Origin of the sequence: Arthrobacter sp. 9MFCol3.1 (assembly GCF_000620385.1) — a bacterium.
GTDB lineage: Bacteria > Actinomycetota > Actinomycetes > Actinomycetales > Micrococcaceae > Arthrobacter.
Window position 1 is genome coordinate 57672 of the sequence record NZ_JIBJ01000008.1, and the last position, 57671, is coordinate 115342.

At 68.0% G+C, this 57671-nt stretch carries 54 protein-coding genes and 1 riboswitch (1 of these 55 only partly in view); of the genes, 35 read left to right on the top strand and 19 right to left on the bottom strand.

The features are described from left to right. From C560_RS0110090 to purM, 3 genes are all read left to right on the top strand, one after another. On the top strand, positions 1–139 hold the 3' end of the coding sequence (locus C560_RS0110090; RefSeq protein WP_026538120.1) for a hypothetical protein. It extends 269 nt beyond the left edge of the window; only the last 139 of its 408 coding nucleotides appear in the window; the start codon falls outside the window, past its left edge; it ends in the stop codon at positions 137–139. A 63-nt stretch (positions 140–202) separates the two neighbouring features. Then, entirely contained in the window at positions 203–1903 is a 1701-nt protein-coding gene (gene purF / locus C560_RS0110095; protein ID WP_026538121.1) for an amidophosphoribosyltransferase, read from the top strand. Beyond that, entirely contained in the window at positions 1900–3069 is a 1170-nt protein-coding gene (gene purM, locus C560_RS0110100) for a phosphoribosylformylglycinamidine cyclo-ligase (RefSeq protein ID WP_026538122.1), read from the top strand. Before purF ends, purM begins: the two co-directional genes overlap by 4 nt. 148 nt (positions 3070–3217) lie before the next feature. On the opposite strand, the gene C560_RS0110105 is transcribed toward purM, so the two are convergent. After that, complete coding sequence (locus tag C560_RS0110105; protein WP_026538123.1) at positions 3218–4000, bottom strand: VOC family protein; 783 nt, start codon at positions 3998–4000, stop codon at positions 3218–3220. A 262-nt stretch (positions 4001–4262) separates the two neighbouring features. Next, the gene (locus C560_RS0110110; RefSeq protein WP_018774150.1) at positions 4263–4496 is read right to left on the bottom strand and encodes a DUF3073 domain-containing protein; all 234 of its coding nucleotides are present in this window, start codon (positions 4494–4496) and stop codon (positions 4263–4265) included. A 293-nt stretch (positions 4497–4789) separates the two neighbouring features. On the opposite strand from C560_RS0110110, the gene C560_RS23000 reads away from it, so the two are divergent. Then, positions 4790–5560: a septum formation family protein gene (locus tag C560_RS23000; protein ID WP_155855767.1), complete on the top strand. Its 771-nt coding sequence runs from the start codon at positions 4790–4792 to the stop codon at positions 5558–5560. Positions 5561–5685: 125 nt separating this feature from the next. On the opposite strand, the gene clpB is transcribed toward C560_RS23000, so the two are convergent. Beyond that, on the bottom strand, positions 5686–8343 hold the full coding sequence (gene clpB / locus C560_RS0110120; RefSeq protein ID WP_026538125.1) for an ATP-dependent chaperone ClpB: 2658 nt from the start codon (positions 8341–8343) through the stop codon (positions 5686–5688). A gap of 514 nt (positions 8344–8857) precedes the next feature. Here clpB and C560_RS0110125 point away from each other — a divergent pair. The 8 genes from C560_RS0110125 to C560_RS0110160 all read left to right on the top strand — a co-directional run bounded on the left by C560_RS0110125 (position 8858) and on the right by C560_RS0110160 (position 17922). Continuing rightward, complete coding sequence (locus C560_RS0110125) at positions 8858–9916, top strand: LacI family DNA-binding transcriptional regulator (protein ID WP_051533090.1); 1059 nt, start codon at positions 8858–8860, stop codon at positions 9914–9916. 171 nt (positions 9917–10087) lie between these two features. Beyond that, positions 10088–11407, top strand: coding sequence for an MFS transporter (locus C560_RS0110130; RefSeq protein WP_026538127.1), 1320 nt, complete (start codon positions 10088–10090; stop codon positions 11405–11407). Positions 11408–11492: 85 nt separating this feature from the next. Beyond that, on the top strand, positions 11493–12257 hold the full coding sequence (locus C560_RS0110135; protein WP_026538128.1) for an SDR family oxidoreductase: 765 nt from the start codon (positions 11493–11495) through the stop codon (positions 12255–12257). Positions 12258–12343: 86 nt separating this feature from the next. Then, complete coding sequence (locus C560_RS0110140) at positions 12344–13276, top strand: 3-keto-5-aminohexanoate cleavage protein (RefSeq protein WP_018774144.1); 933 nt, start codon at positions 12344–12346, stop codon at positions 13274–13276. A 4-nt stretch (positions 13277–13280) separates the two neighbouring features. After that, positions 13281–14288, top strand: a complete 1008-nt coding sequence (locus C560_RS21525; RefSeq protein WP_043422915.1) for a glycerate kinase — start codon at positions 13281–13283, stop codon at positions 14286–14288. Between the two features lie 546 nt (positions 14289–14834). Further along, positions 14835–15326: a carboxymuconolactone decarboxylase family protein gene (locus tag C560_RS0110150; RefSeq protein WP_026538129.1), complete on the top strand. Its 492-nt coding sequence runs from the start codon at positions 14835–14837 to the stop codon at positions 15324–15326. 202 nt (positions 15327–15528) lie between these two features. After that, positions 15529–16866, top strand: a complete 1338-nt coding sequence (locus tag C560_RS0110155; protein ID WP_026538130.1) for an FAD-binding oxidoreductase — start codon at positions 15529–15531, stop codon at positions 16864–16866. A 186-nt stretch (positions 16867–17052) separates the two neighbouring features. Further along, complete coding sequence (locus C560_RS0110160) at positions 17053–17922, top strand: DUF4031 domain-containing protein (protein WP_026538131.1); 870 nt, start codon at positions 17053–17055, stop codon at positions 17920–17922. A gap of 34 nt (positions 17923–17956) precedes the next feature. Here the strand turns inward: C560_RS0110160 and C560_RS0110165 are convergent, their stop codons facing one another. The 3 genes from C560_RS0110165 to C560_RS0110175 form a co-directional block, all read right to left on the bottom strand. Further along, positions 17957–18430, bottom strand: coding sequence for an SRPBCC family protein (locus C560_RS0110165; protein WP_026538132.1), 474 nt, complete (start codon positions 18428–18430; stop codon positions 17957–17959). Positions 18431–18506: 76 nt separating this feature from the next. Further along, positions 18507–18920 (bottom strand): YccF domain-containing protein, encoded by a 414-nt coding sequence (locus C560_RS0110170; RefSeq protein ID WP_026538133.1) that lies wholly within the window; start codon positions 18918–18920, stop codon positions 18507–18509. 144 nt (positions 18921–19064) lie between these two features. Next, positions 19065–19616, bottom strand: a complete 552-nt coding sequence (locus tag C560_RS0110175; RefSeq protein WP_026538134.1) for a YceI family protein — start codon at positions 19614–19616, stop codon at positions 19065–19067. A 524-nt stretch (positions 19617–20140) separates the two neighbouring features. Between C560_RS0110175 and C560_RS0110180 the strand changes: the two genes are divergently transcribed. Beyond that, positions 20141–21049 carry a metallophosphoesterase gene (locus C560_RS0110180; RefSeq protein WP_026538135.1) on the top strand — a complete coding sequence of 303 codons (909 nt, stop codon included), beginning with the start codon at positions 20141–20143 and terminating at the stop codon, positions 21047–21049. Positions 21050–21072: 23 nt separating this feature from the next. Here C560_RS0110180 and C560_RS0110185 read toward each other — a convergent pair whose 3' ends face one another. Then, on the bottom strand, positions 21073–22143 hold the full coding sequence (locus C560_RS0110185) for a glycoside hydrolase family 16 protein (RefSeq protein ID WP_231494310.1): 1071 nt from the start codon (positions 22141–22143) through the stop codon (positions 21073–21075). 263 nt (positions 22144–22406) lie between these two features. Between C560_RS0110185 and C560_RS0110190 the strand changes: the two genes are divergently transcribed. The 8 genes from C560_RS0110190 (at position 22407) to C560_RS0110225 (ending at position 30795) form a co-directional block, all read left to right on the top strand. Beyond that, complete coding sequence (locus C560_RS0110190) at positions 22407–23258, top strand: glycosyltransferase family 2 protein (RefSeq protein ID WP_231494311.1); 852 nt, start codon at positions 22407–22409, stop codon at positions 23256–23258. Between the two features lies 1 nt (position 23259). Next, positions 23260–24258, top strand: coding sequence for a glycosyltransferase family 2 protein (locus tag C560_RS0110195; protein WP_026538138.1), 999 nt, complete (start codon positions 23260–23262; stop codon positions 24256–24258). Positions 24259–24351: 93 nt separating this feature from the next. Next, entirely contained in the window at positions 24352–25452 is a 1101-nt protein-coding gene (locus C560_RS0110200; protein ID WP_018774132.1) for a hypothetical protein, read from the top strand. 11 nt (positions 25453–25463) lie between these two features. After that, on the top strand, positions 25464–27557 hold the full coding sequence (locus tag C560_RS21530; protein WP_043422918.1) for a glycosyltransferase: 2094 nt from the start codon (positions 25464–25466) through the stop codon (positions 27555–27557). An 8-nt stretch (positions 27558–27565) separates the two neighbouring features. Beyond that, positions 27566–29449 carry a hypothetical protein gene (locus C560_RS0110210; protein WP_026538139.1) on the top strand — a complete coding sequence of 628 codons (1884 nt, stop codon included), beginning with the start codon at positions 27566–27568 and terminating at the stop codon, positions 29447–29449. Beyond that, positions 29439–29816: a hypothetical protein gene (locus C560_RS0110215; RefSeq protein WP_018774129.1), complete on the top strand. Its 378-nt coding sequence runs from the start codon at positions 29439–29441 to the stop codon at positions 29814–29816. The genes C560_RS0110210 and C560_RS0110215 overlap by 11 nt, the downstream gene beginning before the upstream one ends. Beyond that, positions 29813–29992: a hypothetical protein gene (locus tag C560_RS0110220; protein WP_026538140.1), complete on the top strand. Its 180-nt coding sequence runs from the start codon at positions 29813–29815 to the stop codon at positions 29990–29992. Before C560_RS0110215 ends, C560_RS0110220 begins: the two co-directional genes overlap by 4 nt. A 98-nt stretch (positions 29993–30090) precedes the next feature. Further along, the gene (locus tag C560_RS0110225) at positions 30091–30795 is read left to right on the top strand and encodes a LamG domain-containing protein (RefSeq protein ID WP_231494312.1); all 705 of its coding nucleotides are present in this window, start codon (positions 30091–30093) and stop codon (positions 30793–30795) included. Between the two features lie 31 nt (positions 30796–30826). Here C560_RS0110225 and C560_RS0110230 read toward each other — a convergent pair whose 3' ends face one another. Further along, entirely contained in the window at positions 30827–31429 is a 603-nt protein-coding gene (locus C560_RS0110230; protein WP_026538142.1) for a phosphoribosylanthranilate isomerase, read from the bottom strand. Positions 31430–31638: 209 nt separating this feature from the next. Here C560_RS0110230 and C560_RS0110235 point away from each other — a divergent pair, with 209 nt between their 5' ends. Continuing rightward, positions 31639–32304, top strand: coding sequence for a HutD/Ves family protein (locus C560_RS0110235; RefSeq protein ID WP_026538143.1), 666 nt, complete (start codon positions 31639–31641; stop codon positions 32302–32304). On the opposite strand, the gene C560_RS0110240 is transcribed toward C560_RS0110235, so the two are convergent. The 4 genes from C560_RS0110240 to C560_RS0110255 all read right to left on the bottom strand — a co-directional run bounded on the left by C560_RS0110240 (position 32301) and on the right by C560_RS0110255 (position 36487). Further along, positions 32301–33128 carry an ABC transporter permease gene (locus tag C560_RS0110240; protein ID WP_026538144.1) on the bottom strand — a complete coding sequence of 276 codons (828 nt, stop codon included), beginning with the start codon at positions 33126–33128 and terminating at the stop codon, positions 32301–32303. The genes C560_RS0110235 and C560_RS0110240 overlap by 4 nt on opposite strands. 13 nt (positions 33129–33141) lie before the next feature. After that, on the bottom strand, positions 33142–34071 hold the full coding sequence (locus C560_RS0110245; RefSeq protein ID WP_197026135.1) for an ABC transporter permease: 930 nt from the start codon (positions 34069–34071) through the stop codon (positions 33142–33144). 68 nt (positions 34072–34139) lie between these two features. Further along, positions 34140–35324 carry an ABC transporter substrate-binding protein gene (locus C560_RS0110250; RefSeq protein ID WP_043422920.1) on the bottom strand — a complete coding sequence of 395 codons (1185 nt, stop codon included), beginning with the start codon at positions 35322–35324 and terminating at the stop codon, positions 34140–34142. Positions 35325–35413: 89 nt separating this feature from the next. Then, positions 35414–36487 carry an ABC transporter ATP-binding protein gene (locus C560_RS0110255; RefSeq protein ID WP_026538147.1) on the bottom strand — a complete coding sequence of 358 codons (1074 nt, stop codon included), beginning with the start codon at positions 36485–36487 and terminating at the stop codon, positions 35414–35416. Between the two features lie 236 nt (positions 36488–36723). Here C560_RS0110255 and C560_RS21535 point away from each other — a divergent pair, with 236 nt between their 5' ends. The 6 genes from C560_RS21535 (at position 36724) to C560_RS0110285 (ending at position 41020) form a co-directional block, all read left to right on the top strand. Then, positions 36724–37464 carry a FadR/GntR family transcriptional regulator gene (locus tag C560_RS21535; protein WP_043422921.1) on the top strand — a complete coding sequence of 247 codons (741 nt, stop codon included), beginning with the start codon at positions 36724–36726 and terminating at the stop codon, positions 37462–37464. Between the two features lie 96 nt (positions 37465–37560). After that, a complete protein-coding gene (locus tag C560_RS21540; RefSeq protein ID WP_051533091.1) occupies positions 37561–38322 on the top strand; it encodes a cache domain-containing protein in 762 nt (253 codons plus the stop codon). A 22-nt stretch (positions 38323–38344) separates the two neighbouring features. Further along, positions 38345–38412, top strand: a riboswitch (guanidine-III (ykkC-III) riboswitch). A 9-nt stretch (positions 38413–38421) separates the two neighbouring features. Then, positions 38422–38745: a DMT family transporter gene (locus C560_RS0110270; RefSeq protein ID WP_026538148.1), complete on the top strand. Its 324-nt coding sequence runs from the start codon at positions 38422–38424 to the stop codon at positions 38743–38745. Between the two features lie 20 nt (positions 38746–38765). After that, positions 38766–39152, top strand: coding sequence for a DMT family transporter (locus tag C560_RS21545; RefSeq protein WP_197026136.1), 387 nt, complete (start codon positions 38766–38768; stop codon positions 39150–39152). Between the two features lie 185 nt (positions 39153–39337). Next, positions 39338–40348 (top strand): aldo/keto reductase, encoded by a 1011-nt coding sequence (locus C560_RS0110280; protein ID WP_231494313.1) that lies wholly within the window; start codon positions 39338–39340, stop codon positions 40346–40348. A gap of 21 nt (positions 40349–40369) precedes the next feature. Then, positions 40370–41020, top strand: a complete 651-nt coding sequence (locus C560_RS0110285; RefSeq protein WP_018774115.1) for an MBL fold metallo-hydrolase — start codon at positions 40370–40372, stop codon at positions 41018–41020. A gap of 96 nt (positions 41021–41116) precedes the next feature. On the opposite strand, the gene C560_RS0110290 is transcribed toward C560_RS0110285, so the two are convergent. After that, complete coding sequence (locus C560_RS0110290) at positions 41117–43021, bottom strand: DEAD/DEAH box helicase (protein ID WP_026538150.1); 1905 nt, start codon at positions 43019–43021, stop codon at positions 41117–41119. Between the two features lie 344 nt (positions 43022–43365). Further along, positions 43366–43683: a hypothetical protein gene (locus C560_RS0110295; protein ID WP_231494314.1), complete on the bottom strand. Its 318-nt coding sequence runs from the start codon at positions 43681–43683 to the stop codon at positions 43366–43368. 257 nt (positions 43684–43940) lie between these two features. Here C560_RS0110295 and C560_RS22630 point away from each other — a divergent pair, with 257 nt between their 5' ends. From C560_RS22630 to C560_RS0110310, 3 genes are all read left to right on the top strand, one after another. Next, on the top strand, positions 43941–44924 hold the full coding sequence (locus tag C560_RS22630) for a class I SAM-dependent methyltransferase (protein WP_051533093.1): 984 nt from the start codon (positions 43941–43943) through the stop codon (positions 44922–44924). After that, positions 44921–45613: an SAM-dependent methyltransferase gene (locus tag C560_RS0110305; RefSeq protein WP_026538152.1), complete on the top strand. Its 693-nt coding sequence runs from the start codon at positions 44921–44923 to the stop codon at positions 45611–45613. Before C560_RS22630 ends, C560_RS0110305 begins: the two co-directional genes overlap by 4 nt. Before the next feature lie 456 nt (positions 45614–46069). Further along, positions 46070–47590, top strand: a complete 1521-nt coding sequence (locus tag C560_RS0110310) for an amino acid permease (RefSeq protein ID WP_026538153.1) — start codon at positions 46070–46072, stop codon at positions 47588–47590. Positions 47591–47700: 110 nt separating this feature from the next. On the opposite strand, the gene C560_RS0110315 is transcribed toward C560_RS0110310, so the two are convergent. Continuing rightward, positions 47701–49146, bottom strand: coding sequence for an MFS transporter (locus C560_RS0110315; RefSeq protein ID WP_026538154.1), 1446 nt, complete (start codon positions 49144–49146; stop codon positions 47701–47703). Between the two features lie 72 nt (positions 49147–49218). After that, the gene (locus C560_RS0110320) at positions 49219–50253 is read right to left on the bottom strand and encodes an Lrp/AsnC family transcriptional regulator (protein WP_231386305.1); all 1035 of its coding nucleotides are present in this window, start codon (positions 50251–50253) and stop codon (positions 49219–49221) included. A 170-nt stretch (positions 50254–50423) separates the two neighbouring features. Here C560_RS0110320 and C560_RS0110325 point away from each other — a divergent pair, with 170 nt between their 5' ends. Together C560_RS0110325 and C560_RS0110330 are read left to right on the top strand one after the other, a co-directional pair. Beyond that, entirely contained in the window at positions 50424–51692 is a 1269-nt protein-coding gene (locus tag C560_RS0110325; protein ID WP_026538155.1) for a M20 metallopeptidase family protein, read from the top strand. 24 nt (positions 51693–51716) lie between these two features. Continuing rightward, positions 51717–53006 (top strand): MFS transporter, encoded by a 1290-nt coding sequence (locus tag C560_RS0110330; protein ID WP_026538156.1) that lies wholly within the window; start codon positions 51717–51719, stop codon positions 53004–53006. A 72-nt stretch (positions 53007–53078) separates the two neighbouring features. Here the strand turns inward: C560_RS0110330 and C560_RS0110335 are convergent, their stop codons facing one another. After that, positions 53079–54347 carry an MFS transporter gene (locus tag C560_RS0110335; protein WP_051533094.1) on the bottom strand — a complete coding sequence of 423 codons (1269 nt, stop codon included), beginning with the start codon at positions 54345–54347 and terminating at the stop codon, positions 53079–53081. Positions 54348–54465: 118 nt separating this feature from the next. Between C560_RS0110335 and trmB the strand changes: the two genes are divergently transcribed. After that, positions 54466–55422 carry a tRNA (guanosine(46)-N7)-methyltransferase TrmB gene (trmB, locus tag C560_RS0110340; RefSeq protein WP_018774105.1) on the top strand — a complete coding sequence of 319 codons (957 nt, stop codon included), beginning with the start codon at positions 54466–54468 and terminating at the stop codon, positions 55420–55422. 102 nt (positions 55423–55524) lie between these two features. Further along, complete coding sequence (locus tag C560_RS0110345) at positions 55525–56331, top strand: DUF1206 domain-containing protein (protein ID WP_026538158.1); 807 nt, start codon at positions 55525–55527, stop codon at positions 56329–56331. Positions 56332–56400: 69 nt separating this feature from the next. On the opposite strand, the gene C560_RS0110350 is transcribed toward C560_RS0110345, so the two are convergent. Next, complete coding sequence (locus tag C560_RS0110350) at positions 56401–57084, bottom strand: anti-sigma factor family protein (RefSeq protein ID WP_026538159.1); 684 nt, start codon at positions 57082–57084, stop codon at positions 56401–56403. Beyond that, positions 57081–57590 carry a sigma-70 family RNA polymerase sigma factor gene (locus C560_RS0110355; RefSeq protein ID WP_026538160.1) on the bottom strand — a complete coding sequence of 170 codons (510 nt, stop codon included), beginning with the start codon at positions 57588–57590 and terminating at the stop codon, positions 57081–57083. The genes C560_RS0110350 and C560_RS0110355 overlap by 4 nt, the downstream gene beginning before the upstream one ends. Positions 57591–57671: the final 81 nt, after the last annotated feature.

The following is a 57671-nucleotide window of genomic DNA, read 5'->3' on the forward strand; positions in this document are numbered from 1 at the left end:
CGCGGCCGGCGGCGTCATCCTGGGTGCCGCGACCGCCCTGGTCCTGGACCGGCGGAGCGTCCGCCGCGCCGAGCACGCCGTCGTCGAATCCGCACCGGACGCGGACGACGACGCGGACGACGACGGGAACCGCGCCTGAGGGCGTCAGGTCATAAACCGGCCACCGGAAAAGTCTTAGCGCACATCGTGAGATAATCGACCAGTGGCACGCGGCGATGGAAAACTTTCTCATGATCTTCTCCCAGGCGAAAAAGGCCCTCAGGACGCATGCGGCGTCTTCGGGGTCTGGGCACCCGGTGAAGAAGTAGCAAAACTCACCTACTACGGGCTGTATGCATTGCAGCACCGCGGTCAGGAGTCGGCTGGCATAGCAACCAGCGACGGCAAGCGGATCAACGTCTACAAGGACATGGGGCTCGTTTCCCAGGTCTTCGACGAGACCACGCTGAACACCCTGACCGGGCACCTGGCCGTCGGCCACTGCCGCTATTCCACTACCGGCGCCAGCCACTGGGCCAACGCCCAGCCCACCCTGGGCGCGACCGCCACGGGCACCGTGGCCCTGGCCCACAACGGCAACCTGACCAACACGGCCGAGCTCAAGGCGATGATCGAGGACCGCAACGGCGGAAACCTCAGCGGCGAGATGAAGCAGGGCAACACCTCGGACACCGCCCTGGTGACCGCGCTCCTGGAGGGCGAAGAGGGCAAGTCCCTGGAGCAGACGGCCATGGAGCTGCTGCCCAAGATCAAGGGCGGCTTCTGCTTCGTCTTCATGGATGAGGGCACCCTCTACGCGGCCCGGGACACCTACGGGATCCGCCCGCTGTGCCTGGGCCGGCTCGAACGCGGCTGGGTGGTTGCCTCCGAGCAGTCCGCCCTCGCCACCGTCGGCGCCAGTTTCATCCGCGAAATCGAACCCGGCGAGTTCATCGCGATCGACGAGGACGGCGTCCGTTCGCAGCGCTTCGCCGAGGCGACGCCGGCCGGCTGTGTGTTCGAATACGTCTACCTCGCCCGCCCGGACGCCTCCATTGCGGGCCGCTCGGTGTACGAATCCCGCGTCGAAATGGGCCGCCAACTGGCCCGCGAAAACACCCAAGAAGCGGACATCGTCATCCCGGTGCCGGAATCCGGCACCCCCGCGGCGGTGGGCTACGCCGAAGAATCCGGCATCCCGTTCGCGCACGGCTTCGTCAAGAACTCCTACGTGGGCCGCACGTTCATCCAGCCCTCGCAGACACTGCGCCAGCTCGGCATCCGGCTCAAGCTGAACGCCCTCGAATCCGTGATCCGCGGCAAGCGTGTTGTGGTGGTGGATGACTCGATCGTCCGCGGCAACACCCAGCGCGCCATCGTGCGGATGCTCCGGGAAGCGGGCGCCGCGAGCGTCCACATCAAGATTTCCTCCCCGCCGGTCAAGTGGCCCTGCTTCTACGGCATCGACTTCGCCTCCCGGGCGGAACTGATCGCCAACGGCGCCACCATCGACGAAATCACCCAGGCCATCGGCGCCGACTCGCTCGCCTACATTTCCGAAGACGGCATGATCGACGCCACCCGGCAGCCGCGCGAGCGTCTCTGCACGGCATGCTTCACCGGCAAGTACCCGATCGAGCTGCCCGGCGCGGACAAGCTCGGCAAGAACCTGCTCGAGCGCACCGACCTCGGCGGCCTCGCGCCCGCCGCCGGCGCGGCCGCGTCCGCGGCGCCCTCGGGCGCGCCCTCCGGCGGGTCTGATGCCGCGGCGGCGCCCGACGCCGAACCCGGCACCTCCATCGCCGACGATCCGGCCGAAAAGGCTGGCGCCACCGGCTGCGATCCGGGGCCGGACTCCGAATTCGAAGAACTGCTCACCGATGCCGACCGCGTCACCACAGCCGACAAGAAAGAGCCAGTATGACTTCCGCCTCCCCGGCCGCTGACATGAACGCCGCCCAGAACGCCGGCATCACCTACGCCTCCGCCGGCGTCGACGTCGAAGCGGGAGACCGCGCCGTCGAACTCATGAAGGACGCCGTCAAGGCAACCCACAACGCCTCGGTGATCGGCGGCGTCGGCGGGTTCGCCGGCCTCTACGATGTGTCCCGGCTGCTGACCTACAAGCGCCCGCTGCTGGCCACCTCCACCGACGGCGTCGGCACCAAGGTGGCAATCGCCCAGGCCATGGACATCCACGACACCATCGGCTACGACCTCGTCGGCATGGTGGTGGACGACATCGTCGTCGTGGGCGCCGAGCCGCTGTACATGACCGACTACATCGCCTGCGGCAAGGTGGTCCCGGAGCGCATCGCCGACATCGTCCGCGGCATCGCGGCCGCCTGCTCGGTCGCCGGCACCGCCCTGGTGGGCGGCGAAACCGCCGAACACCCCGGCCTGCTCGGTGAACACGAGTACGACGTCGCCGGCGCCGCCACCGGCGTGGTCGAGGCCGAGGCGCTGCTCGGCCCGGACCGGGTCCGCGCCGGCGACGTAGTGATCGGCATGGCCTCCTCCGGCCTGCACTCCAACGGCTACTCCCTGGTCCGCCGCGTCATCAACCACGCCGGCTGGGCCCTGGACCGCCAGGTCTCCGAGCTTGGCCGCACCCTGGGCGAGGAGCTCCTCGAGCCCACCCGCGTCTACGCCGCGGACTGCCTGGACCTCGCCCGCACCTTCCCCGTGAACGGCTCAGCGGGCGGCAAGGCCGTCCACGGCTTCAGCCACGTCACCGGCGGCGGCCTCGCCGCCAACCTCGCCCGCGTCCTCCCGCAGGGCCTGCTGGCCACCGTGGACCGCTCCACCTGGGAACTCCCGGCCATCTTCAAGCTGGTTTCCGAACTCGGCAACGTCCCGCTGGCCGACCTCGAGCGCACCCTGAACCTGGGCGTGGGCATGGTCGCCATTGTTTCGCCGGAGGCTGCCGACGCCGCCGTGAACCGGCTCAACGACCGCGGCCTGCCGTCCTGGATCATGGGCACCGTCGAGCAGAACTCGGATGCGGTCCTCAAGACCGGCCCGGACTACGTCCAGGGCGCCAAGGGCGTCGACGGCGGTGCCGTCCGGCTGGTCAACGCCTACGCCTAAAAGTTCCTAACCCCATCGAGTGCTCCTCCCCACCGGCTCCCTCGCCTCGCAAGCTCGGCCAGGGAACCCTGCCGGCGTGGGCCCAAACTGCCGTTTTGAACGCTTAAAACGGCAGTTGGGGAGCACTCGATGGGTTTAAGCCGGGGCCCTAGACCTCCAGGAGGCTGAAGACGCCGCCCTGCGGATCCTTGAGGGTGGCGATGGTGCCCGCTTCCTCGACCTCGTCCGGTTCGATCAGCACGACGCCGCCCGCGGCCACCGCAGCCTGCACCGCCGCCGCGACGTCGGAGACACCGAAGTAGACCTGCCATCCGGGCTCGAGGGTGTCCTGTGCGTCGCCGGGAACCCGGGCGATGCCGGCCACCTCGGTGCCGCCCACCATGAGCGTGGTGTAGGTGCCGCCGTCGTCCTGGGGGTATTCGGTCACGTCATGCCCGAAGAGCTGTTGGAAGAAGCCGACGGCGGCCTGCGGCTCGGGGGTGAGCAGCTCAGCCCATGCCAGGGTGCCCGCCTCCTGGCTCCGGCCTGCTCCGACGTGGCTGCCGGCCTGCCAGGCACCGGTGGTTCCGCCGCCGGGCGGGGCGAAGAAGACCATCACGCCGGTGTCACCGATCTCCTCGGGGCCGAATTCAAGGTGCCCGGGGGAATGGGCCAGTTCGGCGGCCAGGTCCCGGGCGTCGTCGACCGCAAAGTACACGTTCCACCGGCCCGGTTCGGCCGAGGCTTCCTGCTGGGGGTTCTGCGGCGCGAGCACGGTAACCAGATCGTCGCCAAGGAAGGCTTTCGCGTAACTGCGTCCGTCTGGGGTGGGCAGGTCTTCATACCGCCAGCCGAAAACCCCTGCGTAAAAGGCCTTCGCCGCCTCCACGTCACGGGTCTGGAGGTCCGTCCAGCAGAGCTCGCCCTCGGCGAATCCTTGGCGCATGGTCATGGCAGTCCTTCCGGGCATCGGTGGCACGTCCGGGAAAATCCGGCACGAACAACGTAGCCCGGCGCCCCGCCGGTGACAACTGCGCCGGCATCTCCGCGGCGAAGCAAGGCCAGACGGCCGGCTGCGGGAAGGGAACGCTGCGGGCACAAGAAAGGCCGCCGGCCACACCTGTTACAGGTGCGGCCGGCGGCCCGAAAATCTTTGGCTGGCACCGAGGTGCCGGAAGGATCCCCCGGAGAGAACTGCCGGAAGGAAGCGTCGACTAACCTATGCGACGGGAATCTACCTCGTCGTCGTCGTCTTCCACATCGTCCGCGTACTTATCCACATACGCTGAATAATCCGGTTCGACCGGGTCATCCGCGAAGTGGCTCGTGGCACGACTTCCCGGGCCCGTGAGCTCGCGCTGAAGGGCCGAATAGTCAGTGTTCGGGGAGTAGTACTTGATGTCCCGAGCCTGCTTGGTAGCTTTTGCCTTTTGACGGCCGCGCCCCATGGCGTGACCCCCTTTTGTACTTGGACCGGAGGTGGTCACCTTTTGGCGATCGGTGAGGCCCCGGAATGTTTGGTCAATTTGTCGTACACCTAGATTACATGCTTTCGGCGCCAACTGCTCGCCGGCCCGCCCCTTGTGGACAGTGTGGCGCGTCCCGCAACGGTGGCCGAAGCCACCGGCGCATGCGCGGTGCCGCGCATCTTCGATAGAGTTTCGTGATGTGCGCCCAGAAAAGGGCCGCTGCGCCGGGCCTCCAGCCCCGGCAAAGACGCACGGAAGTGGTGAATTTCTCAGTGACTGAAGAGAATCCAAGGAACGACGCCGGGTCCATCCCGCCGCCGCCCTCAAGGCCGCCGACGTCCTCCCTGCCCGTCATTACAGCCGATCCTGCGCGGCGCACGAATCCCTCGGCGGGACCCACAGCGGCTAAACCCGCGCGCCCGGCGCTTACCGGGCCCACGTTCGCCGGCATCCAGAAAGCGCTCTCACGCACGAAGAAAGCTCTCTCACGGCGGGCACGCCCCTTGGTCCGCCGGATCCGCCGGCAGGGGCCAAAGCGGCTCGCCGCGGCCGCGGCCGTCCTCGTGGTGCTTGCGATGCTGGTCTGGTGGGCTGTGACCGCATTTGCCGGCAGCGGCCAGGCCTCCGCGGAAAACGACAGCCCGGCCCCCGCAGCTTCGGCGGCGTCCGCCCCGGCCAGCCGCGGAGCGTTGCCGCTGGAAGGCGTCAGCCCCCTGGACTTCCAGTTGCGGGACTGCTTCCAGGACTTCGACCCGGATGCGCAACAGTCCACGGTCGTGGATTGCGCCACCGGCCACTCGGCGCAGCTGGTTGCGGTGGAAAAATACGGCTCAAATGACTCGTACCCCGGCCGGGACCAGCTCAAGCAGAAAGCACGCGATGCCTGCAAGACGGCTCCGCTCACGCCTAAGGCCGGCGACTACGACCTGAGCTACAAGCTGGCCTATCCGAGCCCGCGCAGCTGGGACATGGGCGACCGACGGGTCGACTGCTACGCCGTGACGAACACCGGAAACGTCATCAAAGAGTCCCTGCTGCCCTAGCCCTGCCCCGGCTAAGTGCACTGGCAAGGCGCACGGCTTTGGCCCACCGGCAGGGTGCTCAGTGCCACCGGCAGCCGGGACGGGACCCGGGCTGCCAGTGGCACTGAGCGCACCCGGTCCGGCGGCTACTCCTTGCGCCTGACTGAGAGCCCGCTGCCGGTGGCCGCGCCGCCGTCGGGCCGGGCCGTGGCCTCGGCCCCTCCCATGGTGAGTTCCATCAGGTCCGGCGCGGTGTCCACCACAACCGTGTCACCGTCGGAGATCTCGCCGGCCAGGATGGCCCGTGCCAGCCGGTCGCCGATCTCGCGTTGCACCAGCCGGCGCAGCGGACGTGCGCCGTACGCGGGATCGAAGCCCGTGACGGCGAGCCAGGCGCGGGCGCCCTCGGTCACCTCGAGATTGAGCCGGCGGCCCTTGAGCCGCTCGCCCAGCTCCTTGACCTGCAGCTCCACGATCCGGGACAGCTCCTCCACGCTCAGCGGGTCGAACAGCACCACCTCATCGAGCCGGTTCAGGAACTCCGGCTTGAAGGAGGCATGCACGGTCGCCATGACGGCATCCTTCTTGGCTGCGGCATCAAGGTTGGGGTCCACCAGGAACTGGCTGCCCAGGTTCGAGGTGAGCACCAGGATCACGTTGCGGAAGTCCACGGTGCGGCCCTGACCGTCGGTGAGGCGGCCGTCGTCGAGCACCTGCAGGAGGATGTCGAAGACCTCCGGATGGGCCTTTTCCACTTCATCGAGCAGCAGCACCGAGTACGGGCGCCGGCGGACGGCCTCGGTCAGCTGGCCGCCCTCCTCATAGCCGACGTACCCGGGAGGCGCCCCGACAAGGCGGGCCACGGAATGCTTCTCCGAGTATTCGGACATGTCGATCCGCACCATCGCCCGCTCGTCGTCGAACAGGAAGTCGGCAAGGGACTTCGCGAGCTCGGTCTTGCCGACGCCGGTGGGGCCGAGGAACAGGAAGGAGCCGGTGGGCCGGTTGGGGTCGCTGATCCCGGCGCGGGCGCGGCGCACGGCGTCGGAGACCGCGGCGACGGCCTTGGTCTGGCCGATCAGCCGCTCCCCCAGAACGTGTTCCATGTTCAGCAGCTTCTGACTTTCGCCCTGCAGCATGCGCCCCGCCGGAATGCCGGTCCAGGCCGAAATCACCTCGGCGATGTCGTCTGCGGTGACCTGGTCGGCCACCATCTGCCCCGATTTGTCCGGCACGGCCGCCTCGGCCGCGGCGGCAGCGTTCAGCTCCCGTTCCAGGGCCGGGATCTCGCCGTAGAGGATCCTGGACGCCGTCTCGAAGTCCCCCTCGCGTTCGGCCTTTTCTTCCTTGGACCGCAGCTCGTCGAGCTTGGCACGGAGGTCACCGGCCCGGTTCAGGCTCGCTTTCTCCGCCTCCCAGCGGGCGTTCAGGGCCGCGAGCTCTTCATTTTTGTCCGCCTTGTCCGCGCGCAGGGCCGCGAGCCGTTCCACGGAGGCGGGATCGGTCTCGCCGGCCAGGGCCAGTTCCTCCATGGTCAGCCGGTCCACCTGGCGGCGCAGCTGGTCGATCTCCTCCGGCGCGGAGTCGATCTCCATCCGCAACCTCGACGCGGCCTCGTCCACAAGGTCGATCGCCTTGTCCGGCAGCTGCCGGCCCGAGATGTACCGGTTGGAGAGGGTGGCGGCGGCCACGAGGGCGGAGTCGGAGATGGAGACCTTGTGGTGGGCCTCGTAGCGTTCCTTGAGGCCGCGCAGAATGCCGATGGTGTCCTCGACGCTCGGTTCGCCGACGTAGACCTGTTGAAACCGGCGTTCCAGGGCCGGGTCCTTTTCGATGTTCTCGCGGTACTCATCCAGCGTGGTAGCACCGATCAGCCGCAGCTCGCCGCGGGCCAGCATGGGCTTGAGCATGTTGCCGGCATCCATGGAACTGTCGCCGGTGGCGCCCGCCCCGACGACGGTGTGGAGCTCGTCGATGAACGTGACGATCTGCCCCTCGGAGCCCTTGATTTCCTCGAGGACTGCCTTGAGCCGTTCTTCGAATTCACCGCGGTACTTTGCCCCGGCCACCATAGAGGCGAGGTCCAGGGCGATCAGGGTCTTGCCGCGCAGGCTTTCGGGGACGTCGCCCGCCACGATCCGCTGGGCAAGTCCTTCGACGACGGCGGTCTTGCCGACGCCGGGTTCGCCGATGATGACGGGGTTGTTCTTGGTCCGGCGGCTCAGCACCTGGATGATGCGGCGGATCTCGGCGTCGCGGCCAATCACCGGGTCCAGCTTGCCCGAGCGGGCGACCGCCGTGAGGTCGGTGCCGTACTTCTCCAGCGCCTGGAAGGTGTTTTCGGGGTCGGCGTTGTCCACCTTGCGGTCGCCGCGGACACCCGGCAGGGCGGCGAGCAGCGCCTCGTGGGAGGCGCCGGAGTCGCGCATCAGCTTGCCGACGGCATCACTTCCGGACGCGAGCCCCAGCAGCAGGTGCTCGGTGGAGACGAAGGAATCGCCAAGCCGCTCGGCCTCGTTCTGGGCGTTCTTGATGGCCTGCAGGGCGGTGCGGGACAACTGCGGCTGCTGCACGGAGCTGCCGGAAGTGGACGGAAGGGCCTTGATGGCGCTGCTGGCCTGGACGCTGACGGAATCCGGGTCCGTCCCGGTGGCGCGGAGGAGCGCGACGGCGACACCCTCGCGCTGGTCCATGAGCGCCTTGAGCAGGTGAGCGGGCTCGAGCTGCGGATTGCCCGCGGTCGAGGCGTTCATGGCCGCCGCAGCGAGGGCCTCCTGGCTCTTGGTGGTGAATTTGGCGTCCAACGAGGGCTCCTTCCGGAATGGTCTTGATGTCAAAGTTGAGTCTACATCGCTCAACTTTACTTTGGGGGAGGCTGGCTCCATGTTTGCCGACAGCGAAACGCCTGTCTAGAGGCCGACCGCCCGCGCCCTCGGGTGACCCCCTGCGGGACGCGGGACATGCCCTCCCCTGCGCCCTCCGTCACGCACCTCCGCCGCGGGACATGCCCTCCCCTGCGCCCAAGGAGTGGACATAATGCCACCATGTCCATCGCCCAGGTCCAAGGCTGGACATGTCCCCCGGCCCGGACTCGAACAATGAGCATGCCCCTTCGGTTCGAGGCCAGCAATGAGCATGCCCCAGGCCCATACCCAAGGCTGGGCATGTCCCGCGGCCCCGGGCGCCAGCAATGAGCATGTCCGGCGGACATCAGCCTGCGCGGCCCGCGTGAATGACTTAACGTTGCTTAACGATCGGCGGGCTCCTTACTGTAACTGGGGTCACAGCAAAACGAACCGACGCGAAGGAGGGCCGGTCATGCACGAACACGCCACAAGCGCCACCGTGGACGGCCCCGTCCCGCCGGTTTCGGCCGCCGCCGTGGCCCGGGCCGCAGGGGTCTCCTCGGCTGCGGTCTCCTACGTCCTCAACGGCAAGGGCGGCGTTTCGCCGGAGACCCGGCGCCACATCATCCACGTGGCGAACGAGCTCGGCTTCAGGCCCCGTAAGCCGTCGCAGTCAACCGACCCGCAGCGGACCCGGGTCATCGGGCTGATCCTGCCGAACATCATCAATCCGATGTTTCCACGCTGGGCGCAGGGGGTCATTACGGCCGCGGCGGAGTCCGGCTACGAGGTGTTCGTCGCCACCACCCAGGACGATCCGGAGGTGCTCGCCCAGGTCACCTCGACGCTCGCGCACCGCAACGTCGATGGCATCATCCTGGCCGCCTCACTCCGGGACGACGCCACCGCGCTCCGCACCCTGAGGGCGGCCCGGATCCCCTACGTGTGCCTGTCCCGCCGGGCAGACTTCCTCGATTCGGATTTCGTCGGGATCGACGACGACGCCGCAGCCACCACGCTGATGCAGCACATGCTCAGCCACGGCTTCACCGAAATCGCCACCGTGATCGGACCCCGGTTCTCAACGGCCTCCCTGGCCCGCGAGCAGGCGTTTGCCCGCACCGCCGCCGCTGCGGGCATCACGATCAGCGGCGACCGGAAGATCAGCACCAGGGTCAACAACGAGGGCGGCCGGCTGGCGGCGGAGCGGCTCTTCTCCGCCGGAACGCCGCCGCAGGCCGTCGTGTGCGGCAGCGACGAGCTTGCCATCGGCGTCATGGAATACGCCTTGTCGCGCGGCCTGCGCATCCCGGACGACGTCGCCGTCGCCGGCTGTGACGGGCTGCCGCACAGCCGCTCCGGGCTGATCAACCTGACCAGCATTGTCCAACCGCAGCAGGAAATGGCCAACGAGGCGTTCGCCATGCTGCTCAAACGCATCGATTCCCCGTCCGCCACCTACACCTCGAAAGTGTGCCGGCACCGCCTGCATGTCGGGCGGACGTGCGGCTGCACGCCCCCGGACAGCTGAGGCCAGGCGCCCCACGCACGCCGGCCCGTCCGCGGCCGGCCGTACACATCCCCGAGACCCTGACGAGCCATGCGCCGCGCGCCCCGCCGCGCCCGCCTACCTCCCGTTTTGCCCTTTTCCGCATGCCCGACCTGACCACCTATCCCGCCAACGAGCCAAGGACCCCGCCCCATGTCAGTTGTATCCGCAACAAAGAAGATGCGCACACCGCAGGAAATCAACGGCGTGATCTTACGCCGCGTCATGCCGCTGCTGATCGGCGCCTACATCATGGCCTTCCTGGACCGCACCAACATCGGTATGGCCAAGGACCGGCTGGAGATCGATCTCGGCATCTCGGCCACCGCGTACGGCATCGGCGCCGGGCTGTTCTTCCTGACCTACGCCCTGTCCGAAATCCCGTCCAACCTGATCATGCACAAGGTCGGCGCCCGGTTCTGGATCATGCGGATCATGATCACGTGGGGCATCATCTCCGCCGGCATGGCCTTCGTCCAAGGCGAATGGTCCTTCTACATCATGCGGATGCTGCTCGGCGTGGCCGAGGCCGGACTCTTCCCGGGCGTCATGTACTTCCTGACGCAGTGGTTCGTGGTCAAGGACCGCGCCAAGGCCAACGGAATGTTCCTGCTCGGCGTCTCCATCGCCAACATTGTGGGGGCCCCGCTGGGCGGGCTGCTGCTGACCCTTGACGGACTCGGCGGCCTGCACGGCTGGCAGTGGATGTTCCTCGTCGAAGGGCTCCCGGCCTGCGTCCTCGCCTACGTCGTCTGGAAGAAGCTCCCGGACCGCCCCAGCATGGCGACGTTCCTCACCGCCGAGGAAGCCGCCGATCTCGAGGCCCGCATCGCCGCCGAGGAGACCGCCGGCGCCGCGGCCTCCGGCAACCACCGGCTCCGGGACGTCCTGAAGGACAAGCAGATTCTCCTCGTCGTCGGCGTCTACTTCACCCACCAGATCGCCGTCTACGCCCTGTCCTACTTCCTGCCCTCCATCATCGGCACCTACGGCAAGCTCAGCCCGCTCCAGATCGGCCTGCTGACGGCCATCCCCTGGATCTTCTCCGCCGCCGGCGCCCTGCTGGTCCCCCGCTTCGCCACCGACGGCCGCCGTTCCCGGATGCTGGTCACCGGCACCATGACCGGCATCGTCGCCGGCTTCGCCCTCGGCGCCGTCGGCGGGCCGCTGCTGGGCATGATCGGCTTCTGCCTCGCCGCCTTCAATTTCTTCGCCCTGCAGCCGATCCTCTTCACCTACCCGGCCACCCGCCTCAGCGGCGCCGCCCTCGCCGGCGGCATCGCCTTCGTCAACACCATCGGCCTCTGCGGCGGCTTCCTGGGCCCCTACGTCATGGGCTTCATGCAGGACGCCACCGGCTCCAAGCTCTCCGGCCTGTGGTTCATCGTGGGCATGTGCGTCATCGGCGCGCTGCTGTCCCTGCTGCTCAAGCGCGGCGCGGAGAAGCCCGCGCTTGTCCCGGCCGCCCACTGACCCGCTGCTCCCACCGCCCGTTCCGGATGTGCCCCGCCGCGCGTTCGGAACGGGTCAGCACGCCATCTCACTGCAAGGACTACTCATGGATTTCACCGCCAAGCGCGTTCTCGTCACCGCCGGAGCCAACGGCATCGGCCTGGCCATCGCCAACAAGTTCCGGGAACTCGGCGCCACCGTCTTCGTCACCGACATTGACCCCGACGCCGTCGACAAGGCCCGCGTCAACGGGCTCCTCGCCGCGGTCAGCGACGTCTCGGACGAGGGCCAGGTCCGCGAACTCATGGACACCGTCCGGGACGAAATGGGCGGCCTCGACGTCCTCGTCAACAACGCCGGCATCGCCGGGCCCACCGGGCCCCTGGAATCCCTCGACGCCGGGGCGTGGAAGGCAACCTTCGACGTCAACATCCATGGCCAGTTCTTCTGCATCAAGCACGCCCTGCCCCTGCTGCGCGCGGGCAGCAGCGCCTCCATCGTGAACCTGTCCTCGGCCGCCGGTCGGCTGGGCATGGCGGGCCGCAGCGCCTATTCGGCGTCGAAATGGGCCGTCGTCGGGCTGACCAAGACCCTCGCGATCGAACTCGGCCCGGACGGCATCCGCGTCAACGCCATCTGCCCCGGCGCCGTCAACGGCCCCCGCATCGACTCCGTCATCGCCGCCAAGGCCCGGATGCTGGCGCTGCCGGCGGACGAGGTGTCCGCGCTGTATCACAACCAGTCCTCGCTGGGCCGCCTGATCGAGGCCGAGGACATCGCGAACATGGCCGTCTTCGTGGCCAGCGACATGGCCCGCAACGTCAACGGCCAGGCTCTCGCCGTGGACGGCAACACCGAAAAACTCTACTGACCTGAACTGAACTGCCCGGGGATCCGGTCCGCCCCAAGCGGCCGCCCCGCCCCGCACCCACCCTGCCCCACCAAGGAGACATTCCCATGGCTGCTGCCCGCAAGGTCATCATCACCAGCGCCGTCACCGGCGCCATCCACACCCCGTCCATGTCCCCGCACCTGCCCGTCTCCCCCGACGAGATCGCCGACGCCGCGATCGGCGCCGCCGAGGCAGGCGCCGCGATCGTACACATGCACGCCCGCGACCCCAAGGACGGCCGCCCCTCCCAGGACCCGGAGCACTTCGCCCCGATCCTGGACAAACTCAAGCGCAACACCGACGCCGTCATCAACATCACCACTGGCGGCTCGCCGCACATGAGCGTCGAGGAGCGGATGCAGCCGGCGGCCCTGTTCAAACCGGAGCTTGCCTCACTGAACATGGGCTCGATGAACTTCGGGCTGTACCCCATGCTGGACCGCTTCACCGAGTTCGGCCACGACTGGGAGCGCGAAGGGCTCGAAAAGAGCCGCGACCTCGTCTTCAAGAACACCTTCCAGGACATCGAGACCATCCTGGGCATCGGCAACCAGAACGGCACCCGCTTCGAGTTCGAGTGCTACGACATCTCGCACCTGAACAACCTCGCCCACTTCCATGGCCGGGGCCTGGCCCGGGGCCCGCTGTTCGTGCAGTCGGTGTTCGGCCTGCTCGGCGGCATCGGCGCACACCCCGAGGACCTCATGCACATGCGCCGCACGGCGGACCGACTGCTCGGCGAGCACTACGAGTGGTCCATCCTGGGCGCGGGCAAGAACCAGATGCCGCTCGCCACCATCGGCGCCGCCATGGGCTCCCACGTCCGGGTGGGCCTGGAGGATTCCCTGTGGATCGGTCCCGGCCAGCTCGCCGCGTCCAACGCCGAACAGGTCACCCGGATCCGCACCATCCTGGAAGCCCTCAACTTTGAGGTCGCCACCCCCGACGAGGCGCGGCAGATGCTGCAGCTCAAGGGCCGGGAAAACGTGGGGTTCTGAGCCGATGAGCATCCTGGTGGCCCCGGACAGTTTTAAGGGCACCTTCACGGCTGCCGAGGTGGCCGGGCACATCGCGGCCGGCATCCGATCCGCCGGCGGGTCGGCCAGCGAGCTGCCCGTGGCCGACGGCGGCGAGGGCACCTTCGAGGCCCTGGCCCGCGGGCTGGACGCCCGGCCCGTCCGGGTCACCACGATCGGGCCTTGGGGCGAACCCGTCGACGCGGCGATCGGGCTGACCGCCGACGGGACCGCCGTCGTGGAACTGGCCGCCGCGAGCGGCCTTAACCTGCCCTCCGACGGCGGCCGGGACCCCTTCGCGGCCACCACGTACGGCACCGGCGTCCTGATTGCGGAGGCCGCCCGGCAAGGCGCACGCCGCATCGTGGTGGCGGCAGGGGGCTCGGCCACTACCGACGGCGGGGCCGGCGCCATCGCCGCGATCGTGGAACACGGCGGGCTCCGCGGCGCCGAGCTGGTGATCCTGAGCGATGTCACGACGCGTTTTTCCGACGCCGCACGCGTGTTCGGGCCGCAGAAGGGTGCCGGGCCGGCCGCCGTCGAGCTGCTGACGCGCAGACTCGAGCTGCTCGCGGAATTGTTTGTCCGGGACTTCGGCCGGGATCCCCGCCTGGTGGACCGCACCGGGGCGGCCGGCGGCTTCTCCGGCGGAATGTGGGCCCGCTACGGCGCCCGCCTGGTGTCAGGGGCGGACTACGTCCTGGATTTGCTGGGCTTCGACGCGCAACTGGACGCCAGCAGCGCCGTGGTGGTCGGCGAGGGCCGGCTGGATTCCCAGACCGGCCAAGGGAAGATCATCGGTGCCATCCTGGCCCGCGCCGGCACCAAACCGGTGTACGCGGTAGTGGGATCGGTGGATCCGGACCTCGGCGACTACGCAGAGGGCTTTGCACGGATCATCGTGGCGGGCGATCCGGCAGCCATGCACGCGGCGGGGTCCGAACTGGCCCGAGCGGCTTCGGCGACTCGCCCTGCTGCTCCTGCCTACCCGTGAGACCACGGGACATGTCCCTCACTGCCACGCCTGACCACCGGACATGCCCTCCCCCGGCCCGCGCACGGTTGGCTAAGAACTGGACATGTCCCTCGCTGCCACGCCTGACCACCGGACATGCCCTCCCCCGGCCCGCACCAGTGGACATACCCCCCTTGTGCCCATCCACGGACTTGAAGACTGGACATGTCCCTCACTGTCGGACGCGACGACGGGACATGCCCTCCTCAGGCCCGCACTGTTGGCTAACAACTGGACATGTCCCCCGGTGGGGATGAACTGGTGCAGGGCAGCTCCGTGAAGCCCGGCTTGGCGGGGCTCGGCGGGGCGAACCGGGGCCCGGCTCGTAAGGCCCGGCGCGTATGCACCCGGCCCGTAAGGAGCGGCCCAAAAGGCTTGGTTCGGAAGGAGTGGTCCGGCGGCCGGGTCCCCCAAGGAGCCGGCCACCGAACCAAACACTCCCACCCCCAAAGCTTGTCACAGGTTTGACAAGATTGTCACACGCCACTCCGGGCCGTGCCGAAGCCCATCGGTATTGTGGAATCCATGAATGAGACGACGGCACCGCAGAATCCCGAGCACCGGAGTATCTTCCTTGACAAAGCGCACCCCGCTGCCTGGCGCGCACTCAACGGTCTGGGCCTGAAAGCGAAGGAAGCCGCCGCCGAAGCCGGGCTGGACGACACGCTGATCGAGCTGCTCAACGTCCGCATTTCGCAGATCAACGGCTGCGCCTATTGCCTGGACATGCACGTGGGCGATGCCGTCAAGAACGGCGAGTCGGCCCAGCGCCTTGCCGTCCTCCCCGCGTGGCGCGACACTACTCTGTTCTCCGAAAAGGAACGCGCAGCCCTGATGCTGGCCGAGGCCATCACCACAATCTCTGACGCCCCGACCCGCGACCGCGAAGGCGCACAGGCCAGGCGGCACCTGACGGCCGAAGAATTTTCCGCCGTCAGCTGGCTGGCGATCACGATGAACGCGTTCAACCGGGTTTCCATCGTCAGCCAGCACCCGGTCCGCGCCGCCCGCGGCTAACACGGCCCGGTCCGCGCCGCCGCCCGCACCAGGACCCCCGGTCCCCGGACGGCTGGCCGCGACGCCACGGGCAACAATCACGGGCATCAATCACGGCATCAATAGTGTGTGGCTGGCCAAGCAACGAACCGTAGCCACAACTGCCGCCCAGTCGTAAGCTCGAAAAGTGGGGCGGAGCCGCGGTCACCGAGGGAGCACTGCCATGAAGTGGGTCAGGCCGGGTCACCCGGAATACGACGAAACACGACGACTCTTCAACGCGATGATCGACCGCCATCCGGCCGTCATTGCCCCGTGCGCCGATCCGAAGGGGGTCGCCGAGGCGTTGGCGTACGCACGGACACATGGCCTCGAAGTCGCCGTCCGGGCCGGCGGCCATTCCGTGGCCGGCATGTCCATGAACGACGGCGGCCTTGTGATCGATGTTCGTCCGATGAAGTCCGTCCGGGTGGACCCGGAGGCCCGCACTGCCACGGTGGGCGCTGGCCTCACCTGCGGCGAGTTTGACCGCGCCACCCAGGAATACGGCCTCGCCATCACGGGCGGGCGGGTCTCCACAACGGGTCTCGCCGGTTTCACGCTCGGGGGCGGGTCCGGCTGGCTCGAGCGCGCCTTCGGGTTCGCCTGCGACGACCTCGTCTCCGTGGATCTGGTCACGGCCGCCGGCGAGCAGGTGACGGCCAGCGCCCAGGAGAATCCCGAACTCTTCTGGGCCCTGCACGGGGGCGGCGGGAACTTCGGCGTCGCCACCTCCTTTACGTTCGGCCTGCACCAGCTGGGGCCAAAGGTGCATGCCGGGGTGCTGATGTGGCCGGGGGACGCAGCGCCGGAACTCAGCCGCGGGTACCGGGACCTGGCCGTCGCGGCTCCCAACGAAGAGTCCGCCACCCTCATCTACGGGATTGCACCGGCGGAGCCCTTCGTGCCCGCGGACATGGTGGGCAAGATGGCGGTGTACGTCGTGTATGTCTTCGCCGGGGATGCCGAGGAAGGCAAAGAACATGCCAAGGCATACCGGGAACTGGGCCCTGTTGTGGACCTGGTGGAAGATACCGGCTACGCAGACTTCCAGTGCTCCCTGGACGACCCGCCGGGTAAGTACAACTACTGGAGCGCCGACTATCACGACGAACTCTCCGACGACGCCCTGGACGTCATCATCGACTCGGCCCGGAATCTTCCGGGACCAAGCTCCCAGCAACTGATCGCCCATTGGGGCGGGGCGGTGAGCGGGCCGGCCGCCGCGGCCACCCCGCTGCTGAACCGGACCGCCAGTTGGGTGAGCCACCCGTTCGGCCTGGGCGACACGCCCCAGGGCGGGCAGGATGCGAAGGCATGGGTCAAACGCTTCCGCCAGGACATATCCCCCTACGCGACCGGAGGCGTCTGGCTGAACTTCATCGGCGACGAAGGCCAAGCCCGGATCCGCGCGGCCTACGGCGACGAAAACTACGACCGGCTGGCACAGGTGAAACGCGAGTTTGATCCCGGGAACGTTTTCCGCGGCAACCAGAACATCCGCCCCGCCGTCGCGGTATGACCGGCGGCGGACTCCCGTCGCGGCATGACCCGACGGCGGCGGACTCCCGACGGCGGACTCCCGACGGCGGCGCGCGCCCGGCGACGGCGGACTCCCGACGGCGGCCCGCGCCCGGGCGCGCGCCGGTGCCCGCGCGGGCGCCGGCAGTCTGGGCCGCGCGCCCGCGGTCGGGGTTAGACTGCCACCATGGCCGTCTACGTCGATCCGCCGCTCTGGCCTGCCCACGGAACCCGCTTTTCCCACCTCGTCTCGGACACGTCGCTCGCCGAACTGCACGCCTTCGCCGCGGCCGCCGGAATCCCCGGGCGAGCGTTCGACGGCGACCACTACGACGTCGCCGAGGCCCGGTACGAGACCCTGGTGGCAGCCGGCGCCATCCCTGTGGAGGGCCGGGTCCTCGTCCGAAAATTGATCGCCAGCGGGTTGCGGATCCCGGCCCGCCGCCGCGGCAAGGCCCTCCGGGTCCCGCTCCTGAACCGCTGGAACGAGGCGTTGCCAGGCCACGACGCCCTCTTCCTGGACCTGCTGGACCGCTGGGGCGAGGAACACCGGAAATACCACGGCCGCACCCATCTGCTGGCGGTGCTGGAGGCCCTGGACCTGCTTTGCGATCCGGCCGATCCGCCCCGCACCGTGCTGCTGGCCGCCTGGTTCCACGACGCCGTCTACCGCGGCGTGGCAGGCCAGGACGAGGAAGAGTCGGCGCGGCTGGCCGAAGACCGGCTCCGGCACGCCGGCCTCCCGGCCGCCGAGGTGGACGAAGTGGTGCGCCTGGTGCTGCTGACCGCGGACCACTGTCCGGAGCCCGGAGACGACGACGGCGCCCTGCTCAGCGACGCCGACCTCTCCGTCCTCGGCGGGGCACCCGAGGCCTACGCCCGCTACCTCGCCGCCGTCAGGGAAGATTTCGCCCACATCGGCGACGCCGACTTCGCCGCCGGCCGCGCCGCCGTCGTCCGCCAGCTGCTGCAGCTTGATCCGCTCTTCCACACCGGCCGCGGCCGGACACTGTGGCTGGACGCCGCCCGCCGGAACCTGCAGGGCGAACTCGCGTGAGCGGCGTCCGGGCCGCCTCCCGGCAGCCGGGGGCTCAGGCGGCCACGCTGAGGTGATTCGCCAGCCGGTCGAACGACTCGCGCCACCCTTCGCCATGGCGGTCGCGGCTGGCCGCGGAGTCGAACGGCCCCTGGGTGAAGGTCATCTGCGTGCCGCCGTCGATCTCCTCCAACCCGATCGTCACCTCGGTCTCGTAGCCGCGGGTGCCGTCCGGCCTGTCCCAGGCATGGGTGAACATCAACAGGTGCGGCGGTTCAACATCGGTATGCACCCCGCTCCACCAGAATTGCTGCCCGGTACTGTCCTGGATCATGCAGGCACGGTACAGGCCGCCGACTTCGAGGTCCGTGTCGACGCTCTCACGCGGGACATGGAAGCCGCGCGGACCCCACCACTGCGGAGCCTGGTCCGGGTCCGTCAACGCCGACCACACGCCCTGGATGGGGGCCCTGAACTCGCGGACAATGACCAGCATGAGGTCCGTGTCGCCGGATGCCGGTTGGCTCATGGTCCTCTCCCTCGGATTGCTTAAACTGACAGGCGAAGCGCCCCCTGCCCGCTGGCCGCGCTGGCGCTGCCGGCGCCTAGCGCCGGCCGGGGCTGTAGGCGGTCACATACGGGGTGTTGCTCGGGATGATCTGCTTGCCGAGCGGCATCAGCGAGATGGGGATGAGCTTGAGGTTGGCGATCGCCAGCGGGATGCCGATAATCGTGATGGCCATGGCGAAGGCCGTGACGACGTGCGCGATCGCGATCCAGAGGCCCGCCACAAGCAGCCAGATGACGTTTCCCACCAGGGTAAATATGCCGTTTCCACCGGGCTTGTCCACCACCATGCGGCCGAAGGGCCACAAGGCATAGGACGCGATGCGGAACGAGGCCAGGCCCCACGGGATGGTGACGACCAGCAGGCAGCAGACGACACCGGCCAGAAAATATCCAAGGGCCAGCCACAGGCCGCCGAAGAGCAGCCAGATGATGTTCAGGAGTGTCTTCATGGATTCATTCTCGCCCGTAGGAGTGACATTCGGATCAGCGGCTGACCCGGAAAAATCCCTGACTTGCGCGCCCGGCCCCGGAGAGGTTCCCCCGAGACGGGGTGAGGGGTGCCCGGCCCCGGATTGGGCACCCCGTTTCGGCGCTTAGGTATCGGTCTGCTTGACCATGGCGGCCTCAACGTTGATCTTGACCTTGTCGCTGACCAGCAGGCCGCCCGCTTCGAGGGCGGCGTTCCACGTCAGGCCGAACTCCTTCCGGCTGATGTCCGCCTCGGCACTGAATCCGGCCCGCGTGGCGCCGAAGGGGTCCACCGCCACGCCGGTGTATTCGACTTCGAGCTCCACGGGCTTGGTGACGCCACGGATGGTGAGCTCGCCGGTCAGCACATAGTCCTCCCCGTCGCCCCGGATCCCGGTGGCCCGAAAAGTCATGTCGGGGAACTGCTCAACGTCGAAGAAGTCCGGGCCGCGGACATGGCCATCGCGGTTGGCGTCGCCCGAATCGAAGCTGGCGGTCTTGACCGTGGCGTGCAGGCTTGCGTCCGCCAGTGACTCGCGCACCCTCGCCTCGGCGGAGGCCTCGTTGAACCGGCCGCGGACCTTGCTGATGCCCGCGTGCCGGACGCTGAAGCCGATTTCGCTGTGGGACATGTCCAGTGTCCACACTCCGGGGGTCAAACCTTCGGGCAGAGTCACAACGGTCTCCTTCGAGCAGTGGCGGGCCTGTCCCGCCGGGGCGGTCGGGGTATTCCCCACTTTGCATGCTAACGAGGAAGCACGTCCCGGGCTAGGTCCCACCGGCCCTGACGCGGGACACGCGGCACGCGGCACGCCAGCGGCCACGCCGGCCGGCGGCGTCGGGATTTCCGACGGCGGATCCAGCCAACCGGGGCCGACGCGTTCTCTGGCCTTCGCTCCACGGCCGGGTTACTCTGGCCTATAAATGCCGGGCAATCACCGAATTTCGCGGAACTATTCGCACAGTCCTGATCAACCCAATGATGTGAGGAATCGTGGCCGGGTCCCTGGGGAAACGTGGCAAGGCGGGTATCGGCGCTTGCTTGCTGAGCCTGGGTCTGCTGCTTTCCGCCTGCCAGCCCGGGCCGCCGGAACCCTCACCTCGCCCGAGCTCCGGCACGCCGTCGTCCCCCGCACCGTCGTCCCCACCGCCGTCCACCGCGCCGCCGTCGTCGTCTGCCGCGCCGTCGGCAGGCGAGCCCGTGCACTTCACCGCCCAGGGTGACATCGGCATCGGCTCGGGCGCCAAGAAAGTGCTCGACGCCATTGCCGGCCTCAAACCCCACCTGAACCTCGCCCTGGGCGACTTCGCGTACAAGGCCGGACTCGAACAGGAGTTCTGCGACATGGTCACCGCCCGTCTCGGCGAGAACTTCCCGTACCAGTTGGTGACCGGGAACCACGAGAGTGATGGCCGGGATGGCGACATCGAGAAATACGTCCAGTGCCTGCCCAACAAGATGCCCGGCCTCCAGGGCGAATACGGCGTCCAATGGCGCCTGGATGTCCCCGAGCAGAATCCGGTGGTCCGCTTCATCATGGTTTCCCCCGGCATCGACTTCCGGGGCGGAGAGCCGCTGGACTACTCACGGGGCAGCGAACGCTGGCGCTGGACCGCGGACGCCATTGACGAGGCCAAATCGCAGAACATCCCCTGGACGGTGGTGGGCATGCATACCCCGTGCCTGAGCGTCGGCAACTACGACTGCCAGGCGGGGCAGGACTTCACGAACATGCTGATCGAAAAGCAGGTGGACCTGGTCCTGTCCGGCCACGACCACGTCTATCAGCGGACGCATCAACTGGCCACGGGGGGAGGCTGCACGGAACTCGTTCCCGCGACCTTCACCTCCGGGTGCCTGGCCGATACCGATGGCACCATGGCCCAGGGCACGGGGACGGTGTTCGCCACCGTCGGCGTTGGCGGCGTCGGACTCTACAATGTCAGATCCGAGGACCCGGAGATGCGTTACTTCGCCAGTACATCCGGAAAGAACCAGGACCCGGCTTTTGGGACCCTGGATGTCACGGCGACGACGGATGAACTGGCCGCCCGGTTCATTCCCGCCGACGGCTACAGCTTCTCGGATTCCTTTACCCTCCGCCGGTAAGCCGCCAGACGCGCCACGAGGGCTCAGGCCGGCACCCAGATGCTGACCCAGTCCAGGTAGACGTGGCCCTGGGTTTCCGGAGCCGGACACAGGGGCAGGCAGGATTCGGTCTGCAGGATGAAATGCATGGGCGTCGAGGGCACGTCCGTTGTGCTCGCGCCGATGGATCGTCCGTCAATGAAGAACTCAACGCGCCCGGGGGTCCACTCCGTCGTGGCCACATGCCAGTCTGTGGAGACTTTATTGGAAAAGAACTGTTCAAAGCTCTTTGGATTCAAGGACATGAAGTGGGCAGCCGCCGTCAGGATTGCTCCGAGATCGCCTTCGGGGAAATCTATCTCCCCGTCCCGCGGCCAGATGCCACTATCCGGCCACAGGAGCCACGCCGTCTTGAAGCCAGGCATGGCATCTCCCCTGTACCGGACTGAGTAGCGGCCGTACAGCATGCTGTTGGCCCTCGGGGGATTCTTGCTGGCATTCGGGAATTTGGGAGTGGGCGCGGCACCCATGAAGACACCGTTTTCCGAATGCATGAACCAGTCCAGGACGCCGTTCTTAACGCTCAGGACTTTCGAGGGGTAGTAGCCCGATTTTCCGCCGCTGACCTGTCCGTCCGTATCCGGTGTTCCGTCCTTATATCCGGCACTCCACCGGTCCCGGTAGAGCGGCCCGGGAAAGGAGCCCAGGGGGACGTCGCCGCCGGAGAAGTCCTCCACGAAGACGTTCCTCCATCCGGGCAGATCCCCCGACATCGCAGTGGCGGTGGTCCGGTCCGGAGGCGGTGCCGATGTCCGGGCGGGCCGGGACGCCGGCGCGCTCTCCGGCGCACGGGTGGCAGGGGTGGCAGAGGTGGCAGGGGCGGCGCCACCCGCCGGCGGCTCAGTCGGCGCCACCGACTGGAACCCGGGCTGGGCCCCTGTTCCGGCGTCGGCCGGCGGGGCCGCCGGCGATGCCGAGACGGACGTGAACAGCGGCCGCTCGCCCCGTGGAGCGGCATCCGAGCCGCACGCGGCCAGGGCCAGGACCGGGCCCAGGACCATGGCGGGAACCGCCAGGAACCGGAAGGTGGGGGGACGCCGGCGTCCTGCCGGCACGCGCCCCCATATGACGGGTGTCCGCATCCGGCCAGTGTCGCATGGAGGCAACGGTCCATCAACAGTTTTGCATCATTTTTGGTTGAACTTTCAAGTTAATCCAAGGTTAATGCAAGGTGATGAAACCAAACTTAAGGCCTGGGGTATATCACTAAGTTGTCGACGACCGAACAGCGTGAGCATTGGGTCTATTTTCCGGTCGGAGGAGTCGGGAAGCGCTGCAGTTGCGACGAGCAGAATTACGTCATTGAGTGGTGAGGCCAGTGTCCATCCCGAATCTCAAACCGAACGTGCGCCCCCAAACGACGCCCCCGCCGGCAAATCCCTCGGTCAGCGTGGTGATCCCCACTTTGAACGAGGCATTGAACCTGCCGTGGGTGCTGCGGCGGATGCCCTCTTATGTGGATGAGGTGGTAATTGTTGACGGCCGTTCCCTGGACGGCACAGTAGAAGTGGCCCGGGCCTTGCGCCTGGACGTCGTGGTGGTGGCAGAGCCCCGCCCTGGCAAAGGAAACGCCGTGCGCGCCGGATTCGCCGCGGCCTCCGGCGACATCATCGTCATGCTCGACGGCGACGGCAGTATGGACCCCCAGGAGATCGGCTGGCTGGTGACTCCGCTCCAGCACGAATACGACTTCGTCAAAGGCTCCCGCTATGTGACGGGCGGCGGCTCAGACGATCTCACATGGCTGCGCAGCGGCGGAAATAAGATGCTCACCCGGCTCGCGAACGCGGTCCTCCACAGCGACTACTCGGACCTTTGCTACGGCTACATCGCCCTGCGCCGCGAATGCGTTGACATTCTGGAGCTGGAGTCGGACGGGTTCGAGATCGAGACTGAACTGATTGTGCGGGCCTCAAGGGCCGGCCTGCGCATTGCCGAGGTTCCCAGCCATGAACTGTCCCGCATCTCCGGGCAGTCAAACCTGCACACGTTCCGGGACGGCTGGCGGGTCCTCCGCACCTTGGCCCGCGAGCGCGTGAGCTGGGAGGCCCCGACTGCCGGCGCCCGCCCCGAAGCCCTGCGTCGGGTCAAGTACAAATACCCCAACGAGGCCTTCCCACACGTTCCCACTGATCCCAGCAGCGTCCTTGGCGTACGGGCGGGCGAATAGGATGTCCGAGAACTCCAGCCTTCCGGCAGTATCCGTGGTCATTTGCTCCTACTCGGAGGACCGGTGGGACCGGCTGATCGGCGCCCTGGACTCGGTCCGCACCCAGACCTTCCCGCCCAAGCAGACGATCGTCGTCGTCGACTACAACGTGGACTTGTACAAGCGTCTGATCTTTACTGTCCCGGATGCCGTAATTGTCGAGAACACCGGGCCCAAGGGTCTCTCCGGCGCCCGCAACACGGGAGCGGGCATCGCCAAGGCAGAGATCGTGGCCTTCCTCGATGACGATGCCGAAGCCGAACCGGACTGGCTCGAACGGCTCGCGGCGATGTACGACGATCCCGACGTTCTGGCGGTCGGCGGCCGGGTGGAACCGCTCTGGGAAGCCGGACGGCCGGGCCACTTCGCCAACGAGCTCGACTGGATTGTCGGCTGCACCTACCGGGGAATGCCCAAAGTCGCTGCCGAGGTCCGCAACGTCATTGGCGCGAACATGTCCTTCCGCGCCAATGTCCTGGAACGGGTCGGCGGTTTCAACACAGCCTTGGGCCGCCAGGACGCCGTCCCGCTGGGCTGCGAAGAGACCGAACTGTGCATCCGCGCGGTGATCGGAGCTCCCGGATCCCGGGTGGTCTATGAGCCCGCGGCCCTGGTGCACCACCACGTCCCGGCCGAGCGCGGCACCCTGCGCTACATGCTTGCCCGTTCCTGGGGCGAAGGGATTTCCAAGGCGCAGGTCAGCAGGGTGGTCGGCCACAAACGGGCGCTCGGGCCCGAACGGCGCTATGTCCGGCAGGTCCTGCCACGTGCGGTGTTTGCCGGAATCCGCGGTTGGCTCGGCGGCGGGGACCGCGCCGGGCTCGTCCGGGCAGCGGCCATCATCGCCGTGCTCGCGGCCACCGCGACCGGCTACGTGCGCGGCCGCCGCCTGCCTGCGGCGCCGTCGCCGGCCAAAGCGGCCGCGGTGTCGCCGGAAGAGCCGTGGCGGGAAGTCAAATGAACCGCGCAATGCCCCTCCCCGTACACCGCCCGGTGCAGGCCCTGCACCGGGAACCACCCGACCGCAGAAACCCGACCCCAGAAAGCTTGGATCATGAGCCAACCTGAGCGCGACGTGAAACAGCCCATTGGCGCCTCTGCCGGAGCCTCCTTCGATGTCCACGGGATCGTGGGCATCGACGTTGAAGCGGGAACGCCCGGGGAACCGCAACTGAGAGACATGCTCGCCCCGTTCCTGGGGACCTCAACCGCGCCGCGGCGGATCACGATCGGCGCCAGGATATCGCCGATTTCCAGCCAGTCGCACGCGGAGGATGCCTACCGGTTCACCGGGGAGTCCCTCTATATTCCGGCGGACCGCGTGCAGATCATCGAAACGAAGGACGGGTACCGGATCGAAGGCGCCGGCGAGCTCCTGACCTCCGTGATTCCGCTGCTGGACCGATTGTGTGTCCAGGAGGAGACTGCCATGATCCATGCCGCCGTGGTGGACTTCCGCGGCTCCGGGGTTCTCCTGCCGGCCTGGGGTGGGGTTGGAAAGACCAGCACGGTGGCGAAGCTGGTGGCCATGCCCGACGTGCGGTTCATGGCCGACGACTGGGCCTTCATGGGCGCCGGCGGAATGCTCATGGGCTACGCCAAACCGATGTTCATCAAGCCCCACCACCGTGCCATCTACCCGGACATGTTCCGGGGAACGCGCAAGCCCCTGGCTCCCGGATGGCTGACGACGCCGGTCGCCCATCTGGCCACGGCGGTCCATCCGGTCATTGTCCGCTATCCGAAAACAGCCGCGTTCACCCGGCGCTGGTCCCCCGAACACCGCATGGTGCAGCCGGAGCACGTTTTCGGGGCGCAGCGGATCTCGTCCGCGGCGCCGGCACAGCTGGCCATTTTCCTCGAGCGCTTCGACGGCGCGGACGCGCGGCTGGAAGCACGCAGCGCCGAATGGATGACGTCCCGGGTCGTCGGCAACTTCCATTCGGAACTGCCCATGGTCTCGCGGCGCCTCGTCGAGGCCCTCGGCGCCACCAGCCTCGTCCCCCTCGAGGAACACTTCGGCCAGAAGGCGGCCGTGGTGCGCCGGGCCCTGGAGGACGTTCCCTGCTGGCTGCTCCGGCTGCCCGCCGCTTGGTCAGCGGACCAGGCCTCTGACTTCATCGCGAATCTGGTTCGTTCAAAACTGGATGAGTGAGGCGAGGCCACGTGAGCGATCTGAAGGTGTCGGTTGTTGTTCCGGCGCGCAATGCCGCAGCGTGGCTGGGCGAGTGCCTGGAATCGATCCGCAGCCAACACCCGTACGAATTGATCGTCGTCGATGGCTGCTCGACGGATGACACTGCCGAAATCGCCCGCGACTGCGGCGCGACTGTCATCTCCGATGAAGGGCGCGGCCTGCCTGCCGCACGGATGCTCGGCGCCCGGAGCGCCACCGGTGACGTTGTCGCCCTGATCGACGCCGACGTCGTCCTTCCGCCGAAGAGCCTGCCCCGGCTGCTGGCCGAATTCGAGGCCGGCGGTTACGACGGCCTGCAATTCGGGCTGGCCAGCGAAGCCGACGGCCCCGGCTACTGGGGGGCCGCGCTGGCCTGGCACCACAACCACAGCCGGGTGCGCAAGTGGTTTGGCGTCAGCGCCACGCTGATGCGCCGCGACGTGCTGCTCAACGTCGGGTTCGACGACGACTTCCGCTCCGGGGAAGACGTGGAGCTTAGGATCCGGCTGGAGCAGGCAGGGTACCGGCTCGGTGTCTCCGACTCCGTCGTGGTCAGGCACCGGTTCGACGACACGTTCGACTACGCCCGCGACCAATGGCTTCAGGATGGGGCCGGGACGGCCCGGACCGTCCGCAAGCACACGCGCCGCGCCGGCTGGCTGGTGATGCTGCCGCTGCTGGCCACCGTGCGCGGCGTCGGCATGTCCCTGGTCCGTGCACCCCGCTTCCTGCCGTACTGGATGGGTTTCCTGCTCTACAACTACCGTGCCATGGCCGGCGAGCTCCTGCGGCCGGCCCACAAACCGATCTCGGTCGGCGGGAACGCGGCCTGGCTGGCCGCCGCGAGGATCGCCCCCATGGTGACGGGCTTCCTGTTCTGGGCACTCGCGGCCCTGGTGCTTCCGCCGGAGGAAATAGGTCTTGGGTCTGCGGTGGTCGCCGCCGCGCTCCTGACCGTGCAGCTGGGGATGTTCGGCGTCGGGCCCGCCACGCTGACGCTCCTGCCCGCGGAATCGGACGGCGGCCGGCGCCTCATCGCCACCGGTCTGCTTACCGTCGCAACGTTCTCCCTGCTGGGCGCGGTCCTGTTGGTTGCCGTCACGTACTGGCTCGGCACAGGCGTGGGCGAGGCCTGGGTGGAACCCCTGGTCACGGTTCTTTTCCTGGCCACGGCACTACTCGCCGCCAGCGCCTACCAGCTCGACCACGTGGGCGTAGCCCAGGAACGGGCCGACCGTACGCTGGTCAGGAGCCTCGCGCAGTCCCTCGTCCAGCTCCTCTTCCTGGCCGCCGCGTTGGCCGTCGGACTCCGTGATCTGGCGGTGATTGTGGGCGCCGTTGCCGCCGGCGCGCTGGCCAGCGTCCTCGTAGGGCTGCGCCAGCTGGCCCGGGCTCACATGTCCCCCGACTGGAAGCACGGCTTCCGGCCTCGTCCGGCCCTGAATCTCCTGAAGCCGGGGCTTCCCAACCATGCCCTCACGCTCGCCGACCGCGCACCCGGCTACCTGCTCCCGCTCATCGTTGCAGCTACTCTGGGCCCGGCGTCGACTGCCGCGTGGTACGTGGTGTGGATGATGGCCTCGGCGGTGTTCTTCGTGCCGCAGTCGGCCGGGTTTACCCTGCAGACAGCCCTCGCGGGAACGCGGGCGCGGCCGGGCCTGGTGGGGTCCGCGCTCCGGGCCAGCTTCATGCTGACTCTCGTGGCCGGGCTGATACTGATGCTGGCCGGCCCCCTGCTTCTGGGCTTCCTCGGGCCGCAGTACGCGTCCGCGTGGATCCTCATTCCCATACTCGTCCCGGCGCTCCTCCTAAGTTGCGTGACCCAGGTCTACTACGGGCTGTGCCGGGCCCAAGGGCGGCTTTTCGAATCCACGATTGTCGCCACCCTGGCCGCCATCCTGGTCGTGGCACCCGCCGCGGCCGTGGCCCAGCAATATGGCCTCACCGGCGTCTCAGTCCTCTGGGCCGTTGCACAAGCGGCTGCCTCGCTGATTGCCACCTGGCGTCTGATCACCCTGACCCGGATGAAGCCCGCCGCCACCGCAGGCGAGATTCCTTCAGCGGCGCGCCACCAGCCGACCTGAATCGAGAAATGATGACACACGAATCGACAACGAGCCTCCCGGTGCGCACCGCCCACCGGCATGAGGCGCATGCGCACCTAGGCGGTGCCAAGCCGCCCACCCACCGCAACCTCGGGCTCACGCCGGCGTGGCACATCGGTGCCCTGGCAGCCGCCGCCGCGGCCGCGCTCGCCCTCGGCGTGTGGAGCATGAACCAGGTCAATCCCTTTCAGATCGGCGGGACCGGGCTGATTGACGCCCTCCCGCCTGCCTATTTCGTTGCCCTCGCGCTCAGCCTCGCCGGATTTGTCGCCTCGCTCAGCCTCCGCCGCCTGGTTCCGGCTCTTCTGACCTGGCAGCTCCTGGTCACAGTGGTTCTCCTCCATGGCGCTGACTCCATCATCCATGGCCTGCCCCGGCTCGAGGCCAGCTTCCGGCATCTGGGCATTGCCGACACCATCAGCCAATCGGGCCAGCTGGATCCGACCCTGGACGCCTACTTCAATTGGCCAGGATTCTTCAACGTGCTGGGAACGCTCTCCGGGGCGACGGGCGCCAAGGACCTTTTCGGCATCGCAACCTGGGCGCCGGTGGGGATCAACATCCTCCTGCTCGCACCACTGCTTGCCCTCGCCCGGCGGTTGACGGCAAATCCGCGCCAGGCGTGGGCGGCTGTCTGGATCTTCTACCTGGCCAGCTGGATTGGACAGGACTACCTGTCACCGCAGGCGTATTCGTTCTTCCTCCTGCTCACACTGGTTGCGTGCCTGCTCAGCGTCTTCGGCGGTTGGGCCTGGCCCACGGAGCGCACCAGGTTCTCCCGGTGGCTTGCCCGCAACGTCAGCAAACTCGACAGCTCGGTCCCGCGGTATGGCGCCGCGGAACCGCAGCGGGCCGACACCGCGATTCTCGTGGTGGTCTGCGCGCTGATCCTGCTTGCCATGACGACTTCACATCAGCTCAGCCCCTTCGCCGTGATCCCCATCCTGGCCGCGCTCCTGCTGACCGGACGTCTCCGGCTGCGCTTCCTGCCGGTCCTGGCCGTGGTCCTGCCCGTCGGCTGGCTGCTCTTTGCGGCTTCCACCTTCCTGGAGGGGCACTTCGGCCAGCTGCTCGGCTCGCTCGGTGACATCGGCGCGAACAGCCTCGGCGCACTGAGCACCAGGGTCTCGGGAAGCGACGCCCACATGTTCGTGGTCTACACCCGCATGGCCGAGGTCGCCCTGGTCTGGGTGCTCGCCGTTGCCGGCGCCATAGTCGGCTACCGGCGGAAGGCACCCTGGCTCGCGGCCGCTGCTGCGGCGCTGGCGCCGCTGGTCCTCGTTCCCCTCCAGCCCTATGGCGGTGAACTGCTCCTGCGCCTGTATCTCTTCAGCCTTCCGTTCGCCGTCTGCCTGGCGGTGCTGCCACTGATGTCAGACAGTGCCGCCGGACTGAGCCTGCGCCGAGCCCTTGCGCTGCTGCTGATGGGCGCGGTACTGGCTACAGCCACTGTCGTCTCCCGCTACGGAAATGACGGCATGGAAAGCTTCAACGACGACGAAATCGCCTTAGTGAACCGCCTGTACGCGACTGCGCCCACCGGTGCCGTCCTCATTGAGGCAGTTCGCAACACCCCGTGGAGATACCAGCACTACGCGGACTACGACTACCGGGCGCTCGTTGCTGCCGAGCCCATTCCCAACGCCGCGCCGCTCAGCTGTGACGCGGCCAACCAGATCGCCCACAAAGCGGGCGCGTACCTCATCGTTACCGAAAGCCAGCAGGAGGCAGCCGAACTTCGCGGTTCGACTCCCACCGGCGACCTTCAACGTTTTACCGCCACATGCGCCACGAGTCCTGGCTGGACGAAGGTTTTTGAAAACGCAGGCGGCGTGATTTTTCACATCGAAGGAGTTAGTAATGGCAACTGAACGCAGCTACGTGAGCTATGCGACGGCAGCCGTCGCCGTAGCAGCCATACCGCTCTCGTTTGTCGGCCCTGAGGGCCTGCGCCTGGCGGTGATAGGGCTGCTGATGCTGGCCGGACCCGGAACAGCGCTGGTGCTGCTCCTCCGCTTCGACCCGCCGCGCTCAGCCCAGGCCACTGGAGCGCTTCCCCTCAGCATCGCCATCGCAATCGCCTTCAGCCTCGCGATGTCCACGCTCGTGGCGACGGCGATGATCTATGCACGTCTCTGGTCACCGCCGGCGGCCGTATGCCTGCTGTCGGCCCTGACCCTCGTCTTCCTGGGCCTTGAGCTCAAGAGGCCAAAGCGGGTCCTGGTGCACGCAAAATGATCATCTTCCTGACGGGACTGGCCACCATGACGGCCCTCGTGAGCTGCGATGTGCTCCGCGTGTTGCAGCCGGACAAGGCACTCCCGCGCGCCGTGGTGATCACCACCGCAGCCCTGCTGGCCATAGTCGGTGTCGCGGTGGTCATGCAATTGGTGCATCTGGCGCAGCTGGCATGACAGAAATCGCCCGCCCGGTGCCGCAGCACCGGGCGGGCATCAATAAGTCGAACCAATCACGGAAAGTATCTTCAATGAGAAAACTTAGAACACTCAGCATGGTTGGCACGCTCGGAATGCTCGTAGCCGGTTCCCTTGTCTTCGGTCCGGCCCAGGCCGCAACCGCCGCAACCTGCAGCCCCGCACCGACCAACTCCTATCCCGGCACCGTTGTGCTCGCCACCAGTTTTGAAGCGGGCGGCTTTTGCGGCCTCATCCCCAAAGTGTCCGGTACCGGCACCGCAACGATTACCACCTCGCTGAAACACACCGGTCTCCGGTCAGCCAAGCTGCATGTGACCACGGATTCCGGTTCGCTCGCCAACCTGTCCTCACCGGCGTTCCCCTCGGGAACCAAGACCTCCTACGCTGACGGCTGGTTCAAGATCACCGTGGCCGGCGTGTCCGGCAACGATGTGCCGTACTTCCGGTTCTTCTCCGGCTCCACCCGCGTCGCGGACATCTACCGCTACAACAGCAACGGGCAGCTGTGGCTCCGGGTCACGTCACCGAGCGGCACCTTTGTCTATACGAAGCTGATCTCCGGCAGCATCACGCTGGGCGACTGGCACCACGTGTCCATGCGGGTGACCGCCAACGGCAACACGTCCACAATCCAGGTATGGTTCGACGGCGTGCAGCGATACAGCAGCACGAGCGTCAAAATGCTCGGGACCAGCCTGAGCAAAGTTCAGCTCGGGGCCGAGCACAACCGGCAAAAGGGCGACGAATACATCGATGACGTCGTCATCAAACGCTCGTAGCGACCTCTGCTGGTCCGCGGGCGGCCCAGCCTCATTCAGGCGCCTTGGCCGCCCGCACGAAATTCCCGATCTTGACCAAGTCCTTGATGCCGCGCGCCGACTCGACGCCGGAGGACACATCGACGCCCCACGCCCCGGCCTCCGCCGCTGCCCGGGCAACGTTGGCCGGGTCCAGACCGCCGGCGAGCAGCCACTTGCGCCCGGCAAGAGATTTGGCCCGTACCGAACAGTAGTCCCAGGCCTCGCCGGAACCTGGCACAGCGGCGTCAATCAGGAGCAACTCCTCGCCCCAGTCATCGAAGGCGTCCGCGGCGGCGGCCATGGTGACGGCCCTGATCAGCTTCATCCCGGCGTCGTGCACTGTCCGGACGTCGGCGGGTGAGCGGTCGCCGTGCAGCTGGACCCAGACCAGGCCCGCCGCACGGGCGACGGCGACGGCGTCGGCGGCCGGTTCGTGCCGGAACACCCCCACCGCGGGCAACCCGCTCGGGACGTGGCCAAGGAGGTTCCTGACCTGCTCCGGCGTGACCTCCCGGGGGCTGCGGGTCAGGACGAAGCCGACGGCATCCGCGCCGGCGCCGGCCGCGATGCTGACCGCATCCGGGGTGCTCAGGCCGCACACTTTGACAAACATTCGGGCTCCTTCTGCGTGCTTCCTGCCTCCGACGTTAGCAAGGCCGGGCCTCCGCCGCCGACTTTGCGTCGGCGCCGGCACGAGCGTGCACAGTCCGGCCGGCGCCGGCACGAGCGTGCGCATCCCCGCCGGCGCCGGCACGAGCGTGCGCATCCCCGCCGGGGCCCGGGAAGCCCGGCGTTCCGGAAACGGGCCGATAGGCTGAGGCCATGGAGATCATCCGCTACGCCGAGCTCAAAGCCCACCCCTGGCGCAACGGCGGCGGGGTGACCCGCGAAGTGGCGCGCCACCCCCGGACCCGGTCCGTGGAAACCGCCCTGCAGACCGCCCCGCGAGATACAGGGCAGGACAACGCCTGGGACTGGCGCGTCAGCATAGCCGAAGTCTCCAAAGCCGGCCCCTTCTCCGCCTACGCCGGGATGGACCGCGTACTGACCGTGATTGACGGCGACTTGCTGCTCCTGAGCGTGGACGGGGCCGAGCACCCGCTGGAGAAGTACCGGCCGTTCCGGTTCTCCGGCGACGCGGACTCGGCGGGGGCACTGCCCACCGGCGACATCCGGGACCTGAACGTCATCACCCGCAACGGCGCCTTCAAGGGCTACACCTCCATCATCGAGCTGTCCAAGAAGCGCGCCCATCCGGTGTTCGCAGGCCAATTTGGCATCCTCCTGCAGGGGCAGGGGACCGTCAGCCCCGGGACTGCCGGCGGCCCTCCCACGGAGCCGACGGCCGCCGTCGCCCCGGAGCCGGAGCGCGTCGAGCTGAACCGCTACGACGCCGTCGTCGGCTCTGATACCGAGACGCCGGAAATCGTGGGCCGCGGATTCCTGGCTGTCGTCTCGATCGACCCTGCGGAACCCGGCACCGTTTAGCGCCCGTCCGCCTTCACGCGGGCGCCGCTGACACGCACAGAGTCCCCGGACAATCGCTGCGCGAGCCAGATAGGTACGATCGAGACCACGATCAGCACGACCGCCACGACATTGACTACAGGTGCCTGGTTCGGACGGAAGAGGTTCTGCAGGATCCAGATCGGCAGCGTGGTCTCCCCGGCCCCGATCGTGAACGTGGTGACGATGATCTCGTCGAAGCTCAGCGCGAAGGCCAGCAGGCCGCCGGCCAGCAGCGCCGAGCGCAGCTGGGGGAACGTCACCAGGCCGAAAGTGGTGAAGACACCGGCGCCGAGGTCGGCAGAGGCTTCCTCGAGGCCGGCGCTGGTGCGGCGGAGCCGTGCAATGGCGTTATTGAACACTGTCACCATGCAGAAGGTCGCGTGGGCGATCACCACCGTCCACAGGCTCAGCGGGACGCCCAGGATGGTGGTGAACATATTGTTCAGGGCGATGCCCGTGACAACCCCGGGCAACGCGATGGGCAAGATGACCAGGAGGTTGATGACGTCGCGGCCGAAGAAGTCATAGCGCTGCAATGAGATCGCCAGGAGCGTCCCCAGCACCAGCGAGATGATGGTCGATACGACTGCCACCCACAGGGAGGACACGACGGCCTCCCGAACGCCGGGCGAGTCAAAGGCCTTGACCCACCAGTCCAGTGTGAAGCCCTTCGGCGGCCAGCCGAAAGTCCGGTCCGCGTTGAACGAGTTCACCACCACCAGCAGCAGCGGCGTGTAGATGAAGAGCAGCACCAGCGCCGTGATGATGCCCAGGACCACCTTGGCGCTGCGGGAAAGTCTCATGATGCTCCTCGCACTACAGGTTGTTCAGGGCGCCGGTGCGGCGGACGACGAAGAGGTAGAACATGATGATGGCGATCGGCACCAGCGATACCGCGGCGGCGAACGGCAGGTTGTTGGCCGCTCCGACGTTGGCGTAAATCACGGTGCCCAGCATCTGGGTGGTCCCGCCGACGATCTGCGCCGTGATGTAGTCGCCCAGGGACAGGGAGAACGTGAAAATCGTGCCCGCGATGATGGAGGGGACCAGCAGCGGAAGCATGACGAGGCGCATGGTGGTCAGCGGCTTCGCACCCAGGTCCCCGGAGGCCTCCAGCAGGGAGTCGGGCACCCGGTCAAAGCCCGCGTAGATCGGCAGGATCATGTACGGCAGCCAGATGTAGGACAGGGTCAGGATGACGGCGGTTTCGCCGTAGCCCGGCGAGGACAGGCCGATCGGGGCCCCCAGCCACTCCAGCAGGCCACCCTCGGACAGGACATTCCGCCAGGCGTAGGCCTTGACCAGGTAGCTTGCCCACAGCGGCATCAGCACGGCCACCACGAGCAGCTTCTCCCAGCGGGCGGGAGCGACCTTGGCGATGAAGAACGCGATGGGCAGGGCCAGGATCATGTCAATCACGGTGACTGCCACGGCGATCCACAATGTCCGCAAAGTGATCCGCTGATACACCGGATCGGTCAGGACCGTGACAACGTTTTCCGTGGTCCAGACCGTGGACACCTCCCCGGTGAAGGTATCCACGGTCCAGAACGCGGTGATCAGCAGTGCCGCCAGGGCGGCGATGTAGACAAGCACCAGCCAGCCCGCCGGGGCGGTGAGCAGCGCTGCCAGCCTCAGCCGGGGTGAGCGGTGCAGCAACGCCGAGAAGGCGTTGGTTTTCGCCCGGGGCACAGCCCCGGCATCACGGGGCGGGCCGGGCGGCAGCTGTTGCGTATGAAGTGCCATCTCGCCTTAATCTCTGCCGGCCGCCGGGGCCGGCTTGTTCTCGCGGTCGTGGTGCGGCGGAGCCGGAATCAGCCCTTGATTTCCGTCCAGGCCTTGGTCCATTCCGAATAGTCGGTGCACTTAACGTCCTTGCGGCCGTCGAGGCATTCGGCCACCGGCGTGGTCCAGAACCAGATCTTGTCGGCGTAGGCCGCATCGCCTGAGTGGTACGTCTCGCAGTGCTTGGGATCCTTGGTCAGCTCGCAGGACTTCGCGTTGGCCGGGGATTCACCAAAGTACTCCGCCACCTGGGCGTTCGCCTTGGGGCTGGCGATGTAATCGAGCCACTTGTAGGCGCAGTTCGTGTTCTTGGTCTTGGAGCCGATCATCCAGGTGTCCGACCAGCCGGTGGCACCCTCTTCAGGGACGAGGGTCGCGACCTTGGCGCCGTCGGTCGTCGCGATATTGGCCCCCACCTGCCAGGTGGTGCCGACCACGGTGCTCCCGGACGTAAAGGCCTGGACTTCCTTGACGACGTCGCTCCAGTACTCGCCGATGTGCGCGCGCTGCTGCTTGAGCAGGTCGACGGCCGCGGCCAGCTGGTCCTTGTCGAGGGCATAGGGGTTCTTGATGCCCAGGTCCGGCTTATGGGCCATGAGGTACATGGCGGCATCGGCGATGTAGATGGGCGAATCGTAGGCCGTGACCTTGCCGGTGTGCTTGGCGGCGTCGTCAAACACCGCGCTCCAGGAGGCGGGCGCCGGGGTGACCTTGTCGGTGGAGTACATCAGCAGGTTGGCGCCCCAGCCGTGGGGCATTCCGTAGTTGACGCCGTTGACGGTGTTCCAGGCTTTGTCCTTCAGGAACGGGTAGATGTCCGGGTAGTTCTTCAGCAGGCTCATGTTGACCGGTTGCACGTCCTGGCCGGCGATCAGGCGCAGCGACGCGTCCCCGGAGGCCGAGACGACGTCGTACTGTCCGGTGCGCATGAGTGTCACGGCCTCGTCCGAGGTGCCGAACGGCTTGAAGCTGACCTTGCATTGGGTCTCTTGTTCAAACGGGTGCACCCAGTCGACTGCCGGGTCGTTGCTGCCGTCCTCGACATAGCCGGGCCATCCGAGGATGGACACCTGGCCTTCACCGGTGCCGATCTCGGTCTTGGCCGGCTGCGCCGACTGTGAACCCGATCCGCCGCTGGTTCCGCAGGCCGACAGCGCGAGGGCTGCGGCCGCAACCACCCCGACCACGAGGGAGGCCTTTGTTCTTGGTGCCATGATCCGTACCTTTCGCTGTGGAGAAAAACGTTGGACTGGGGACGCTGCGCCGCGGCACGGACGGGAACCCTGCCCGGCCCGGCCCGGCGTCAGGTGCCGGGTGCCGGAAGCCAAACGACGGCGTCGTCGTCCCAGCTGACCGTGACGGGCCCGTTCACCAGATCGGCGTCGCTGCCGGGCAGCTTTTCCGGAACGAGCACGACGACGGCGGGTCCGCCGTCGAGCTGCACCCGCACCTGGGTGGCGTGCCCGACGTAGACGAACGACGTCACCGTCCCGGGCCGGGAGGTGGTGCCGGAGCGGCGCTCCGGCTCGCCGGTCCACGCGACGCGCAGCCGCTCGGGACGGATGCACAGGGGATCCGGCCGGCCATAGATCGCCTGGGCCTGGCCGGCATCGAAAATATTGGAGGTGCCGACGAAGTTGGCCACGAAAATGCCTCCGGGGCGCTCGTAGATTTCGTGCGCGGTACCGATCTGTTCGATGCCGCCGTTGTTGAACACGCCGATCCTGTCGCTCATGGTCAGGGCCTCCTCCTGGTCGTGGGTGACGAAGATGAAGGTGATACCCAGCGAGCGCTGCAGCTCCTTGAGCTCGACCTGCATCTGTTGCCGGAGCTTGAGGTCCAGTGCGCCGAGCGGCTCGTCCAGCAGGAGGACCTTGGGCTCGACCACGAGCGCCCGGGCCAGGGCAACCCGCTGCCGCTGGCCGCCGGAGAGCTGGGCGGGTTTGCGGCCGAGGAACTTCCCGAGCTGGACCCGGTCCAAGGCCTCCCGGGCCCGCTCCCGCCGCTGTTTCCCGGGCATGCCGCGCACCCGCAGCCCGTAGGCGACGTTGTCCACGAGGGACATGTGCGGGAACAGTGCGTAGTCCTGAAACACGGTGTTGACGTCCCGCTGGAACGGCGCCATGGCCGTGACGTCCTTGCCCTCGAGTTCGATACTTCCGGACGTCGGCAGCTCGAAGCCGGCGATGAGGCGCAGGACCGTGGTCTTGCCGGAGCCGGACGGGCCAAGCATGGAGAAGAATTCCCCGTGGCGGATGTCCAGGTCCACGCCATTTACCGCGACGGTGTCCCCGAAGACCTTGGTGAGCTTGCGCAGGCGGATCGCCGGAACCTCTTCGTTTCCGGTCGAGGTGCCGGCGGCCAGTGTTTCGGTCATGGGGTGCGCCTTACTCCGTTGCCGGATCGTCCACAGGAGAGCCACGCAGCGGAATGTGATCCAGTCCACACTGGGCTGCTGGCCCAAATGCTATTACTCCATAGGTTTTGTGTATAGACCCTCCGGCAAAGCCCGGATTAGGATGTCATCAGCCCTGGGCGACGCGGGGCGGCGCCGCGGAAGCTGCAGGGATGCGCGGCCCGGGGCGGGTACCGCCGGAGGGAAGGGAGGCCCTGATGCTGTTGACGCCCAAGGGCGCCTCCCGGAGCCTCGCGGCCGTGTTCACGCCGATCAAATCACGCGGGCTTGTGGATGAAGTGTGCGGCCGGATTGAACAGGCCGTGGAAACCGGACTGCTGACCAGCGGCCAGCGCCTGCCGAACGAAACCGAGCTGGCCGCAGCCCTCGGAGTGTCCGCGGTAACGGCGCGGGAGGCCCTTTCCCAGCTGCGCGCCTCGGGAATTATCCGGACCGCGCGCGGCCGCAGCGGCGGAAGCTTCATCGCCGACGACGTGCTGCCCTCCCGGGAACGGGCCCTTGCGCAACTGCATGAGCTGAGCCGGCTGCAGATCAGGGACCTCGCGCTGCATTACCAGGCGATCGCCGCGGCCTGTGCGGGGGTGGCGTCACGCCGTTCCGACGCCGCAGACGTCGCCACGTTGCGTTCGTTCATCCCAGCAGCGGATGACGACTCCCTCAGCTGGCGCCTTGCCCTCTCAGAGTTCCTGCTGGAAGTCGCGGCCATTGCCCGCTCCGCCCGGCTCGCCCGGGAGCTCATCCGGCTGCAGGCAGATCTCGGCACCCTCACGCTGCTGCCCTGCGCCGACCCCGGCTACCGCGGGCGCACCGCCGTGATCCTCGGGGACGTGGCAGCCGCCATCGAGGCCCACGATCCAGGGGCCGCCGAAACGGGGGTCAAAGCCCTCATCTCCGCAACCACCGACTGGCTGCTGACCGAGCAGGCCAAAAGCTATTGACCGCACCCGCGACCGCCCCCCGCATCACAGAACCACGATCCTGACCGCCCACCTTTGACCGCAAATGTCCGGCACCTTCGAGCTAAGGCAGCAACGATGTCCGATACCGCCTCCACCACTGGCCCCGCCACAGCGTCCGTGGCAGCGCCGGCCGAACCCGGCCCAGTTGAGAAGGCAGCAGGGCTGGCCGCCGCCGAACTCGACGCCACCATCGCTGCCATCGAGCACCGCCTGACGGCGTGGGCCGCTGACGCCGGGGCCGCGCTGGCCGCCCTATCAGGCAAAGTCACGGGCACGGCCGTGGACAAACTCATCCGTCCGGTGGTCGAGGAACTGGTGAAGCTGCCCGGCGGCTACGCGGCCGGCGCCGGGTTCATCGCCAATGCCGGGCTGCTCGGCCCCGAGCGCAGCTATATCGCATGGTGGCAGGGCCCGGACCTGGAACACGTCGACGCGCTGGCCAACTTCAGTCCCAACTCCATCAGCCGCTACGTCAAGGCCGAGTGGTTCCGGATCCCCGTGGAAACGGGCCGGGCCCACGTCACCGGGCCCTACGTGGATTTCCTCTGCACCGACGAGTACGTCCTGACCTTCACACACCCGGTGTTCACCCGCCCGGACGGCCCGGTCGCGGGAATCGTGGGCATCGACGTCACAGTTCAGCGCCTGGAACGCGGAGCCATGGCGGCCCTGCGGCGGATCGGCGGCCGGGCCACCTTGGCCAATGCCGACGGCCGGGCCGTGGTGTCGGCGGCGTCCGATATCGACGCCGGCGATCTTACGGCACCGAACGAGCCGTGCGCGCATTACCCCGTGGGGCGCACGTTCATTCTCTGGAGCGACGCAGTCGGGCGCTGACGCGGATTTGCTAGAATTGGTGGCCAAGGCCCCCTCTTCCGGGCCTCCGGACGACGGTTCAGTACCCGGAACGCGACAAGACTGGCCACAGGAGCTGTCATGTCGTGGCTAATACTCGTTCTTTCCGGGGCGCTGGAGGCCGTCTGGGCCGCGGCCCTGCACCGGACCGCCCAGGCCAAGGGCCGCCGCCGGCTGGTCCCGGCCTTCGTCTTCCTCGTTTCCGTCCTCGCCAGTACCGGCGGCCTGGCCGTCGCCATGCAGTCCATCCCTACCGGAACGGCCTACGCCGTGTGGGTGGGGGTCGGCGTCGTCCTGACGTCCGGCTACGCGGTTGCCGCCAAAGTTGAGCGCCCGACCGCGGCGCGCATCCTGCTTCTTGGCGGGATTGCCGCGAGCGTCGTCGGCCTGAAGCTGGTGGCGTGACAATGATGAAATCAGCAGCAATGTCATGGATGATCCTGCTCGCGTCCGCTGTGCTGGAGGCGGTTTGGGCCACGGCGCTGGGCCTGTCCGATGGGTTCTCCCGCCCGCTGCCGACCCTCGTGTTCACCGTGACGGCCACCCTCAGCATGGTGGGGCTCGGCCTGGCAGTGAAACGCATTCCGCTCGGCACCGCCTACGCCGTCTGGGTGGGGATCGGCGCCGCACTGACGGTCGGCTGGGCGATGGCCACCGGCGTCGAACCGGCCAGTCCGCTCAAGCTGCTGTTCACCGCCGGAATCGTCGGCTGCGCGGCGGGCCTGAAGCTCCTCCCGCCAACGGCGGACTCAGAGCAACCGGCAACGCACGCCGTCCGGCCGGCCTCCCCCGCGGAAACTCCCCACGTTTAGGGCGGTACGACGGCGTCGCCCTACCTTTGACTGCTGCGCCGTCGCGCCGGCCGCGCAGCAGTCAAAGGTGGGGAGAATCGTCGGCCCGGCCGATAACAGGGGGCCGGAATAGCCGCGCGCCATCTGGGGTTCTTGGCAGGGACGGAAGTCCTACGGAACCACTAAGTGTGCGAATGGAGACCCAGATGACGGCAGCAACAGTCCAGCTCGGCGACGGCCTCACGGTCAGCCCCCTGGGGTTCGGCGGCATGGCCCTGACCCCTGTCTACGGCGAGGTGGACCCGGCCGAAGCCCTGCGGACCCTGCATCACGCGGTGGACGCCGGCGTCAGCTTCATCGACACGGCGGACATCTACGGCGGGGGCAGCAACGAGGAGCTGATTGGGCGGCTGCTCAGGGAACGCCGCGGCGAAGTCCAGCTGGCCACCAAGTTCGGCCTCGTGGGCACACCGTCGGCCGGCTACACGGACATACGCGGCGACGCAGCCTACGTGCGGCAGGCGGTGGACCGCAGCCTGCAACGGCTGGGCACCGACACCATTGACCTGTACTACCTGCACCGCCGTGACCTCCGCGTTCCGATAGTGGAAACCGTGGAGGCCATGGCGGGGCTGGTACAGGCCGGCAAGGTGCGGCATCTGGGCCTGTCAGAGGTGACGGCCGAGGAGCTGCGCGAAGCAAACCGCATCTACCCGATCGCCGCGGTCCAGAGCGAATGGTCCATCTGGAGCCGCGACGTGGAACGCAACGTGGTGCCCGCCGCCGCCGAACTCGGGGTGGGCTTTGTGCCGTATTCGCCGCTGGGCCGGGGATTCCTCACCGGCACCGTGGACGCCTCGACGCTGGGCAGCAACGACTTCCGCCGCAACATCCCGCGTTTCGCCGCGGACGCTGCCAGCGCCAACCAGGGTGTGGTGGCGGCCGTGCAGGCGGTCGCTGCGGAACTGAGCGTCGCCGGGCAGGCTGCAACTCCCGCCCAGGTGGCGCTGGCCTGGCTGCTCGCGCAGGGCCGCAAGCTGGGACTGCCCGTGGTCCCCATTCCCGGCACGCGCAAGGCGGACCGGATCGACGAAAACCTGGGCGCCCTGGCCCTCGACTTCACCGCCGCGCAACTGAAGAAGCTCGACGCCGCCGCGGACGCCGTCGTCGGCTCCCGCTCCGCAGACCCCAACTGGGTGTCCCAGGGCCGTGAATAGCGGCTCCGTAGACTGAAGCCCATGGACTCGCTCATTCACTCTTTACGTGACATCACCATCCGCCGGATTTCGGTCGGCGAGATGGACAACAATGTTTACCTGCTCACGGCCAAGGCCTCCGGCGCGCAGCTCCTGATCGATGCGGCCGATGATCTGGCCGCCATCCAGGGGCTGCTCGCGGACGCCGCCGCGGATACTTCCGCGACGCCGAAGCTGGCGCTGGTTGCCACCACCCACCAGCACTGGGACCATGTCCGGGCGCTGCCGGGCCTGGTGGAAGCCACCGGCGTGAAGACGGCGGCCGGGACAGAGGATGCCCCGGAGCTGCCGGTGCCGGTGGATGTACTGCTGGATCACGGGGACGTCGGCAACTTCGACGGCTTCGACGTGACGGCTGTACACCTGCGCGGCCACACACCGGGTTCGATCGCCCTTGTGTACCAGGACCCCGAGGGGCCGGCCCACATCTTTTCCGGCGATTCGCTGTTCCCCGGCGGGGTAGGCAACACGCAGAAGGATCCGGCGCGGTTTGCCCAACTGATCACCGATGTCAGCGAGCGGCTGTTCGACGTGTATCCGGATGACACGGTGGTGCACCCGGGCCACGGCCAGCCCACGACCCTCGGTGCGGAACGCCCGCACCTGGAAGAGTGGCGCGCCCGCGGCTGGTAGGCCTGAAGACCTCATCGAGTGCTCCATAAACGCCGTTATGAACCTTCTAAACGGCAGTTCTGGAGCACTCGATGGTGGTTAGGGAGCGGTTGGGGATTAGCGGCTGCGGCGTTCGTTCGAGGCCGGAGCCGACGCGCGGCGCGGGCCGGCGCCGCGGGCCGGACGTCCTTCACCGGAACGGCCGTTGCCGCCGCCGGCGTAGGATCCACCCGAAGTGCCGCCGGTGTTGGAGGACCAGACAGCAGCGCTGCCTCCGGATTTGCTGCCAGCAGACTTGGCGCCGGCAGCTGCACGCTGGCCGGTTGCCGGACGTCCGCTGCGCTGGCCGCCGGCCGAAGCGCCGGCGCGGGGAGCGCCACCCGTGCGCGGTGCTCCGCTGCGGGGAGCCGAAGCGCCCCGGGCGTCGCTGCGTCCGTCTGCTGCGCGTCCGTCCGAACCGCGGCCGGCCGCGGCACGGCCGCCGGCGGCCGGAACATCGTTGTGGTGCGCATAGGCGGTGGTGCGGCCGCGGCCACGCGCATTCCGGCGCTCGGCGCGCTCGGCATCGGCGCGGTCCTGGTTCTGCTCGGCGACACGGTCGGCAGCGTTGCGGGCCGCAGCCTTGCCTTCGTAGGCGACGGCGCGGCGCTCGGCGCGCGGCAGGTCGGTCCGCGGCGCCTCAGCAGCCACCCGTCCACGTCCGCCACGGCCACCACGGCCACCCGCGGTGGGTGCAGCCTGGGTGGTGCGGCGGGCGCGCTTTCGCTCGGCGTTGGCGCCGGTGGAGGTGCCGCCACCGTGCTGCGCGGCCTTGGCTGCCAGCAGGGCGGCCCGGGTACGCGGATCGATCTTGTCGGCCATTTCGCCGACCAGTTCAGCAACCAGCGGGGAGTTGGCGGTGACGCGCTCGAAGTTGACCTCGACGCCGGCCGCCTTCATCAGCTTCTTGACGTCGGACTGCTGCTCGGGCAGGGTCAGCGTGACCACGGTGCCGTCGGAACCGGCGCGGGCCGTACGGCCTGAGCGGTGCAGGTACGCCTTGTGCTCCGTGGGCGGATCCACGTGGATGACCAGTTCGACGTCGTCGACGTGGACGCCGCGGGCCGCGACGTCGGTGGCCACCAGGACGCGGACATCGCCGGAGGAGAACTCGGCCAGGTTGCGGTCACGGGCGTTCTGCGAGAGGTTGCCGTGCAGGTCGACGGCGGGGATGCCGGCGTCGGTCAGGGTCTTGGCCAGCTTGCGGGCGTGGTGCTTAGTGCGCATGAAGAGCACGCGGCGGCCGGCGCCGGAGGCGAGCTCGACGATCAGCTGCTTCTTGACGGTCTGGTCGTTGACCACCAGCACGTGGTGTTCCATGGTGGTCACCGCGGCCTGCGGGTCGTCCACGGAGTGGGTCAGCGGGTTGGACAGGTAGCGCTGGACGATCTTGTCCACGCCGTTGTCCAGGGTGGCGGAGAACAGCAGGCGCTGGCCCTGGGTGGGGGTCATGTCCATGAGCTTCTTGACCACCGGGAGGAAGCCAAGGTCGGCCATGTGGTCGGCCTCGTCCAGGACGGTGATCTCGACTGCTTCGAGGGTCAGGATGCGCTGGCGGATCAGGTCCTCCAGGCGGCCTGGGCAGGCGATGACGATGTCGACGCCGGCGCGCAGGGCCTTTTCCTGGCGGGCCTGGGAGATGCCGCCGTAGATCACGGTGGTGGTCAGGCCCATGGCCTTGGCCATCGGCTCGATGGTCGCGTTGATCTGCGTGGCCAGCTCGCGGGTGGGAGCCAGGACCAGGCCCATCGGGCGGCCGGGCTTGCGGAAGTGCTTGGCTTCCCGCTCGGCGAGTCGTGCCACCAGCGGGATGGCGAATGCGATGGTCTTGCCGGAGCCGGTGCGGCCGCGGCCCAGGACGTCGCGTCCGGACAGCGTGTCGGGGAGGGTCTTGACCTGGATCGGGAAGGGCTCCACGATCCCCTGTGCGGTCAGGGTGTCGGCAAGTGCTTTGGGCGTGCCGAGGGCAGCAAATGTAGTCATGTGTTTCAAAGTCTTTCAGGCGGTATCCGTGCGGATATCGGCCCCCGATGCCGGTTGGCTCAAGGGTTCGCCGAAGAAAAGTCAGGTGATCAACCGGGCTGTTGCCAAACTTCAGCAAGCGGCCGCCGGGACCAAATGGAACGCGTTCATCGACGCAGGATGTGCCTCTCACATGAAAAAATCCCACTGCCTGCGTGCGGATTCCCGAAGGAAGCCGGCAGGGATCCGGCTGGCGGACCGAAGCCGGTCAACCGAATCAAAAGTGGGCATCACTGCACATCAAGTTCTAGTACTCTACCACCCAGCGGGCCCGGGTCCCGTATCCGTGACGGCCGGCCCGGCCCCTAGCCCACCAGGCTGGGGGCTTGGAACAGGGGCATGTGGGACGGGTGGGTGGATGCATGGGTGGATGTGTGGACGGGCGCTGGCGCCGGCGTGTTGGCCGGCCCCGGCGCGGCCGGCCGCAGGATCACGAGCGCCTCGGCGTCGATGAGGCGGCGGGTTCCCGTCCGGGCATCCAGGATCCAGAACAGGTCCACGCCTGTGACGGTCTGGGTCACCGGACCCCGGTGGAAGAGCTTCCCGTTATGCCACGCCTCGATCTCGTCGCCCACGTTCAACTCGGCCGAGCTGCGGATCTGCCGTGCTTCGTCAACGTCCATGGTCATTGCCCTTCCCCAGCGTTCAATGTCTTGGGCCCAGCATTCACGACACACGTTTCGGATTCGTTTCCGGAGCGTGATTTCCACGTGTCCGTCCGCCTGCGCGGCGTTTGAGGGGAAGCCCAGGCGGTGTATTGACCCTCGTTGCGTCCGGGAGGACCATGGTGGGCGGGAAGGGCCATACGACGGCGGGGCCATGAGGGGAGTCGGACGCAATGCCGGGAATAGTCTCCGCTGGCTTGTTTCGGGCCATCCAAGTGGCGTTGTTTCCCCTGAGCGCGGCCGGCTACTTCATGTCCGTCCCCGGAATGCTCGCCTACAGCCGGCGCACCGGCACGTCGGCCACGCTGCTCGCATCCCTCTACACGCGGTGGATGCAGCACCGCCTGGGAACACGGCCGGACGTCCCCGCGGCCCGGCTCATGGCCGTTGTGCCGAACGTGTCCTCGACTGGCATCCAGATGGAGACCGCCCCCACGCTCGCTGCCCACCTGCTCACGGGGTACGTGCCCAGGGTCTACCGCTATCCATACCCGGGGCTGGCGCCGATGCGCCACCAGCCGACAGCACGGACCAGCCTCTATGACGCGGCCGTTCAACGGCATCGCGGGGGCATCGACCAGCTCGTGATCCTCGGCGCGGGATTCGACACCCGGGCGTTCCGGCTTGCGCCCGAGGACCACGTGCGCTGCTTTGAACTCGACCTGCCCCGGACCCAGGCTTTCAAACTCGCGATGCTCGAGAAGGCAGGCCTCTCCACCCGCCTGGCCACGTACGTGCCCGCGGATTTCGAGACCGAGGACTGGATGGAGAAGCTGGTGGCGGCCGGTTTCGACCCGAGCCGGCCCGCACTGTTCCTCTGGGAAGCGGTGACCATGTACCTGGACCGCGCCTCGGTCGAGGCGACACTGCGCAAGATCGCCGGCACCGCCCCGGGCAGCCTCGTGGCCTTTGACTACTTCTCCAGGGAAACCATCGCCTCACGGTCGCCCTACATGCGATATGCCCGGGCTGCAGCGAGATTCGTCGGCGAGCCCCTGACCTTTGGCATCGACAACACTCCCCCGGCCAGGAAGAGCGCCGCGGACTTTGTTGGACGCTTCGGACTGGCCCTTGAGGAGCACAGAAATTTCGGCAGGGAGACCCGACGGCGGTCGGCGCCGGGCGGTTTCGCCACCGCCGTCGTGCCTGAAAACGGACAGCGAAACCCGGCGAACCGCCGTGATGAGGGGAAACCATGACACAACGCAGCCACAGCCACGAGCATGACGCCGCCGAACATGCGCCCGTCGAGGAGGCGGCGCCCGGTACCGCCGCCCGGATGTGGGATGAAAAGTACAGCAGCCGGTCCAGGATGTGGAGCGGGGAGCCGAATCCGCAACTCGTCGCCGAGGTGGCGGACCTTCCTGCCGGCGAGGCCCTGGACCTGGGGTGCGGCGAGGGCGCGGACGCGATTTGGCTCGCGGCCCGCGGTTGGAGCGTGACGGGCCTGGACGTTTCCGCCGTCGCCCTGGAGCGTGCGGCCGCCCACGCCCGGGAACGGGGCCAGGACGCCGCCATCGAGTGGGTGCAGCAGGATCTTGCCACCTGGGTCCCGGACCGGTTGTTCGACCTCGTCACGGCCCAGTTCCTGCATTCGACCCAGATGCCGTGGCAGCAGGCGTTGCAGCTCGCCGCGGCCGCGGTGCGGACCGGCGGGACGCTGCTGATCGTCGGCCATCACCCCGACGGGCTGCCTCCGTGGGGCGCGCACCATACGCCGGAGAAGTTCTTCACGGCCGAGGACCTTGCCCGGGAACTCCGGATCGAGGAGCCGCTGTGGCGCGCCGAGGTCCTGGACAGCCGGCGTCGCAGCGCCGTCGGACCCGACGGCGAGGCAGTGCCCCTCACGGATGCCGTGCTGCGGGCCACGCGCCTGGCCGCCCAGTAGGCTGCGCGGATTGGGCTGAACCTGAACGATTCGGGCGAGCGCGTCGCCCCCGCCGGGCAAAAATGTGACAAAAGACAGCGGACGACAACTGAAGCTAAGATGATCGACAGTTGTCGAACCTGCCCGCGGGTGGGCGATCCGCGGAAAGGCCATCACGGCGGCCGCGCCGGGCGGCCGGGCCGGCGTCGCGTTCTCCCCCGGAGTCCGCGAAGAATGCGGGTTCCGGGGCCGCTCCGGCACCGCGCGGGGGGCGCCGGTGCCGCCGGCGAACACGGCCCGTGACCGACCAGACGGTTTACACACGCGGGCCGACGTGACAACAGGGGCCGCGAAATACCGGCCCTAATCTTGATCTACCCGCCAAAACTGTTACCTCCGTCACATCCTGACGGAACTGTGCGGCCCGCATCGCGGAACCCCGCCCGTTGCGGCCGCCCGTGACAAGGAAGAAGCCTCATGTCTGAACGCACCACCACGGCCGCTCCGGCCACTGCAGAATCTGACATTGCCCAATCTGGAACCGCCGCCCCCGCCAACGGTGGTTCCGGCGCCGGGAACCGCGAGCCGCACCTCGCCCGGGCCCTCGGCAACCGCCACATCCAGCTGCTCGCCATCGGCGGCGCCATTGGCACCGGCCTGTTCATGGGGTCCGGAAAGACCATCTCGCTCGCCGGCCCGTCCGTCATCTTCGTCTACATGATCATCGGCTTCATGCTGTTCTTCGTAATGCGTGCCATGGGCGAGATCCTGCTCTCGAACCTTAACTACAAATCCTTCAGCGACTTCGCCGGGGACCTCCTGGGCCCGTGGGCCAGCTTCTTCACCGGCTGGTCCTACTGGTTCTTCTGGGTGGTCACCGGGGTGGCGGACATCGTCGCCATTTCCGGTTACGTTGACAAGCTCGCTCCCGGCACGCCCCTGTGGATCCCGGCGCTGCTCACGCCGGTGGTCCTGATCCTCCTGAACCTGCCCACCGTGAAGGCGTTCGGCGAAGCGGAGTTCTGGTTCGCCATCATCAAGGTGGTCGCCATCGTGGCCCTGATCGTCACCGGCGCGGTCATGATCGCCACCCACTTCACGTCCCCGAACGGCGCTGAAGCCAACCTCGCCAACATGTGGAACGACGGCGGCATGTTCCCGCACGGCATGTTCGGCTTCGTCCTCGGCTTCCAGATCGCCATCTTCGCCTTCGCCGGGATCGAACTGGTAGGCACCGCCGCCGCCGAAACCAAGGACCCGGAGAAGAACCTGCCGCGCGCCATCAACTCCATCCCGGTCCGTGTCCTCCTCTTCTATGTGGGCGCCCTGGTGGTCATCATGGCCGTCAATCCTTGGCGGACCATCGACCCCGCCAGCAGCCCGTTCATCGGCATGTTCACCCTCGCCGGGCTGGGGATCGCCGCTGTGGTCATCAACCTTGTGGTCCTGACCTCCGCCGCCTCCAGCGCCAACTCCGGAATCTACTCAACCTCCCGGATGGTCTACGGCCTCGCCCAGGACGGGAACGCCCCCAAGGCGTTTGGAAAGCTCAGCATCCGCAAAGTACCGCAAAACGCGCTGCTGTTCTCCTGCATCTTCCTGCTGGCCGGCCTGGTGCTGCTCTATTCCGGCGACTCCGTGATCGGCGCGTTCACGGTGGTCACGTCCGTGGCGTCCGTGCTGACCATGTTTGTGTGGTCCATGATCCTGGTCAGCTACATCGTCTTCCGCCGCCGCCGGCCGGCCCTGCACGCGGCCTCGTCCTTCAAGATGCCCGGCTCCGCCTTCATGCCGTACGTGGTGCTCGCGTTCTTCGTGTTTATGCTGGTGGCGCTGGGGCAGGCCGACGATACCCGCCTGGCACTCTTCGTGGCGCCGGTGTGGTTCCTGCTGCTCGGCGCGGCCTGGCACTTCAACCGCAAGTCCCCGCTGCAGCAGGCCCGGATTGTGGAATGGAAGGCCGTCCGCTCACAGGAGGAAGCCCGCGCGGCTGCCTGATCCGTAGATTGTGATGCACAGGAGCCCCGGCCGGATCATCCGGCCGGGGCTCCTGTGCTCTGCCGTCATGTGCTGTGCTTTTATGTGCTGTGCCTTTACGCGCTGTGCCTTTACGCGCGTTTGCTGACGGCGGCCGGGACGACGGCGACGCGCGGCGCGACGGCCACGGCGGCGGTCCCGATCACCGCCGTCAGCGCGAACACTCCAGCAAACGACGCCGACGGCGCCGCCGTCGCGAATGCGGCGAACACGATTCCGGTGCCGGCGAGGGCCAGCGCGCCGCCCAGGGAATCCGAAATGGACATCGCCGAACTGTTGAAGCCCTCGGTGTCCTTGGTGGAGAGGGCCAGGGTCATGACGCTCAGCCGCGGATACATCAGGCCCATGCCGCCCCCGGCGAAGATCCATCCCGCGATCGCGACGGCGGCCGGCCAGGCCAGCACCGTGGTCACGAGGGCCAGGACGACCGCGCCAAGGACCAGGGCCGAGCCGATCCGCACCGCTTTCCGGTGCTCCAGCCGGGTCCCCAGCCGGCCCTGGATGGCCGACGCCGCCGCCCAGGCGATGGCGCCGCCGGTGAGCGTGAGGCCCGCAAACGTCGGGGCGAAGGCGTAGCGTTCCACGAGCAGGTACGGCAGGTAGACCTCGGCGCCGAAGAATGCCGCGGACGCGAGCCCGCGGGTGAGGATCACGCTCGGCAGGCCGCGCCGGGCGGTCAGCGTTCCGCGCGGCATGAGGGGACGGACGGCCAGCAGTGCGACGGCGACGGCGACGGCCGCCAGCACCCCACCGGCGACCGGTACCGCTGCGGACAGGTTCAGGCCCAGCACGGCGAGCGCCGCCAGCGCCGCCAGCGCCAACTTGGCAAGGCCGCCCGGCGGACGGCCGCCGGACGCAGGCTCCGGGGAATCTCCGGCGGCGCCCGGGCTGCCGTTCAGGCCGCGCAGGGCCGGGGCCGTCAGGAGCAAGGCCGGGACCACGAGTCCGACCACGCCGAGAAAGACCCACTGCCAGCCGGCCAGTTGGGCCACGGCGCCGGCCGCGAACGGCCCCACGAGGGACGGGATGACCCAGGCCGCGGAGAAGGCGGCGAAGATTTTCGGATGCAGGACCGGCGGGTAAACCCGGGCAATGACCACATACAGGGCCACGGTAAGCCCGCCCCCACCGAGTCCCTGCACCAGCCGGCCGGAGACGAGGACCGGCATGGTTCCGGCAGTACCGGCGATGAGCAGGCCGAGCACGAACATGCCCACCGCGGCCAGGAGCGGCGCCACCGGCCCCTTGCGGTCCGACCAGCTGCCCGCGGCCACCATGCCAATCACCCCGGTGGCGAGCGGCCCGGCGAAGGCCAAGGCGTAGAGTCCCGCACCGTCCAGTTCCCGGCTGACGAGCGGCATGATGGTGGTCACCGCCAGGGACTCGAAGGCCGCCAGGAACACCAGCGCGCAGGCGCCGAGTGTCACCAGCAGGTAGCTGCGGTGGAAGATGCCGGCCGATTCCGGGACGGACTTCGGACGGGATTCCCGATGAGGAGGCGGGTCGGTCTGTGGCACGTGCCACAGCTTACAACCGGGCCCGCCGCGCCCCGCCTGCCGGTTGGCCTGTCAGCTGCCGGCCGGCCGCCGTCAGTCCGCCTCGTCGAACCCCTGGGCAGGAACCACGACGGCGCCACTGGCCCTGGAGTCCGGATTCAGCAGCCAGCCCACACGCTTGACCGTGCTCAGCATGACGACGCTTTCCACGAGCTCGATCCCCGGCACCTTTTGCTGCAGCGCCACCTCGATGTTCATGACATCCGCCAGGGACTGCAGCCACATAATGATCACGAAATTCGTAGGCCCCGTGGTGGAGGCGCTGAGCCGGACGTTCCGCATGGTCCTCAGCTCGGCGGCGGCTGCCTCGTGCCGACCGGCGGGGACGTTGACGAACCATTGGCAGGTCACGGGGAAAGCGGAGAGCTTCTGGGCCACCTCGCACCGGAATGACAGGATGCCGCTGGCGAGCACACGGTTGAGCTGGCGCTGGACGGTGGCAGGGTGCCTGCCCAGGCCGCGGGCGATGTCCGCCGCCGTGGCCCGCCCGTCCCTGGCCAGGAACGGCAGGAGCGCCAGGTGGCTCTCCGGCAACGCCTCACGGGCGGCGGCCTGGGCAACCCCTGTGGCCTCGGGGCCGGCCAGCGCCCGCACGGCGGCCTGCTGCGCCCGGCTCAACACGTTCAGCCGCCAGGAGCCGCCGCTCGCGTGCAGCCTGGTGCAGAGGGCGGTCTGATATTTGAGGAGGCCGTCAATCTCCTTCAGCCGCGAGATGACTTTCAGGCTGAAATCGTCCAGGGAGGGCGTAATGACGGTCAGCATAAGGTCCCGGTGGCTGGCCGCCTCCTCCACCGTGACAATTTCCGGCATCTCGGCGAGCCTGGCGGTGACTTCCTCGCGCCGGTGCATTTCACAATCCACGGCCACGAACGCCAGGCACATCTGCTGGGGATCGCCGATCAGGTGCGCGGTGATCCAGGACACCCCAGAGTCCAGCAGCCGCTGCCACCGGGCGGCGAGGGTGGTGGCGTGCACGCCCAGCACCTGGGCCGCATCCGCCCAGCTCAGGCGCGGGGCAATCTGCAGGACGTTGATCAGGGCAAGATCGTCCTCGCTGAGTTCCACCATTTTTCCCTTCATCCATGCACGAAACCTGCGGCAACAGTCTATTCCTGCATTTTTTCTGGCCTTTGCATGGGTGTGAACCATGTCACTTGAGAATAGACGCAGGACGTCCTCGCCGGACGCGAAGCAAGCCCATTCGCCAACCAAGCGATTTCGACAAACAAGGAGAACACGTGCCGATCACCGCAGACGCCCGGGAAATGCAGACGGACCTTGCCCGGCTCCGCCATGAACTGCACCGGGAACCCGAGATCGGCCTTGCGCTGCCCCGCACCCAGGAGAAGGTGCTCAGGGCCCTGGACGGGCTTCCCTACGAGATCACCCTGGGCCAGGACACGACGTCGGTCACCGCGGTACTGCGGGGCCAGGGGTCCGGGACCGAAGCGGGCTCCCGCCCGGCGGTGCTGCTGCGCGCCGATATGGACGGCCTGCCGGTGCAGGAGAAAACGGGCGTGGACTACACGTCCCGGACCGACGGCGCCATGCACGCCTGCGGTCACGACCTGCACACTGCCATGCTGGCAGGAGCCGCCACGCTCCTGGCCGAACGCCGGCACCAACTGGCCGGCGACGTCGTCCTGATGTTCCAGCCGGGCGAGGAAGGCTTCGACGGCGCCAGCCACATGATCCGCGAAGGCGTGCTGGATGCCGCCGGCCGGCGAGTGGACGCCGCCTATGGCATGCACGTGTTTTCCGCCCTGGAACCGCACGGCACGTTCTGCACCAAGCCCGGCGTCATGCTGAGTTCCTCCGACGGCCTGGTGGTCACCGTGCTCGGCGCCGGCGGCCACGGGTCGGCCCCGCACTCCGCCAAGGACCCCGTCACGGCGGCCGCCGAGATGGTCACTGCCCTCCAAGTCATGATCACCCGCCAGTTCAACATGTTCGACCCCGTAGTCCTCTCCGTGGGAGTCCTCCAGGCCGGCACCAAGCGCAACATCATCCCGGAAACCGCACGCATCGAGGCCACCATCAGGACCTTCTCCGAGGAAGCCCGGCAGAAAATGATGGACGCCGTGCCGCGCCTGCTGAAGGGAATCGCGGCGGCGCACGGCCTCGAGGTCGACGTCGACTACCAGCAGGAGTATCCGCTGACCATCACGGACGAGGACGAAACGCACACCGCGGAGAATGTCATTGCGGGCCTGTTCGGCGACTCCCGGCTCTCCCGCTGGGCCACCCCGCTGAGCGGCTCCGAAGACTTCTCGAGGGTTCTGGCCGAGGTCCCCGGCACGTTCATCGGGCTGAGCGCCGTCCCCCGGGACGCCGACCATGCCACCTCCGCGTTCAACCACTCCCCGTACGCCACGTTCGACGACGGCGTGCTGGCTGACGGCGCCGCACTCTACGCCGAGCTCGCCATCTCAAGGCTGGCCGCACTCGCGGCCGCCGACGCTCCCGCCGCGGCCAACGCTGTTGCCGCCGCCTCCGCCCTTTCCTAGCCCGCACCCCCGAGGGAGAAGACCATGACTGCAGCCACGATCACGCCGGCGGCAACCCGAACATCCACCCGCAAGACGCTCATCGGCACCGGCATCGGCAATGCCGTCGAATGGTACGACTGGGCCATCTACGCCACGTTCACGCCGTTCATCGCCAGCCAGCTTTTCAGCAAGTCGGATCCTGCGTCCGCGGTGCTGTCCACGCTGGCGATTTTCGCCGTCGGCTTCGTCGCCCGGCCTTTCGGCGGCTTCCTCTTCGGTTGGATCGGTGACCGGATCGGCCGGAAGGCTTCGATGACCCTGGCCGTGGGGCTGGCGTCGGTGGGCAGCCTGATGATCGGCATCGCGCCGACGTTCGCGGCCGTCGGCGTCTGGGCATCGCTCACGCTCCTGGTGGCGCGCCTGATCCAGGGCCTGGCCCACGGCGGCGAACTGCCGTCGTCGCAGACGTACCTGTCCGAAATGGCGCCGAAGGAACACCGCGGCTTCTGGGCCACCCTGATCTACACCTCCGGCACCGTGGGCATCCTGTTCGGAACCCTGCTCGGCGCCGTGCTGAACATGAGCCTGAGCACCGAAGTCATGAACGCGTGGGGCTGGCGCATCCCGTTCCTCATCGGCGCGGCCATGGGACTCTACGCGCTGATCATGCGGTCCCGGCTGCACGAAACGGACGTCTTTGAAGGTGAGGCCTCGGCGGAGAAGCGCGCACCGATCTGGCCGCAGATCGTCCGCCACCGCAAGCAGGCCCTCCAGGTGATCGGCCTGACGGTCGGCCTGACCGTCATCTACTACATCTGGGGTGTCGTCGCTCCCAGCTACGCCACCACCGCCCTGAAGATCGACCGGGGCGAGGCCCTGTGGGCCGGCGTGATCGGCAACATCGTCTTCATCGCGGCGCTGCCCTTCTGGGGCAAGCTGGCGGACCGGATTGGACGCAAGAAAGTGCTGTGGGCCGGTGCGATCGGCGCAGGCATCATGCACTTCCCGATGACCGCCCTGCTCAAGGATTCCGCCTGGCAGCTGGCCGTCAGCATGTCCGTCATGCTGATCTTCATCGCCGCCAGCGCGGCGATCGTCCCGGCCGTCTACGCCGAGCTGTTCCCCACCAGCATCCGCACCGTGGGCGTCGGAGTGCCCTACTCGATCTGTGTGGCCGTGTTCGGCGGAACCGCGCCCTATCTGCAGCAGTGGCTCGGCACCACCGTGCAGATGCCGCAGCTGTTCAATGTGTACGCCGTGCTGCTGCTCGCCATCTCCGCGGCCTTCGTCTTCACCATCCCGGAAACGAAAGGCAAGGACCTCACCCTCTGATCCGGGCCGGCCAACTGACTCGCAGCAGGGGCCGTCTTCAGGTTCCATAACGGCTCCTGCGAGTCAGTTGGGTTAGCCGATGAAGCGGTCCCGCCCGGCTCGGTACCCGAACACCGCGGCGAGCGAGCCCACCAGCATGAACAGCACACCCGCCGCGGCAAAGGACCCGGTGGACTGGTGCAGCTGGCCGACCAGGAGCGTGCCGCTGGAGCCAACCCCGTAGCCCACGCCCTGCATCATCCCGGAGAGGTGGGCCGCGGTGTGCCCGTCCCGGGTGCGGACCATGATCAGCGTCAGCGCGGCGGCGGTCAGGCTCCCCTGCCCCAGGCCGAGCAGCCCGGTCCACAGCCAAAGGAAGTCCACAGGCCCGAAGATGCTCAGCGCGAAGCCTCCGCCGGTCATGAGCGCCACCGCGGTGTTGAGGGCGCGCTGGTCCCGGAACCGGGTGGCCAGCGCCGGCGCGAACAGCGAGCCGAGCATCTGCAGCACAATCGAGGCCGAGACGATCAGGCCGGCCGTGCCGCCGTCCACTCCGCGTTCGCGCAGGATCGGTGCCAGCCAGGCGAAGACGCTGAAGGACATCATGGCCTGCAGGACCATGAACCCGGTCACCTGCCAGGCCACGGCGGAACGCCAGACGTTGACGCCGCCGGCCGGCCGCGCCGCCCCGCCGGGACGGGCCCGGAGCGCCGGCGGCAGGAACAGCAGAAGGACGACGCCGGCCGGCAGCGCCCAGAACCAGAGCGCCGCCGTCCACTCCCCGCTCGCGCGGAAGACCGGGAACGTGAAGCCGGCACCGAGCGCGGCCGAGGCGCAGATCGCCGTGGTGTACAGGCCGCCCATGAGGCCCAGGCGATGTGGGAAGTCACGCTTGACCACGCCCGGCAGCAGCACGTTGCAGAGTGAAATTGCGGCGCCGCACGCGGCGGTTCCGGCGAGCAGAGCCGGAAGGTGGCCGGCCGCCGGCAGCTCCACGGGCCGCAGCAGCAGCCCGGCAGTGAGTACCGCCATGGCACCGAGCAGCACCCGTTCGGCCCCGAACCGGCGTGCCAGCCCAGGAGCCAGCGGGGCGAACACGCCGAGCAGGGTCACCGGGACGGTGGTGAGCACCATGACCGCCCAGGCCGGCAGCCCGGCGTCGGCGGCCACCTCCGGCAGTACCGCAGCGAAGCTCGAAAAGACTGTGCGCAGGTTTAGCCCGATCAGGACCAGGCAGATCCCCAGATACGCGAGCTGCCGGCGGCCGGCGGCACGCGTCGGCCCGGCGGGGCCGTCCCGGAGGGCGGCGCCGGCCGAATGGGCCAACGCGTCGGTTTTCCCAGCTGAGGTCACCCGCCCCATTCTTGCAGCCCCGCTTCTTTACCCCTATCCCGTCACCCCTCCTCCGCGGCCGGTCCGCGGGGAGCCTAAGGGATCCCCCGGGCGGCCCGGGCCGGCGAACTCAACTATTCTGGAAGGGATGAGCGAATCCCCAGAATCCCCCGGCATGCCGGCAAACCCGGAGTCCGGCGCCCCGGACGAGACCCAGCTGCCGCGCCCCGTGACCCCCGGCAGCCAAGCCTCGTTCGGGACGTACGGAGGCCGTCCGGTGAGCTTCGTGCGCCGCGGCACGCGCCTGCAGGGCCGCCGCCAGGCGGCCTGGGAGGAACACGCGGACCGTTGGGCGGTTGAGGTCCCCCGCCATGTCGCCAACACCTCCGTCCACCCGGACTATGTGTTCGACGCGGAGGCCGAATTCGGCCGTACGGCTCCGCTGGTGGTCGAGATCGGCTCCGGACTGGGCGATGCCGTGTGCCACGCCGCGGAGCAGAACCCGGACACGGACTTCCTGGCCGTGGAGGTGTACACCCCCGGCCTGGCCAACACTTTGATCAAGATCAACAGTCGCGGGCTGAGCAACGTGCGGGTGGTCGAGGCGAACGCGCCCGAGGTGCTGGCAACCATGCTCCCGGCCGGCTCCGTCACGGAACTCTGGGTGTTCTTCCCGGATCCGTGGCACAAGTCCCGGCACCACAAGCGCCGCCTCATTCAACCGGCTTTCGCTGATCTCGCCGCCCGGGCCATCAAACCTGGCGGCACCTTCCGGATCGCGACCGACTGGTCCAACTACGCCGTTCATGTCCGCGAGGTCATGGCGGGCTCGGCAGAGTTCGAGAACCTGCACGAGGGCGAGCGCGCCGGTGCGGACAGCCCCCTGACCCAGGTGTGGGAATCCGGCGTCGAGTCCCGCGTGGGCGGAGCCCCCGTCAAGGAAGGCCGGGCGCCCGTCAGCACCGAGCACACCGGGCCCAACGAGGGCGTCGACGGGACCGGCGGGTGGGCGCCGCGGTTTGAGGGCCGCATTCTGACCAGCTTCGAAAACAAGGCGCACGAAGCCGGCCGCCTGATCTTCGACCTCAGCTACCGCCGAATTTAGGCACCCCGGTGCGCGGGCACCTTTTGCTGAGCGGCTTCGCGTGGCACGATTACGGAACGAATCACGCTGGGTAGTACTAAGGAAACGATCATCAAACGAGAAATGAAGGACGCTGCTGACGTCGCCGAGGACGTCACCAATTCGAAGCCCCTCGAAATTGCAGCGCGGGCCGGGTTCGCCGTGTCGGGGTTGCTGCACTTCCTCATCGGGCTGGTCGCGATCCGGCTCGCCATGGGCGGCCAGGGCCAGGCCGATGTCAGCGGCGCGGTGGAGGAGCTCGCCGGGCAGCCGGCGGGGCCGTTGCTGCTCTGGACTTCCTTTGCCGCCTGCGTTGCGCTGGCCATCTGGCAGACGTCCGACGCCATTTTCGATTTCGGGCACCTGCCGACCAAGAAGAAGGTCGGCAAGAAACTCAAAGCAGCCCTGCAGGCCGTGGTCTACGCCGTGTTCGCCCTGACGCTCGCGTCGGTCGCCACCGGGGCCGGCTCCAACAACCGCGAGTCAACCAGCGATTTCACCGCAAACCTCATGAAGGCACCGGGCGGCGTCGCGCTCCTGGTGGTCATCGGCGCCGCCGTAGCCATCACCGGGATCGTCTACGCGATCCGCGGCTTCAAGAAGTCCTTCATCAAGTACCTGCGCATGCCCTCCCAGCCGCAGGCCCGCACCGCGGTGACGGTGATCGGCATGGTGGGCTATGTTGCCAAGGGCTTTGCCCTGCTGCTGGTGGGCCTGCTCATCATCATCGCCACGGTGAAGGCACACCCCGAGGAGTCAACCGGGCTCGACGGCAGCCTGAAGGCCCTGCGGGAGCAGCCGTTCGGCGTGTACTTGCTGGCCGCAGTGGGTGTGGGGCTGATCTGCTATGGCATCTACATGGCGGTGCGGGCCAAGCTCGCGAAGATGTAGGTTCGCGCCGACTTCCGGATCCCGGACCGATTTTCCGGATCCCGGAGCCGCCGTGCCGCCAGGGGTGGGCTACCCCTGCGGCACGGCGATGACAGCCACGGTCTGCTGCTGCTCGTCGCGCATCTCGACACTGGCGATTTTGGCCAGCTGCACCGGCGTCGCCCCGGTGATCCGGACCCGCCCGGTGGGCGTGGCCGTCCACGCGCAGGCACGGTCCACGCCGCCGTCGCGGTCCTTCACCCAGAGCGAGAGGGTCCCGGCGACGGGCAGGCTGCGGCCGTCCACCGCCAGTTCGGTGCCCCAGGTTTTCTTGACGAGCCCCACCGTGACCTCCAGCCCGCTGCTGGCCGCAACGGAATAGCTCGCGTCCGGCTTGGCGGGTTGGTTCAGCAGTGGACCGGCCATGATCCCCAGCCCCAGGCAGGCGGCGGCCGCCGCGGCCACCGCCAACGTCCACCGGCGCCTCACCTTCCGGCGTCGGGCGGCGAGCTCGTCCAGGAGCCGGCGCGGGACAGGTTCGGGTTCCGGCGGAACCAGCGCGCGTTCCCGGGCGGCCGCAGCCGCGGCCGTGAGCGCGACGGCGTCGGAGACCGGGATCGCGTCCAGCAGCGCGGGGAGGCTGGCAAGGTCGTCCAGCTCCTGGCGGCAGTCCGCGCACCCGGCAAGATGCTGCTCGAAGGCCGCGGCTTCGGCCGGGTCCAGCCCGCCGAGCAGGTACGCGCCGAGGAGGTGATGCAGCTCGGTCCCGTTCACTGCTGCACCCCCATTTCGTCGAGGATTGTCCGTAGGGCCCGCACGGCGTAGAACGCCCGGGACTTCACCGTGCCGCTGGGGATCTTCAATTGGGCGGATGCCTCCTGGACTGTGTAGCGGCGGTAGTGGAGCGCGACAAGGACTTCGCGGTGCTCCGCGCTGAGCCGCAGCAACGCCTCTTCCATCAGCACCTTGTTGAGCAGCTCGTCGATGCGCCCGGCGCCGACGCCGCCTTCCGGGAGGGCCTGGACATCGCGGTCGCCGGCTTCCTGTGGCCGCCGCTGGGCCTTGCGGTAGTTGTCGATCATGATGTTGCGGGCCGTCCGGAACAGGTAGCTGCGCAGGCTGCCGGTGATCTGCGGCGCCTGCTGCCAGACCCGCAGCACCGTCTCCTGGACCACGTCGTCGGCGAGCTGAGGATCCCGGGAGACGCTAAGGACAAAGCGCTTCAGGGCCGTTCCGTGGTCGCGGTAGATCGCAGCCACCACGTCTTCGTCCAGCGGCATTGCCCACCTCCCGGGAACCTTGTTCTGCCCCTGTAAGACGTACGGGCAGGCCCAATAGTTCAGTGTGCCCCAGGACTGCCC

Coding starts and splice junctions, on each gene's coding strand:
- C560_RS0110320 (WP_231386305.1), bottom strand. CDS start 50,253: ATGGTGGAACTCAGCGAGGACGATCTTGCCCTGATCAACGTCCTGCAG.
- C560_RS0110135 (WP_026538128.1), top strand. CDS start 11,493: ATGGATTTCACCGCCAAGCGCGTTCTCGTCACCGCCGGAGCCAACGGC.
- C560_RS0110220 (WP_026538140.1), top strand. CDS start 29,813: ATGATCATCTTCCTGACGGGACTGGCCACCATGACGGCCCTCGTGAGC.
- C560_RS0110270 (WP_026538148.1), top strand. CDS start 38,422: ATGTCGTGGCTAATACTCGTTCTTTCCGGGGCGCTGGAGGCCGTCTGG.
- C560_RS0110355 (WP_026538160.1), bottom strand. CDS start 57,590: ATGCCGCTGGACGAAGACGTGGTGGCTGCGATCTACCGCGACCACGGA.
- C560_RS0110345 (WP_026538158.1), top strand. CDS start 55,525: ATGAAGGACGCTGCTGACGTCGCCGAGGACGTCACCAATTCGAAGCCC.
- C560_RS0110155 (WP_026538130.1), top strand. CDS start 15,529: ATGAAGTGGGTCAGGCCGGGTCACCCGGAATACGACGAAACACGACGA.
- C560_RS0110285 (WP_018774115.1), top strand. CDS start 40,370: ATGGACTCGCTCATTCACTCTTTACGTGACATCACCATCCGCCGGATT.
- C560_RS21525 (WP_043422915.1), top strand. CDS start 13,281: ATGAGCATCCTGGTGGCCCCGGACAGTTTTAAGGGCACCTTCACGGCT.
- C560_RS0110105 (WP_026538123.1), bottom strand. CDS start 4,000: ATGACCATGCGCCAAGGATTCGCCGAGGGCGAGCTCTGCTGGACGGAC.
- C560_RS0110310 (WP_026538153.1), top strand. CDS start 46,070: ATGTCTGAACGCACCACCACGGCCGCTCCGGCCACTGCAGAATCTGAC.
- C560_RS0110230 (WP_026538142.1), bottom strand. CDS start 31,429: ATGTTTGTCAAAGTGTGCGGCCTGAGCACCCCGGATGCGGTCAGCATC.
- C560_RS0110295 (WP_231494314.1), bottom strand. CDS start 43,683: ATGGACGTTGACGAAGCACGGCAGATCCGCAGCTCGGCCGAGTTGAAC.
- C560_RS0110150 (WP_026538129.1), top strand. CDS start 14,835: ATGAATGAGACGACGGCACCGCAGAATCCCGAGCACCGGAGTATCTTC.
- C560_RS0110110 (WP_018774150.1), bottom strand. CDS start 4,496: ATGGGGCGCGGCCGTCAAAAGGCAAAAGCTACCAAGCAGGCTCGGGAC.
- C560_RS0110255 (WP_026538147.1), bottom strand. CDS start 36,487: ATGACCGAAACACTGGCCGCCGGCACCTCGACCGGAAACGAAGAGGTT.
- C560_RS0110330 (WP_026538156.1), top strand. CDS start 51,717: ATGACTGCAGCCACGATCACGCCGGCGGCAACCCGAACATCCACCCGC.
- C560_RS0110280 (WP_231494313.1), top strand. CDS start 39,338: ATGACGGCAGCAACAGTCCAGCTCGGCGACGGCCTCACGGTCAGCCCC.
- C560_RS21545 (WP_197026136.1), top strand. CDS start 38,766: ATGTCATGGATGATCCTGCTCGCGTCCGCTGTGCTGGAGGCGGTTTGG.
- C560_RS0110165 (WP_026538132.1), bottom strand. CDS start 18,430: ATGAGCCAACCGGCATCCGGCGACACGGACCTCATGCTGGTCATTGTC.
- purM (WP_026538122.1), top strand. CDS start 1,900: ATGACTTCCGCCTCCCCGGCCGCTGACATGAACGCCGCCCAGAACGCC.
- trmB (WP_018774105.1), top strand. CDS start 54,466: ATGAGCGAATCCCCAGAATCCCCCGGCATGCCGGCAAACCCGGAGTCC.
- C560_RS0110160 (WP_026538131.1), top strand. CDS start 17,053: ATGGCCGTCTACGTCGATCCGCCGCTCTGGCCTGCCCACGGAACCCGC.
- C560_RS0110240 (WP_026538144.1), bottom strand. CDS start 33,128: ATGAGACTTTCCCGCAGCGCCAAGGTGGTCCTGGGCATCATCACGGCG.
- C560_RS21535 (WP_043422921.1), top strand. CDS start 36,724: ATGCTGTTGACGCCCAAGGGCGCCTCCCGGAGCCTCGCGGCCGTGTTC.
- C560_RS0110215 (WP_018774129.1), top strand. CDS start 29,439: ATGGCAACTGAACGCAGCTACGTGAGCTATGCGACGGCAGCCGTCGCC.
- C560_RS0110130 (WP_026538127.1), top strand. CDS start 10,088: ATGTCAGTTGTATCCGCAACAAAGAAGATGCGCACACCGCAGGAAATC.
- C560_RS0110200 (WP_018774132.1), top strand. CDS start 24,352: ATGAGCCAACCTGAGCGCGACGTGAAACAGCCCATTGGCGCCTCTGCC.
- C560_RS0110305 (WP_026538152.1), top strand. CDS start 44,921: ATGACACAACGCAGCCACAGCCACGAGCATGACGCCGCCGAACATGCG.
- C560_RS0110335 (WP_051533094.1), bottom strand. CDS start 54,347: ATGGGGCGGGTGACCTCAGCTGGGAAAACCGACGCGTTGGCCCATTCG.
- C560_RS0110170 (WP_026538133.1), bottom strand. CDS start 18,920: ATGAAGACACTCCTGAACATCATCTGGCTGCTCTTCGGCGGCCTGTGG.
- C560_RS0110125 (WP_051533090.1), top strand. CDS start 8,858: ATGCACGAACACGCCACAAGCGCCACCGTGGACGGCCCCGTCCCGCCG.
- C560_RS0110245 (WP_197026135.1), bottom strand. CDS start 34,071: ATGGCACTTCATACGCAACAGCTGCCGCCCGGCCCGCCCCGTGATGCC.
- C560_RS0110250 (WP_043422920.1), bottom strand. CDS start 35,324: ATGGCACCAAGAACAAAGGCCTCCCTCGTGGTCGGGGTGGTTGCGGCC.
- C560_RS0110140 (WP_018774144.1), top strand. CDS start 12,344: ATGGCTGCTGCCCGCAAGGTCATCATCACCAGCGCCGTCACCGGCGCC.
- C560_RS0110195 (WP_026538138.1), top strand. CDS start 23,260: ATGTCCGAGAACTCCAGCCTTCCGGCAGTATCCGTGGTCATTTGCTCC.
- C560_RS0110290 (WP_026538150.1), bottom strand. CDS start 43,021: ATGACTACATTTGCTGCCCTCGGCACGCCCAAAGCACTTGCCGACACC.
- C560_RS0110225 (WP_231494312.1), top strand. CDS start 30,091: ATGGTTGGCACGCTCGGAATGCTCGTAGCCGGTTCCCTTGTCTTCGGT.
- C560_RS0110235 (WP_026538143.1), top strand. CDS start 31,639: ATGGAGATCATCCGCTACGCCGAGCTCAAAGCCCACCCCTGGCGCAAC.
- C560_RS0110210 (WP_026538139.1), top strand. CDS start 27,566: ATGATGACACACGAATCGACAACGAGCCTCCCGGTGCGCACCGCCCAC.
- C560_RS21540 (WP_051533091.1), top strand. CDS start 37,561: ATGTCCGATACCGCCTCCACCACTGGCCCCGCCACAGCGTCCGTGGCA.